General features: G+C 72.3%; 51 protein-coding genes (1 of these 51 only partly in view). 20 read left to right on the forward strand and 31 right to left on the reverse strand.

The annotated features are described in order from the left end of the window. Positions 1–136: 136 nt before the first annotated feature. A complete protein-coding gene (locus tag ACFWZ5_RS03255; RefSeq protein WP_384793090.1) occupies positions 137–541 on the reverse strand; it encodes a DUF5997 family protein in 405 nt (134 codons plus the stop codon). A gap of 107 nt (positions 542–648) precedes the next feature. Between ACFWZ5_RS03255 and ACFWZ5_RS03260 the strand changes: the two genes are divergently transcribed. Together ACFWZ5_RS03260 and ACFWZ5_RS03265 are read left to right on the forward strand one after the other, a co-directional pair. Continuing rightward, positions 649–1,431 carry a LysR family substrate-binding domain-containing protein gene (locus tag ACFWZ5_RS03260; protein WP_384793087.1) on the forward strand — a complete coding sequence of 261 codons (783 nt, stop codon included), beginning with the start codon at positions 649–651 and terminating at the stop codon, positions 1,429–1,431. A 76-nt stretch (positions 1,432–1,507) separates the two neighbouring features. After that, positions 1,508–2,509 carry an alpha/beta hydrolase gene (locus ACFWZ5_RS03265; RefSeq protein ID WP_384793084.1) on the forward strand — a complete coding sequence of 334 codons (1,002 nt, stop codon included), beginning with the start codon at positions 1,508–1,510 and terminating at the stop codon, positions 2,507–2,509. 33 nt (positions 2,510–2,542) lie between these two features. Here ACFWZ5_RS03265 and ACFWZ5_RS03270 read toward each other — a convergent pair whose 3' ends face one another. From ACFWZ5_RS03270 to ACFWZ5_RS03310, 9 genes are all read right to left on the reverse strand, one after another. Further along, complete coding sequence (locus ACFWZ5_RS03270; protein ID WP_384793081.1) at positions 2,543–3,415, reverse strand: MBL fold metallo-hydrolase; 873 nt, start codon at positions 3,413–3,415, stop codon at positions 2,543–2,545. Positions 3,416–3,593: 178 nt separating this feature from the next. After that, positions 3,594–4,367 (reverse strand): MBL fold metallo-hydrolase, encoded by a 774-nt coding sequence (locus ACFWZ5_RS03275; RefSeq protein WP_384793078.1) that lies wholly within the window; start codon positions 4,365–4,367, stop codon positions 3,594–3,596. 66 nt (positions 4,368–4,433) lie between these two features. Further along, complete coding sequence (locus tag ACFWZ5_RS03280) at positions 4,434–5,198, reverse strand: hypothetical protein (protein WP_384793075.1); 765 nt, start codon at positions 5,196–5,198, stop codon at positions 4,434–4,436. Positions 5,199–5,365: 167 nt separating this feature from the next. After that, positions 5,366–6,118, reverse strand: coding sequence for a nucleotidyltransferase domain-containing protein (locus ACFWZ5_RS03285; RefSeq protein ID WP_384793072.1), 753 nt, complete (start codon positions 6,116–6,118; stop codon positions 5,366–5,368). Between the two features lie 245 nt (positions 6,119–6,363). Beyond that, the gene (locus ACFWZ5_RS03290) at positions 6,364–8,103 is read right to left on the reverse strand and encodes a hypothetical protein (protein WP_384793069.1); all 1,740 of its coding nucleotides are present in this window, start codon (positions 8,101–8,103) and stop codon (positions 6,364–6,366) included. A 1-nt stretch (position 8,104) separates the two neighbouring features. Beyond that, the gene (locus tag ACFWZ5_RS03295; protein WP_384793066.1) at positions 8,105–10,798 is read right to left on the reverse strand and encodes a hypothetical protein; all 2,694 of its coding nucleotides are present in this window, start codon (positions 10,796–10,798) and stop codon (positions 8,105–8,107) included. A gap of 213 nt (positions 10,799–11,011) precedes the next feature. Next, positions 11,012–11,896: a helix-turn-helix domain-containing protein gene (locus ACFWZ5_RS03300; protein WP_384793063.1), complete on the reverse strand. Its 885-nt coding sequence runs from the start codon at positions 11,894–11,896 to the stop codon at positions 11,012–11,014. Positions 11,897–11,994: 98 nt separating this feature from the next. Then, positions 11,995–12,966: a GlxA family transcriptional regulator gene (locus ACFWZ5_RS03305; protein ID WP_384793060.1), complete on the reverse strand. Its 972-nt coding sequence runs from the start codon at positions 12,964–12,966 to the stop codon at positions 11,995–11,997. A gap of 81 nt (positions 12,967–13,047) precedes the next feature. Continuing rightward, on the reverse strand, positions 13,048–13,875 hold the full coding sequence (locus tag ACFWZ5_RS03310; protein WP_384793057.1) for a S1 family peptidase: 828 nt from the start codon (positions 13,873–13,875) through the stop codon (positions 13,048–13,050). Between the two features lie 186 nt (positions 13,876–14,061). Between ACFWZ5_RS03310 and ACFWZ5_RS03315 the strand changes: the two genes are divergently transcribed. Next, a complete protein-coding gene (locus tag ACFWZ5_RS03315; RefSeq protein ID WP_384793054.1) occupies positions 14,062–15,060 on the forward strand; it encodes a GlxA family transcriptional regulator in 999 nt (332 codons plus the stop codon). 20 nt (positions 15,061–15,080) lie between these two features. On the opposite strand, the gene ACFWZ5_RS03320 is transcribed toward ACFWZ5_RS03315, so the two are convergent. Further along, the gene (locus ACFWZ5_RS03320; protein ID WP_384793051.1) at positions 15,081–15,728 is read right to left on the reverse strand and encodes a class I SAM-dependent DNA methyltransferase; all 648 of its coding nucleotides are present in this window, start codon (positions 15,726–15,728) and stop codon (positions 15,081–15,083) included. A gap of 264 nt (positions 15,729–15,992) precedes the next feature. Between ACFWZ5_RS03320 and ACFWZ5_RS03325 the strand changes: the two genes are divergently transcribed. The 3 genes from ACFWZ5_RS03325 to ACFWZ5_RS03335 all read left to right on the forward strand — a co-directional run bounded on the left by ACFWZ5_RS03325 (position 15,993) and on the right by ACFWZ5_RS03335 (position 17,706). Then, positions 15,993–16,295: a DUF6355 family natural product biosynthesis protein gene (locus ACFWZ5_RS03325; RefSeq protein WP_384793048.1), complete on the forward strand. Its 303-nt coding sequence runs from the start codon at positions 15,993–15,995 to the stop codon at positions 16,293–16,295. Positions 16,296–16,437: 142 nt separating this feature from the next. After that, positions 16,438–17,229 carry an SAM-dependent methyltransferase gene (locus ACFWZ5_RS03330; protein ID WP_384793045.1) on the forward strand — a complete coding sequence of 264 codons (792 nt, stop codon included), beginning with the start codon at positions 16,438–16,440 and terminating at the stop codon, positions 17,227–17,229. A 117-nt stretch (positions 17,230–17,346) separates the two neighbouring features. Then, on the forward strand, positions 17,347–17,706 hold the full coding sequence (locus ACFWZ5_RS03335; RefSeq protein WP_384793042.1) for an antibiotic biosynthesis monooxygenase family protein: 360 nt from the start codon (positions 17,347–17,349) through the stop codon (positions 17,704–17,706). A 69-nt stretch (positions 17,707–17,775) separates the two neighbouring features. Here ACFWZ5_RS03335 and ACFWZ5_RS03340 read toward each other — a convergent pair whose 3' ends face one another. The 3 genes from ACFWZ5_RS03340 to ACFWZ5_RS03350 form a co-directional block, all read right to left on the reverse strand. Further along, complete coding sequence (locus tag ACFWZ5_RS03340) at positions 17,776–19,221, reverse strand: glyceraldehyde-3-phosphate dehydrogenase (RefSeq protein ID WP_384793039.1); 1,446 nt, start codon at positions 19,219–19,221, stop codon at positions 17,776–17,778. A gap of 72 nt (positions 19,222–19,293) precedes the next feature. Then, on the reverse strand, positions 19,294–19,998 hold the full coding sequence (locus ACFWZ5_RS03345; RefSeq protein WP_384793036.1) for a response regulator: 705 nt from the start codon (positions 19,996–19,998) through the stop codon (positions 19,294–19,296). Next, positions 19,995–21,275: a sensor histidine kinase gene (locus tag ACFWZ5_RS03350; protein ID WP_384793033.1), complete on the reverse strand. Its 1,281-nt coding sequence runs from the start codon at positions 21,273–21,275 to the stop codon at positions 19,995–19,997. The genes ACFWZ5_RS03345 and ACFWZ5_RS03350 overlap by 4 nt, the downstream gene beginning before the upstream one ends. Positions 21,276–21,652: 377 nt before the next feature. Here ACFWZ5_RS03350 and ACFWZ5_RS03355 point away from each other — a divergent pair, with 377 nt between their 5' ends. Continuing rightward, a complete protein-coding gene (locus tag ACFWZ5_RS03355) occupies positions 21,653–23,815 on the forward strand; it encodes an MMPL family transporter (protein WP_384793030.1) in 2,163 nt (720 codons plus the stop codon). Here the strand turns inward: ACFWZ5_RS03355 and ACFWZ5_RS03360 are convergent. The 3 genes from ACFWZ5_RS03360 to ACFWZ5_RS03370 are packed head-to-tail and all read right to left on the reverse strand — an operon-like array spanning position 23,812 to position 25,151. Next, the gene (locus ACFWZ5_RS03360; protein ID WP_384793027.1) at positions 23,812–24,216 is read right to left on the reverse strand and encodes a peptidase inhibitor family I36 protein; all 405 of its coding nucleotides are present in this window, start codon (positions 24,214–24,216) and stop codon (positions 23,812–23,814) included. The two genes, ACFWZ5_RS03355 and ACFWZ5_RS03360, sit on opposite strands and share 4 nt — an antisense overlap. Positions 24,217–24,249: 33 nt before the next feature. Beyond that, positions 24,250–24,780 (reverse strand): hypothetical protein, encoded by a 531-nt coding sequence (locus ACFWZ5_RS03365; RefSeq protein ID WP_384793024.1) that lies wholly within the window; start codon positions 24,778–24,780, stop codon positions 24,250–24,252. Beyond that, positions 24,777–25,151 (reverse strand): hypothetical protein, encoded by a 375-nt coding sequence (locus tag ACFWZ5_RS03370; protein ID WP_384793021.1) that lies wholly within the window; start codon positions 25,149–25,151, stop codon positions 24,777–24,779. Before ACFWZ5_RS03370 ends, ACFWZ5_RS03365 begins: the two co-directional genes overlap by 4 nt. Before the next feature lie 200 nt (positions 25,152–25,351). Between ACFWZ5_RS03370 and ACFWZ5_RS03375 the strand changes: the two genes are divergently transcribed. Next, positions 25,352–26,077, forward strand: a complete 726-nt coding sequence (locus ACFWZ5_RS03375; protein WP_384793018.1) for an NAD-dependent deacetylase — start codon at positions 25,352–25,354, stop codon at positions 26,075–26,077. An 84-nt stretch (positions 26,078–26,161) separates the two neighbouring features. On the opposite strand, the gene ACFWZ5_RS03380 is transcribed toward ACFWZ5_RS03375, so the two are convergent. Together ACFWZ5_RS03380 and ACFWZ5_RS03385 are read right to left on the reverse strand one after the other, a co-directional pair. Beyond that, entirely contained in the window at positions 26,162–26,434 is a 273-nt protein-coding gene (locus tag ACFWZ5_RS03380) for a hypothetical protein (protein WP_384793015.1), read from the reverse strand. A gap of 150 nt (positions 26,435–26,584) precedes the next feature. Continuing rightward, positions 26,585–27,031: an XRE family transcriptional regulator gene (locus tag ACFWZ5_RS03385; protein ID WP_384793013.1), complete on the reverse strand. Its 447-nt coding sequence runs from the start codon at positions 27,029–27,031 to the stop codon at positions 26,585–26,587. Positions 27,032–27,176: 145 nt separating this feature from the next. Between ACFWZ5_RS03385 and ACFWZ5_RS03390 the strand changes: the two genes are divergently transcribed. Both ACFWZ5_RS03390 and ACFWZ5_RS03395 read left to right on the forward strand, forming a co-directional pair. After that, positions 27,177–27,443: a hypothetical protein gene (locus tag ACFWZ5_RS03390; protein ID WP_384793010.1), complete on the forward strand. Its 267-nt coding sequence runs from the start codon at positions 27,177–27,179 to the stop codon at positions 27,441–27,443. A 127-nt stretch (positions 27,444–27,570) separates the two neighbouring features. After that, the gene (locus ACFWZ5_RS03395; RefSeq protein ID WP_384793007.1) at positions 27,571–28,149 is read left to right on the forward strand and encodes a hypothetical protein; all 579 of its coding nucleotides are present in this window, start codon (positions 27,571–27,573) and stop codon (positions 28,147–28,149) included. Positions 28,150–28,347: 198 nt separating this feature from the next. Here ACFWZ5_RS03395 and ACFWZ5_RS03400 read toward each other — a convergent pair whose 3' ends face one another. Together ACFWZ5_RS03400 and ACFWZ5_RS03405 are read right to left on the reverse strand one after the other, a co-directional pair. Beyond that, entirely contained in the window at positions 28,348–28,824 is a 477-nt protein-coding gene (locus ACFWZ5_RS03400) for a hypothetical protein (RefSeq protein ID WP_384793004.1), read from the reverse strand. A gap of 217 nt (positions 28,825–29,041) precedes the next feature. Beyond that, positions 29,042–29,452, reverse strand: a complete 411-nt coding sequence (locus ACFWZ5_RS03405) for a RidA family protein (protein ID WP_384793001.1) — start codon at positions 29,450–29,452, stop codon at positions 29,042–29,044. A gap of 662 nt (positions 29,453–30,114) precedes the next feature. On the opposite strand from ACFWZ5_RS03405, the gene ACFWZ5_RS03410 reads away from it, so the two are divergent. After that, positions 30,115–32,346: a trehalase family glycosidase gene (locus ACFWZ5_RS03410; protein ID WP_384890116.1), complete on the forward strand. Its 2,232-nt coding sequence runs from the start codon at positions 30,115–30,117 to the stop codon at positions 32,344–32,346. A gap of 10 nt (positions 32,347–32,356) precedes the next feature. Here ACFWZ5_RS03410 and ACFWZ5_RS03415 read toward each other — a convergent pair whose 3' ends face one another. The 3 genes from ACFWZ5_RS03415 to ACFWZ5_RS03425 all read right to left on the reverse strand — a co-directional run bounded on the left by ACFWZ5_RS03415 (position 32,357) and on the right by ACFWZ5_RS03425 (position 34,456). Further along, positions 32,357–32,524, reverse strand: coding sequence for a hypothetical protein (locus ACFWZ5_RS03415; RefSeq protein WP_384786285.1), 168 nt, complete (start codon positions 32,522–32,524; stop codon positions 32,357–32,359). A 105-nt stretch (positions 32,525–32,629) separates the two neighbouring features. Beyond that, entirely contained in the window at positions 32,630–33,748 is a 1,119-nt protein-coding gene (locus tag ACFWZ5_RS03420; protein ID WP_384786288.1) for a serine hydrolase domain-containing protein, read from the reverse strand. Between the two features lie 192 nt (positions 33,749–33,940). Continuing rightward, positions 33,941–34,456, reverse strand: coding sequence for a DinB family protein (locus ACFWZ5_RS03425; RefSeq protein ID WP_384786291.1), 516 nt, complete (start codon positions 34,454–34,456; stop codon positions 33,941–33,943). A 211-nt stretch (positions 34,457–34,667) separates the two neighbouring features. Here ACFWZ5_RS03425 and ACFWZ5_RS03430 point away from each other — a divergent pair, with 211 nt between their 5' ends. After that, on the forward strand, positions 34,668–35,111 hold the full coding sequence (locus ACFWZ5_RS03430) for a nuclear transport factor 2 family protein (protein WP_384786294.1): 444 nt from the start codon (positions 34,668–34,670) through the stop codon (positions 35,109–35,111). A gap of 31 nt (positions 35,112–35,142) precedes the next feature. Here ACFWZ5_RS03430 and ACFWZ5_RS03435 read toward each other — a convergent pair whose 3' ends face one another. Continuing rightward, the gene (locus tag ACFWZ5_RS03435) at positions 35,143–35,613 is read right to left on the reverse strand and encodes a hypothetical protein (RefSeq protein WP_384786297.1); all 471 of its coding nucleotides are present in this window, start codon (positions 35,611–35,613) and stop codon (positions 35,143–35,145) included. Positions 35,614–35,757: 144 nt separating this feature from the next. Between ACFWZ5_RS03435 and ACFWZ5_RS03440 the strand changes: the two genes are divergently transcribed. Further along, a complete protein-coding gene (locus ACFWZ5_RS03440) occupies positions 35,758–36,957 on the forward strand; it encodes a serine hydrolase domain-containing protein (RefSeq protein ID WP_384786300.1) in 1,200 nt (399 codons plus the stop codon). An 83-nt stretch (positions 36,958–37,040) separates the two neighbouring features. On the opposite strand, the gene rox is transcribed toward ACFWZ5_RS03440, so the two are convergent. Further along, positions 37,041–38,468 (reverse strand): rifampin monooxygenase, encoded by a 1,428-nt coding sequence (rox, locus tag ACFWZ5_RS03445; protein WP_384786675.1) that lies wholly within the window; start codon positions 38,466–38,468, stop codon positions 37,041–37,043. A 164-nt stretch (positions 38,469–38,632) separates the two neighbouring features. Here rox and ACFWZ5_RS03450 point away from each other — a divergent pair, with 164 nt between their 5' ends. Together ACFWZ5_RS03450 and ACFWZ5_RS03455 are read left to right on the forward strand one after the other, a co-directional pair. After that, a complete protein-coding gene (locus ACFWZ5_RS03450) occupies positions 38,633–39,130 on the forward strand; it encodes an AAA family ATPase (RefSeq protein ID WP_384786303.1) in 498 nt (165 codons plus the stop codon). 28 nt (positions 39,131–39,158) lie between these two features. Beyond that, entirely contained in the window at positions 39,159–40,403 is a 1,245-nt protein-coding gene (locus ACFWZ5_RS03455) for a styrene monooxygenase/indole monooxygenase family protein (protein WP_384786306.1), read from the forward strand. Between the two features lie 35 nt (positions 40,404–40,438). On the opposite strand, the gene ACFWZ5_RS03460 is transcribed toward ACFWZ5_RS03455, so the two are convergent. Further along, entirely contained in the window at positions 40,439–41,554 is a 1,116-nt protein-coding gene (locus ACFWZ5_RS03460) for a M4 family metallopeptidase (protein ID WP_384786309.1), read from the reverse strand. A 188-nt stretch (positions 41,555–41,742) separates the two neighbouring features. Continuing rightward, complete coding sequence (locus ACFWZ5_RS03465; protein WP_384786312.1) at positions 41,743–43,278, reverse strand: FG-GAP-like repeat-containing protein; 1,536 nt, start codon at positions 43,276–43,278, stop codon at positions 41,743–41,745. A 248-nt stretch (positions 43,279–43,526) separates the two neighbouring features. On the opposite strand from ACFWZ5_RS03465, the gene ACFWZ5_RS03470 reads away from it, so the two are divergent. The 5 genes from ACFWZ5_RS03470 (at position 43,527) to ACFWZ5_RS03490 (ending at position 51,846) form a co-directional block, all read left to right on the forward strand. Then, complete coding sequence (locus ACFWZ5_RS03470; protein ID WP_384786315.1) at positions 43,527–43,919, forward strand: CU044_2847 family protein; 393 nt, start codon at positions 43,527–43,529, stop codon at positions 43,917–43,919. After that, complete coding sequence (locus ACFWZ5_RS03475) at positions 43,916–46,168, forward strand: trypsin-like peptidase domain-containing protein (RefSeq protein ID WP_384786318.1); 2,253 nt, start codon at positions 43,916–43,918, stop codon at positions 46,166–46,168. The genes ACFWZ5_RS03470 and ACFWZ5_RS03475 overlap by 4 nt, the downstream gene beginning before the upstream one ends. Positions 46,169–46,240: 72 nt before the next feature. Beyond that, positions 46,241–47,191 (forward strand): AAA family ATPase, encoded by a 951-nt coding sequence (locus ACFWZ5_RS03480; RefSeq protein ID WP_384786321.1) that lies wholly within the window; start codon positions 46,241–46,243, stop codon positions 47,189–47,191. Then, positions 47,192–50,686: an SAV_2336 N-terminal domain-related protein gene (locus tag ACFWZ5_RS03485; protein ID WP_384786323.1), complete on the forward strand. Its 3,495-nt coding sequence runs from the start codon at positions 47,192–47,194 to the stop codon at positions 50,684–50,686. A 143-nt stretch (positions 50,687–50,829) separates the two neighbouring features. Further along, the gene (locus tag ACFWZ5_RS03490; protein WP_384786326.1) at positions 50,830–51,846 is read left to right on the forward strand and encodes a winged helix-turn-helix domain-containing protein; all 1,017 of its coding nucleotides are present in this window, start codon (positions 50,830–50,832) and stop codon (positions 51,844–51,846) included. Positions 51,847–51,907: 61 nt separating this feature from the next. Here the strand turns inward: ACFWZ5_RS03490 and ACFWZ5_RS03495 are convergent, their stop codons facing one another. The 3 genes from ACFWZ5_RS03495 to ACFWZ5_RS03505 all read right to left on the reverse strand — a co-directional run. Beyond that, positions 51,908–53,209: an ATP-grasp domain-containing protein gene (locus ACFWZ5_RS03495; protein WP_384786329.1), complete on the reverse strand. Its 1,302-nt coding sequence runs from the start codon at positions 53,207–53,209 to the stop codon at positions 51,908–51,910. 70 nt (positions 53,210–53,279) lie between these two features. Beyond that, positions 53,280–53,948 carry a hemerythrin domain-containing protein gene (locus tag ACFWZ5_RS03500; RefSeq protein ID WP_384786332.1) on the reverse strand — a complete coding sequence of 223 codons (669 nt, stop codon included), beginning with the start codon at positions 53,946–53,948 and terminating at the stop codon, positions 53,280–53,282. A gap of 46 nt (positions 53,949–53,994) precedes the next feature. Next, positions 53,995–56,091 carry the 3' portion of a BTAD domain-containing putative transcriptional regulator gene (locus ACFWZ5_RS03505; protein WP_384786335.1) on the reverse strand. 558 nt of this gene lie beyond the right edge of the window, so only the last 2,097 of its 2,655 coding nucleotides appear in the window; the start codon falls outside the window, past its right edge; it ends in the stop codon at positions 53,995–53,997.

Raw genomic sequence — 56,091 nt, forward strand, 5'->3', positions numbered from 1 at the left:
GCAGTCGGCCCGCAGGTCGGGGTGGGCTGATCGCGGGGGGTGCGGGGACACGGCGGTGACTCCTGATGCGGGGCGGGCGGGCAGTGAGTAGGCGTACGCCCGTGCTGAGCGCAGGGGCGTACGGGGATCGCGGCTGTTACTGGCCCTGCGCCTGGCCCTTGGCGTCCTGCTCCGCCTTCTTCGCCTTGATGCGCGCGGCTTCCTTGCGGACGTCCGCCTGGGTGGCGCGCTCGCGCTCCAGCCACTCGGGGCGCTCTTCCTTCAGCGCGTCGATCTGCTCCGTGGTGAGGGCGTCCGTGACGCCGCCGCGCGCGAGCCCCGACACGGAGACGCCCAGCTTCGCCGCGACCACCTGGCGCGGGTGCGGGCCGTCGCGGCGCAGGTCCCGCAGCCACTCGGGCGGGTCGGCCTGCAGCGCGTTGAGCTCGGCCCGTGAGACGACACCCTCCCGGAACTCGGCGGGGGTGGCCTCGAGGTACACACCCAGCTTCTTCGCCGCCGTGGCGGGCTTCATCGTCTGGGAGGTCTGGTGCGACGTCATACGACAAGGGTAACGAGCAGGTGAGCGACTTGTGACCACGACCGGCGCGGGTGCCGGAGGACCTGGCCGGTGAGCCGGGCGGCGACTACTGCCGGTAGTCTGGCGCGGTGACAGGCTCGGAAGACTCCCCTACGTTTCGGCTCGCCTACGTCCCCGGGGTGATGCCCACGAAGTGGGTGCGTATCTGGAACGAGCGGCTGCCCGACATCTCCCTGACCCTCGTCCCCGTGGCCCCCGGCGACGCGTGTGCGCTGCTGCGGGCGGGCGACGCCGACGCCGGTTTCGTGCGCCTGCCGGTCGACGGCGACGACCTCAGCGCGATCCCCCTGTACACGGAGACGACGGTGGTCGTGGTCCCCAAGGACCACATCGTGGCGGCCGTCGACGAGGTGTCCACCGCGGACCTGGCCGACGAGGTCCTGCTGCACCCCCTCGACGACACCCTCGACTGGGAGCGCCCGCCGGGGGAGCCCGCCTTCGAGCGCCCCGCCACCACGGCCGACGCCGTCGAGCTGGTGGCCGCGGGCATCGGCCTCCTCGTCGTCCCGCAGTCACTCGCCCGGCTGCACCACCGCAGGGACCTCACCTACCGCCCGGTCCCGGACGCCCCCGCGTCGCGCGTCGCGCTGTCCTGGCCCGCGGACGCGACGACCGACATGGTCGAGGACTTCATCGGCATCGTCCGCGGCCGCACCGTGAACAGCACGCGCGGCCGTCGCGCCGAGGCCCCCGCCCAGCAGAAGCCCAAGCCCAAGCAGTCCGAGCAGGGCGGCGCACGCCGCAAGCCCGCGGCGGGACAGCCCTCGGGGAAGGGCCCGCGCCGAGGCTCCGGCGGCCAGAAGGGCGGCCAGAAGCCCGCGAAGCGGGGCAAGCCGCGCCGCCGGTCGTAGCCCGGAGCAGCCGGCGTCCGTCGAAGGGCGCGACGGCCGCACCCGTACGTACAGACGGTGTGATTGGCTACGCCTCATGCGTCTCAGACGAGAGAGGGCAGTGCCCCCCTTCGACCCCGAACTGGACGTCGTGCTCGCGAGGTTCGGCCCGGAGGCACGGGAGTCGATCACGCCGGAGAACCTCGCGGCACGGCAAGCGCGGGATGCCGCGTCCCGGCCAAGGCCGACCGCCGATGACCTCCGCGCCGACGGCCGCTTCGAGGTCGAGGAGCTTCGCGTGCCGGGACCGCCGGACGGACCGGAGGTCACGCTCGTGAGCGCCCGGCCGGCCGGGGCCGTCGGGCCGCTGCCGCTGCTGTACTACATGCACGGCGGCGGCATGGTCATGGGCAACGCGTGGTCCGTGCTCCCGGGGATCCTGAGCGAGTGGGTCCACCCGCTGGAGCTGGCCGTGATCTCGGTCGAGTACCGCCTCGCGCCGCAGACGCGCTACCCGGGACCGCTGGAGGACTGCTACGCCGGACTCGTCTGGGCGGCCGGGCACGCGGCCGACCTCGGCATCGACGCGGACCGCATCATCATCGGCGGGAAGAGCGCGGGCGGCGGGCTCGCCGCGGCCCTCGCCCTGCTGGCCCGCGACCGCGGCGGCCCCGGGGCCCTCGGGCAGCTGCTGCTCTGCCCGCTGCTCGACGACCGCAACAACACGTTCTCCGGCGAGCAGATGTCGGGCACGGGCCTGTGGGACCGCACCTCCAACGCGACCGTGTGGCAGGCCCTCCTCGGCGACCGCTACGGGGCCGAGGACGTCCCGCCCTACGCCGCCCCGGCCCGCGCCACGGACCTCTCCGGGCTCCCCCCGGCCTACATCGAGGTCGGGTCGGCCGAGATGCTCCGGGACGAGGACGTGGCGTACGCGAACGCGATCTGGCGGGCCGGTGGCCAGGCCGAACTCCATGTGTGGCCCGGCGCCTACCACGGCTTCGACGGCATCGCACCGAAGGCGGCCCTCAGCCTGGACGCCCGCAACGCCCGCACCCGCTGGCTCCGGCGCCTCCTGGAGCAGTCCGGTCGCCCCTGACGCCGGGCCGCGCGCCAGGTCACCGGGGACGCGTCACCAGCGGACGGCCGTGAAGTCGATCGGCTCGGGGCGCAGGTGCCGCGTACGTTCCGCCAGGCCGCGCACCCCCCGGGACATCTCGTCGGCGGGGAGGCGGCGCCGGTCCCCATGGCCGGGCAGGACCCACTCGAAGCGCAGCCGACCGGCGGTCCTGGACAGGGACGTGGCCAGCTCCTCGATGGAGTACCAGGTCACGCTCTGCGCCACTTCCAGGTCGCCGGTCGTGCGCGACCAGTAGAAGCTGTCCCCGCTGAAGCAGTACCGGTCGTCCGCCAGGTACAGCACGCTGCCCCGGGTGTGCCCCGGCAGCGGATGGGCGACGACGCCCTCGCCGATCCCGACCGGCTCGACGCCCCGGATCACCTGGTCGGCGTCCGGTGCCGCGTCGAGGTCGCCTTCGTGGATCCACAGCCGCGCGCCGTAGTGGTCGGCGTAGCGGCGGCCGTGGGCGACGTGGTCGCGGTGGGTGAGCAGGACGTCGGTGACGGGGCCCGACGCCGCGTACCGCTCGGCCAGCCCACGGCTCCAGCGCGGGGTGTCGATCATCATGGCCGTGCCGGACGGCCGCAGCAGCAGATAGGAGTTGGCCCCGGCGGTGTGCGGAGAGTTGTGGCCGCAGATCAGTACGCCGTCGTCCAGGGCCATGGGGAACGGGTCGAGCGCCGCGTCGGGTTGCCGCCCCGAGGCCGTGCGGATGGAGCGGGTGTGGCAGGCGAAGGCGGCGGCGTGTAAGCGGCGCGCCTCCGCCTCGTCGTGCGGTGGGCGCAGCACCTCCGACCTGCCGTCGGCCTCCGTGATCAGGTCGGGCGCGAACTGCCGGGCCACATCGCAGTTGGTGCACCGGCCGTCCACGTACCAGCCGTCCATGACGGGACTCCTTCCGAGGGGAACGGGACCCCGGACGGGGCCGCCCCTTCAGGGATATCCCACGCGCCGCGGCAACCGATAGGCCCCGCCGATCTGGTGCTTCGGGCCGTGATGCCATCTCACGGCCGGCTGAGCGGAAGGGTGCATATCGCCACATTGCGGGACTTGAGTTACTGGCTCAGCCAACCCCGAATACGGCGCCGGGCTCGGCGTGGTCGACCGGACCGTCGAACCGGGCCGAGGCGCGGGCCACCGCCTCCCGCGGGGTGAGGAAGGGGCCGACGTGCGTGACCACCAACCGGCCCGCCCCCGCCGCGCGGGCGGTGTCACCGGCGTCCTCCGGCGTGTGGTGGACCCACGGTTCCGTCGCGCGCGGCGCCTCCGCACTCTCGGCCTCGCACAGCAGCACGTCACACCCCTCCGCCAGGCGGACAAGACCCGAACAGGGCGCCGTGTCACCGGAGTACACCACAGACCCGCTCGAAGCCTCGGCCCGCAGGGCGAACGCGGGCATGCCGTGCACCACCTCCGCGCTGGTCAGCGTGAGCCCGCCGACGCGCACCCGATGCCCGTCGTACAGCTCCTCGACGGCGAAGGCCGACTCGACGGGGCTGCGGACGGCGCCGTTGGTGAGGAAGTGCGCAAGCCGGTCGGCGATGCCCGGCGGGCCGTACAGCGGGATCGGCGCCGCGAGCGTGATGTCGGCGTACAGCGCGCCGTAGTACGCGGTGAGGAGATCGGCGCTGTGGTCTGCGTGCAGGTGCGAGATCCAGATGGCGTCCAACTCGTCGAGCCGTACGTGCCGTTGCAGGGCGGCCAGCGTCCCGCTGCCTGCGTCCACCCACACCCGGGTGTCCCCGTGAGACACCAGATATCCGGAGCAGGGGTTGTCCGCACTCGGGTAGGGCGTCGCGCTGCCGAGCACGGTGAGACGGAGAAAGTCGCTGGTCATCGGCGGAGTCTAGAGGAGGCCCTCGCCTGCTCGACACGTATTTTGAGCCGGGTGACTCCCGGCGACTCAGGGCGCCTCGCAACCCGTCGGAGGGGATCCCACGACCGTGCACGTGTCGGTGCCGCCGCCACCGTCCACCGTGCCGAGGTTCTCCCGGACGTCGATCGTGTCGTCGCCGTCATTGCCCTCGACGGCGCCGAGGTTGTCGGCGACGGTGATCTGGTCGGCGTCCTCGTTGCCTTGGACGGTGCCGCCGGGCTCGACGCGGCTCACATCGAGGGTGTCCGTGCCCTGGCTCCCTTGGACCAGACCGGCCACGGCAGCGCCCGGGTCCACGATGACGGTGTCGTTTCCCAGTGCCGCGCGGATGTCGCCGCCGTCGGCCAGCACGCCGGACGTGGGGAACACATGGATCTCGTCGTTCCCCTGCCCCGCGCGGATCCGGCCGCCGAGCGGCCCTTCGAGGTTGAAGACGTCCCGCTCCGTCTGGCCCTCCAACTGGCCGGACGCGCTCACGGATCCGCCCTGCGCGACGGTGACGGTGTCCGCTCCGGCGCTGCCCCGGACGGTGCCGTTCACCGTGCCGTCGAGGGTGATCCGGTCGTCGCCGCCGAGCGCGTCGACGGTGCTTCCGGCGTCGACGTCCTGGCAGACGATCACGTCGGCGCCCGGGGTGCCGCTGATGGTGGTCCCGGACGCGGGCCGGCCGTTGACGGTGCAGGACGTGGCGGCGTGGGCGGGGGTGACGGCCGGGCCGAGGGCGGCCGCGGTCAGGAGTACGGCGGCGGCAGCGGTGAGGCGGGCGGTGCGGGGAAGCGAAGGCAGACGCACGAGGGGTGTCCCTTCCTGGTCGGTGGTTCCTGTGTACGGAGAGACGGCTTCTGCGTTCTGCCCACACGTGACCTGCACAACGACCCCACGCGGCCTACCCGTTGGGGTGAACCGGTGGTGACGGGCGCGGCCCGCTCACCATCGGTTCAGGGTTCAGGCCGACCGCACTACCGCGTACGCTCCGCGAAGAGCTTCTCCGCCTCCGTCACCGCCCGCTCCAGGGTGTCGGGGTCGGGCCCGAGCCCGGCCGTGATCGCGTCGATGCCGCGCAGGCCCGCCCGCTCAAGGAGGCGCTTCTCGTTGGTGACCCACTCGCCGCGCGCCGCCAGGACCGCGTGCGCCGTCTGCAGCGCTGCGGTGGCCAGTGCGCCGGCGACCTCCGTGACCTGGCCGCGCCGGGCGTACGCGCCCTTGGCGTACTGGAGCGTCATGGTGGCGTTGCCGCGCCACATGGCCGGTGCCGTCTCGCGCAGGGGCTGCGGGTAGGCGGGGCGGGGCAGGGTGCCGCGCAGCACCGTGTTCAGGGCGAGTTCGGCGACCAGCAGATAGCTGGGGATGCCCGCGAGGTGGAACATCAGCGGCTCCCAGTGGAAGCGGCCCTGCTCGGCCTCGGCGAGTTCGTGCTCGACCACGTCGAGATCGCGGTAGTGGACGTCGATGGGCCGGCCGTCGACCGTCAGCCAGGCGCCGCCGTTGAAGACGCCGCCGCCCCAGTCGCCGACCTCGGAGACCTCGCCCTGCCAGCCGACCGCCCGCAGGTCGGCCGGATCGAAGTCGCCCCGGTAGTACACGGCGAAGTCCCAGTCGCTGTCGGGGGTTTCGGTGCCCTGGGCGCGCGAGCCGCCCAGCGTGACGGCGCGCACCGCGGGCAGCGAGGCGAGCCGGTCGGCGACGTGGTCGAGGAAAAGCGCGTCGGTCATGAGGATCCGATCGTGTGGAGTGGATGACGGGTGCCGTGGGCAGACCGACCGGACGCCGGAGCACGGGCTCGGACGGCGTCGAACGGGGGCGGTGTGCCGAGGTCATCACTTCATGACGCCGACCCTACCGGGTCCCGGCACCGCTGCGGGCGGCGGGTGCGGCCGACAGCGGTGCCGGGACCGGATGGCCATGCCAGGGTGCGGGGGCCGATGGCCGCGCCAGGGTTCGGGGGCCGACGGCCGCGTCAGGTGGCGAGGCGCAGGGTGGAGGCGTGCCCGAAGCCGATGGCCGCCGCGAAGCGGTGCGTCAGCTGTGCGGGCTCGGTGAGCAGCGGGTACGCGGGCAGGACGCCCGGTGGACGGGCGGCGGCGCGCAGGAACGCCATGGTGTAGAACGCGGCCGACCAGCGCCCGCCCGGGTCCCGCCACTCGCGTGCGGCGACGGGACGCCCGATCTCCGTGACGGCCGGATTCCGCTGGGCGAGCCGGGCGAAGAGCCGGGCCGGGTCGGTGGCCCCGGTCGTGAACTGGCCGTGGTACATCCGCATCCGGCGGTCGTGCCCCTCGCCCAGCCACTGGAGCAGCCGCTGTTCGTAGTCGGCGGTCTTGATGCCCGTCAGCGTGGCGTTCAGCTCCAGGTCCAGATCCCACCACTCGCGCCACGCCTGGGTGAAGGCGTCGGCGTCGCCGCCGAACAAGTGCGGCGGATACCTGGTGCTCAGCGCGATCCGTGACCGGGTGAAGAGCGGGAACAGGCCTGATATCGCGCTGCTGAACCCGCACATGGTCACATGCCGCAGCCCGGGTGGCGGGTCCGGCACCGAACGGAAGTAGGGCGTCCCGGGCAGCGGCGACAGCTGGTCGACGGGGGCACTCGTGCCCTGCCACCGGCTGAAGTCCCCCCGGAGCCGGTATCCGAACCGGTGCAGGAAGTGCACCACCTCAAGGAGCAGGCGGTGCATGCCCTCCTGGGAGGCGAAGGGCTGCCACGCGTGCTGCTCCTCTCCGGCCCCGGCGCGCCCCTTCGCTTCGGGCTTGAGGGCGGGGAACACCGGCAGGACGAGCAGCGCCGGGCGTCCGGAGGCGTGCTGGGCCTGGACGAGGGACATCTCCCGCATCAGGTGCCGGTAGCCGAGGACCACGTAGGGCTGGTCGGCGGCCGCCGCGCCCTGGCTCACCGCGTACGGATACCCGGTGCGGAAGGGATAGGTGGTGTGCGGGAACGTCGGTGTGTCGGTGCTGGGCGTGAAGTAGCAGACGACGTCCATGCCGCCCTTGGGCACCGGACCGGCCGCCCGGGGTGCCCAGACGCCGACCAGGAACCGCGGCTGCTCGGGGTGGGCCCCGGTGACGCTGCCGTACTCCAGCCACAGGAAGCCCCCGGTGTCCTTGAGCGCCACGGCGGTCTCGACGCTGCTGAGCCGGTCCCAGGCGTCCTTGGCCGGGTCGCCCAGCGCGGTGGGCGCGCTGCCGGAGGTGTCCTTGAGGGAACGGAAGGCGATCTTCTGGCCCCACAGGGAGGCCGCCTCGGGGCGCGGCAGATTCAGGTTGGCGTACCGGCGGGGGAGGCCGTCGCCCTCCACGAAGAAGACGCCGTTCTGCTCGGCCGCCGCCTTGGTCCCCGGGAAGGGCGGCGGGGTCACCGGGGCCTGCCGGATCCGGCCGAGTTCCAGGGTGAGGTCGATGGTGCCGCCGTCCTGGGTGACGAGGGCGCCGCGGTTGTCCCAGTCCACGTCCGAGCCGGGAGTCCGGCGCAGGGTCACGGACTCCTCGGCGTAGTCGGGGTGGGCGACCCGCAGTTCGATCCGCGTCCAGGTCCCGGACAGCAGCGGCACGAGGACCCGCGGGCGCTCCAGGGTGAGCCGCGCGTCCACCGTGCGGCGGCCGTCGCCGTCGGTGAGGGCGAGTGATACGGCCGCCTCCTCGGCCGCCGTCGGGCGGCGGCCGAGCACGTCGGTGGCGGTGAGCGTGAACCGTGGCGGCATCTCAGATCTGCATCCCGGTCTTGGGGTCGTACCGCACCTCGGACGCCACGATCTGGTCGGTCGGCAGGATCTCGATCCAGGTGTCGAAGACCTTGAACGGCTCGGCGCCGCCCGCCTCGAAGCCCTTCTCCAGCGGGTCGAAGCCGCGCTCGTACACCTTGTCCGTGGGCAGGTAGTTGACCGGAGTGCCGTCCGGAAGGCGGTCGCTGACCTTCTGCCGCGACTTCTGCCACTCCGCCGAGACGACCACCGCCAGATAGCGGACCGCGTCGTGCAGGGTGAGTCTGTCCGCGGTGAGGGTCCGGTAGCGGGCGGCGAGGTTCGGGTCCTTCCACACGTAGCTCTTGAGCACGGCCAGCATGCGGGCGCGCTCGCCGTCGACGGACTCCACGTACAGGCTGTCCAGGCCGTCGGTGCCCTCCACACCCGCGTTGGTCAGCCAGTCCAGGGCCTCGAACTCCTTGCCCTGCCGGATGGGCACGATGGCCTTGACCCAGGGAGCGTTGAGGAAGGCGTTGCGCAGGTTGTCGCCGTCGAGCTGGAGCAGCCAGCCGAGCGAGCTGCCGAGCCGCGCGGGTGCCGAGCCGGCGGTGATGTAGTAGTCGTCGGCGTCGCTGATGCCGCTGCCCCAGGTCACGACGGTGCTCTTCTCGAACTCCTGCGTGCCGTCGCCCCCTTCGACCCCGATGTGCTGCTTGCCCGCGAGCTTGTTGGGCACCCACCACTCGGGTGCCACGAAGTACAGCATCTTCTCGACGTCGAACAGGCTCTGCACCAGCTCCGCCATGACGTGGTGCGCCTGCTGCCCGGTGCCGCCGGAGAGCCCGGCGCCGGTGAACAGCTGCCGCACCAGGTCGCGGTAGACGACGATCCGCTCCTCCTCGCGCAGGTCCGCGAAGGGACGCGGGGCGATCTCCGAGGCGATCTCGACCCGCTCCTGTGCCGCCTTGTAGAACGCCTCCTTGGCGGCGCGCTCCTTCTCCTGGTCGACCTGCTTCAGACGCTCCTTGTTCTGGTCCTCTATCTCCTTGCGGTACGCGGCGGACGGTGCGTACGTGACGGTGAAGCGGTACGAGAAGACGTCCTCGTCCTCGCTGTGGCCGACGATCCGCACCGCGAGGACGTTGCTGCCCTTGGCCGTCTCGTGGATCTCCAGGGCGGCGACGTTGTTGTTCAGCCACTGCACGTCGCCGTGGCGCTGATAGGTGAACCCGTGCTTGGGATACAGCACCCGGTCCGCGAGCCGGGTGTCGAACTCGTCGTCGTCGGGACCCTTCCAGGAGCCCTCGACGGTCTCTTCGTACTCCTCCGGCACGGGGATCAGCTGGGTGGGCTGGACCTGGGACTCCGGGGGCTGGGCGATGTGGACCAGCTTGGCGGTGCCGAGCTGGTCGCCGGGCCGGTCGACGTAGGTCTGCCAGCACATCTGGGTGCCGATGTCCTGGACCTGCACGCCGACCTGACGCATCTTGCGGCGCAGCTCGTAGTTGACGAGCTCGTCGGTGGTGTTCTGCAGCAGATAGCGCTTGCTGGAGGTGTCGGTGGTCTCGACGACGGTCTTGAACGTCGACTTGAAGCTCCGCTTGATCTCCGTGGAGAGTTTGATGGTCTGCTGGCGGAGCTGTTTGTGCGTCTTCTCCTTGGCGGCCCTGCGGGTGTTCTCGGTCTCGTAGCTCGTGGAGGCGGACGCCTCCGTGTTGAACACGCCGATGCCGCCGCTCGCGCTCGCGGCGAGGCTGACGCCGAACTTGGTGCTGTTCTCGTTCTCGTCGCGCACGGAGGCCGCGAGCTCGTCCTGGACGGTGGACTCCCGCTCGGTGCGGTCGGTGGTCTCCGTGGCGGCTTCGGTGGTGCGCTCCGTGAGGGTGCGGCGGGTGCTGGTCTCGATCAGTTCGACGCTGGCGCCGGGGCTGAGCCAGATGTGCTGCACGGGTGGGCCGAGGAACGAGTCGAACTCGAAGAAGTACTGGCGGAAGAGGTGGACGAGACCCAGGGGCGACAGCGAGGCGTCCGCCGGGCTCGGCGCCGCGCTCGCCCGCGGCCCGGACACCGGCGCGCCGAGGAGCCCGGCGAGGGCGTCGACGACGGGGACGTCGACCAGGCGGCCGCCCGCGGCGTACATGGCGTGCAGCACGTCGTAACGGCCGGTGGCCTGGAGCTGCTTGAGGGTACCGGCGATCTGGGACTCCCGGGCGGCGAGGGCCGCCTTGTCGGCGTCCGCGTCGGCCAGGAGTCCGGCCGCGTGGGGGTTCCCGCCGTTCCCGCCGCCCTGTGAGATCTTCGACTCGGCGATGCGGAGCAGCGCGGCAAGGCCCTCGGGGCCGACGAGCCGGTCCCAGACGGCCGGGTCGGTGAGGTCCTCCCGCTGGAGCCGCGCGACCAGCTCGCGGGAGACCACCGTGTCGAGCGCGGACGGCAGCGCGGAGACGACACCGGGCGCGGTCTTGCCGGGTGTGATGGTCAACGCGGCCTCGGCCCCCTCGGCCGCCGACGCGCCGCTGGGCGGGGTGAGGCTGTAGGAGGGCCGCATCTTCTCGGTGAGGGCCGCGGCGAGCGACCGGTGCACCGCGGAGCCCTTCGCGCCGAAGCGGTTGGCGAGCCGGGCGGAGCGCCAGCCGAGCAGCGGCTGGTACACGCCGTACAGCTCGGACGCGTACGGGAGCGAGCCGTTGAACTTGGCGAGGTTGACGATCATGCGGGCACTCCCGCCACGGGGAGGGCGGGACCGGCCGATCTGGGGCGAGTCTCCATGCGCTCGCTCTCCTTTCCCCCGGGCCGGACCGGTCGGCCCGGCGAGGACATCACTGTCGCCACCGGGCGAACCCCTGACCACTTCCGTTCCGCTCAGTGGACCGGAGGGGCGTGGTCCGACAGGAAGGGGAGCGGGGCCGCCAGGGGCCGCCAGGGGTCAGCGGGGGCTCGTGGAGCGCGTCAGCTCGTCGCGGACGTCCATGAGGAACTGCCGGGTGCGCGCGCTGGACAGTGCGTAGGTGCTCATGTGGTCGAGGGCCTCGCGGAAGAGCGCCACTTCCTCGGGGTCCTCGCTGTACTGGCCGCGGCTGAGCGTGTCGACGCACACGACGTCGGGCAGCTCGGGGATCTCGAAGCGGAACACCGTGAACGGCCCGAAGCCGCCGGGGTGCAGGCCGGCCTCGAAGGGGCAGATCCGCAGGGTGACGTTCGGAAGCTCCGCCATGCGCAGCAGCTGGTCGATCTGGCCGCACATCACCGCGCGGCTGCCCACCGTGCGGCGCAGGCAGGTCTCGTCCATGACGGCCCACAGCCGCGGGGGTTCGGGTTCGGTGCGGGTGAGGATGTCCTGTCGCTTCAGACGCAGACTCACCCTGCGCTCCACCACGTCGGCGGTGACGCGGGGCAGCCCCGACCGCAGCACCGCGTGCGCGTACTCCTTGGTCTGCAGAAGGCCCGGGATCACCTGCGGTTCGTACGTGTGGATCCGGGCGGCCGCACCTTCGAGCGACACATGCACACCAAACCAACTGGGCAGCACGTCACGGAAGCTCTGCCACCAGCCGGGAGCGTTGGCCTGCTCCGTGAGCGCGAGGAACTCCTCGGTCTCGGCGGGCCCGGCTCCGTACAGCTCCAACAAGGCTTTGACGGTCGCCCACTTCAGGGAGGTCTCCGCCTTCTCCATGCGCGTGATGGTGGTCTGGTCGACGCGCACGCGCGTGGCCGCCTCGGCAGCAGTGAGACCGGCGCCGTCACGGAGGAGGGCGAGCCGCCTCCCCAGCACGATCTGGAGCACGGTCGGGGCGGACCGCGGCGCAGTCACGTCAGGCCGTCCCTTTCCCCTCGCGCGGCTGATCCCGCGTTGTCCTGCTCTGTCCCGCGGTGGAGTCTGCCACGGGGGAGGGGAGGCGAAACAGAGCGTCAGTCGGCCTTTTGCACGGTGCGGAGTGCGGCCCGGTGGGCGCGGCGGTAGTCGCGCGGCGTGGTGCCGGTGAGCGCGCGGAAGTGGTGGCGCAGGGCCGCTGGTGAGGTGAAGCCCGTGCGGGCCGCGATGTGTTCGACGGGGGTGTCGGTCTCCTCCAGGAGGCGCTGGGCCTCCTGGAGGCGGGCACGGAGCAGATACTGCAGCGGGCTCAGACCGGTGTGCGCGCGGAAGCGGCGGGTGACGCTGCTGGGGCTGGTGCGGGCGTGGGCGGCGATGTCGTGGAGCGTGAGGGGCTCGTGGAGGCGGGACCGCAGCCACCGGAGCGTGGGTTCCAGGCCCGCGCTCTCCGTCAGCTCCCGGTCGATGGTGTCCTGCACGTCGTCCGCGTACGAGTGGAGCGGCGTGATGAGCTCCCGGGACGTCTCACCCGCCACCCGCCGGCCGTGGTCGCGCGCCAGCAGGTGCAGACACACGTCCATGCCGCCGAAGACCCCCACCGCCGTGAGGAACGGCCCGTCCTCGACCGCGGTGCCGAGCGGGTCGACGCCGATACGGGGATGGCGCGCCGCCAGCTCCTCCATGTGCCGCCAACTGGTCGTGGCACGCCGCCCGTCGAGGAGCCCGGCCGCCGCGAGCGTGAACGTCCCGGTGCCCACGGCGGCCATGCGGCTGCCGCGCCCCGCCGCCGTACGCAGCGCGGTGAGGACCTCCGCCGGCGGCTCCGTACGAGGGCCGTCGTGCCCGAGGACCAGGACGACGTCCGCGTCCGCGAGGCCGTCGAGGCCGTACGGCGTGCTGATGCGGAGCGGGGCCGGGGCGCCGGTCGTCCGCAGGCCGGGAGCGGCGCACAGCCTGACGTCGTACGCCACGTCCCGGTGTTCGCGGGAGGCGGTGCCGAACACCAGGCCCGGCACGGTGAGGTGGTGCCCCGGGACTCCGTCGAGGGCGAGGACGGCGATCACTGACATGAGGGCGAATCTAACCCCGCTCTCCGTGTCCCCCGGCCGTCCACGCCCTCATGCCCCCTCGTGGTCCTCAGCCCCGCCCGGTCAGCGGTTCTCGTGGAGCGTCTTGTTGATCCACTTCTTGTACACGGGCACGTTGGTGTACAGGCCGGGTCCTGTCGAGCACGTGCTGTCCCAGTCGCCGTCCCCCGAGGTGGCGCCGACGAGCTCCCAGCGGCCGCCCGCCGTGCGCTGGAGCTGCGGGCCGCCGGAGTCCCCGAAGCACGCCATGGCCTTAGGCTTCAGGCTGACCGTGCACAGCCGAGTGTTGTCGACACGGCCGAAGCACTCCGCCTCCGACCCCCTGCGGGTGTCCAGCTCCTGCATCCTGGCCGGGAACTTCGCGTCCTTGAGGTCGGCGATGTCGATGACCGTGCCGAAACCGAGGATCCGGGTGTGCGTGCCCGCCGGTCCCGTCTTCGCGGCGATGCGCAGGGGCTTCTGGGTGACGGGGCGGTCCAGGCGCACCAGCGCGAGGTCGTTGCGGCTGGGGGCGCCGTCGTCGTCGACCGGCACATAGCCCGGGTGGACGACCGTCTTGTCGATCTTACGGACCGTGCCGCCGGTCTTGCGGTGCTCACTGCCGATCCGCACCGTCCCGGCGGGCGTGGACTCCTTGACGCAGTGCGCCGCGGTGAGCACCCACTGCCGGTCGATGAGCGTCGCCCCGCACTGGGCGTCGGCCTCCTTCATCGGGATCGTCGCCATGAACGGATAGCGCTGTGTCGAGTCGTGCCCGTTGACGATGGCTCCGGCGCTGCCGGTCATCACCGTGGCGCCGAGGAAGGCCGTCGCACCGGCCGTCGCGAGTGCGCTCGTGAGCAGGCGCCGACGCCGGGGTGAGGTGGGGGCGGGGGAGTGCGGGTAGTGCATGGGACGGCCTTTCGCATGGGACAGCGGGACAGGGATATCTGCGCAGCGAGATGCCTGGCCGGCGGGATATCCGGATCGCGGCGGGCCGGGCGCTTCCTCGCTTCCGGCCCTGCTCACCGTCATCCTCCGTGGCCAAGGGGAGCCCGAAACAGCGGCTCGGATGTCACCCTCGGCTAAATTCTGGACATGTCAGTGATCGCCGTCCTCGCCCTCGACGGAGTCCCCGGGCACCAGCTCACCGCTCCCGGGTCCACCTTCGGCACGGCCGCCCACCACCACCCGCCGGTGGCGTACGACGTGCGGGTCTGCGCGGCCCCGGGGTTCAAGGAGACGGGCGGCCCCGGTTCCTTCCGCGTCGAGACCTCCTGGGGCCTCGAGGGCCTCGACGACGCCGACACCGTGCTGCTGCCCGCGCATACGGCCTTCCGGGACGCGCCGCCGCCCGACGTCGCCGCCGCCCTGCGCGCCGCCGTCGCGCGCGGCAGCCGCGTCGGCGCCATCGGCACGGGCACGTTCACGCTCGCGGCCACCGGACTCCTCGACGGCCGCCGCGCCGCCACGAGCCGCCGCCACACGGACGAACTCGCCCGCCGCCACCCCCGCATCACGGTCGACCCCGAGGGCGCGGTCGTCGCGGACGGCCCCTTCCACACCGGCGCGGGCGTCCTCGGCGGCGTCGACCTCTGTCTCCACCTGATCACCCTCGACCACGGCGACGCGGTGGCCATCGAAACCGAACGGCAGCTGTTCCTACGGCTCCACGACCCGGCCGCCGACGAGCAGGCGCCCGACGCCGCGTACAACGCCGTCACTCTGCCCGGCAGCACCATCGAACCGGTCACCCGGTGGCTGGAGGCCCAGCTGCACCACCCGCTGACGCTCACCGACATCGCCGCCCACGCGGGCACCGGTGTCCGCACCCTGACCCGGCGCTTCCGCGCCGAGACCGGGCTCACCCCGCTCCAGTACCTGCTCCGCACCCGCATCCAGCGGGCCCAACGGCTCCTCGAACGCACCGACGACCCCGTGGAGCGCATCGCGACCCGAACCGGCCTCGGTACCCCCGCCAACCTGCGCCACCACTTCCAGCGCCTGACGGGCACGACCCCCAGCACGTACCGCACGGCCTTCCGGACGCTCGTCGCCGACATCACCTGGCCCGAGCGCGACGAATCCGGGGTGTAGCCGGTTCACACGGTCGAGGCCTACGCCTTGCGGGCGAGGAGCTGGACCTCCTGGAACTGCCGCTGGTCGGTGGGCTTCGGCTCGATCACCGTGCGGCCCGTCTCGACGAGCCCGTGGTCGCGCAGGAGCGCGGCGAAACGGTCGGGGTACCAGCGGTAGGCCGTCGCCACCGCGTGGTCGTAGGCCTGCGTCTCGTGGTCGGGGCCGTCGGTGGCGGGGAAGGCGATCAACAGGTGCCCGCCGGGAGCGAGGACCCGGGCGACCTCGGCCAGGATGGCGGGCAGTTCCCGCGGCGGGGTGTGGATGACGGACCACCGCGAGAGCACCCCGCCCAGCGCGCCGTCCTCGATGTCCAGCGCGGCCATCGAGCCGACCTCGAACCGGAGTCCGGGGTGCGCCGCGCGAGCGAGCTCGATCATCGCGGGGGAGGCGTCGACACCGAAGGCGTTCAGGCCCAACCCGTGCAGGTGAGCGGTGACGTACCCCGGCCCGCAGCCGAGGTCTGCGACGTCGCCGTCACCGTCGGCGCGCACCACCTCCGCGAAGGCGCTCAGGAGGGCGCGCTCCAGGGGGCGGTCGCGCAGGGAGTCGTGGAACAGCTCCGCATAGGTGGCGGCGACGGCGTCGTAGGACTCACGGGTGGCGTGCAAGGTGTCGAGTTCGGTCACCCGGAGACCGTAGCGGGTGCCCGATGCATGCGCTTCAAGAACAGGGGGCGGAGGACCTGTGCGACCGCTCACACGCGAAACCGGGATCCGCCGTCCTGGCGGGGGAGTTGGCCAAGATCATCCGTTCGGCCTACATCGAAACGTTTCTGCAGGTGAACGGCGCGGTGTTCCGGGAACCCGCGTGGCGTAGCGCGGTGATCCTCAGGGCGTTGATATCCGACTCGGCGCGGTGACAGCAGTACGCCGCGTCAGCAAGCCCTCACCATGGAGTTCTCTGTGCGTATCCGTCACATGGCGACCAGCGTCCTCGGCTCTGCCGCCCTTGTCCTGTCCTCTTTGGGGGTCGTGACAGCTGCCGCGAACGTGGCCGCCGCCGACCCGTGCGGCTTCTACGAGACGAGCTCTGACGCCTACTACAACCACTGCACCTCCGACGGCTCGCGGGTCGTCATCCAGGTGCGGGTGGCCCTGGCGCCCGACTACGAGCGGTGTGTCGGCCCGGGCAGGACGTGGCTGGGATCCGCCGGGAAGATCCAGGGCGCCCACTACGTCGGCCGCACCTGCTGACGCGCAGTCGTGCCGAAGGGCGGGGCGTGGACGACCGGTTGCCTGTGGGGCCGGTCGTCGGCGCCCCGCCGGGCGCGGCTGGGCGTGTTGAGCGGGCGCGCCTACGTTATGGGGTGACGTCGAGCCGACTCGGGGAGTTCTCATGCCGTTTGACGCCTCGCTCATCAACAGTGGTGTGCCGCATTCCGCGCGGATCTGGAACTACTGGCTGGGCGGTAAGGACTGTTACGAGATCGACCGGCAGGTCGGTGACCAGATCCGCGCGGCGAATCCGGGGATCATCGACATCGCCCGGGCCCAGCGGGCGTTCCTGGTCCGCGCCGTGTCGCAGCTGGCCGGGGAGGCCGGGATCCGCCAGTTCCTGGACGTCGGCACGGGCCTGCCCACCGCCGACAACACCCATGAGGTCGCCCAGCGCGTCGCACCCGAGGCGCGCATCGTCTACGTCGACAACGACCCCATCGTCCTCGCCCACGCGGAGGCGCTGCTCACCAGCACCCGCGAGGGCGCCACCGCCTACATCGACGCGGACATCCGCGACCCGGAGGCCATCCTGCGCGGCGCGGCCGCCACGCTGGACTTCGCGGAACCCGTCGCGCTGATGCTCCTGGGCATCACCGCGCACATCGTCGACGACACCGCCTACGCGATCGTCGGCCGCCTGGTCGACGCGCTGCCCTCGGGCAGTTACCTGGTGCTGTGCGACGACACGGAGGTCATCAACCCCAAGGCGATGCGCGAAATGATCGACCAGTGGAACGAGGCGGGCGACAACCCGCGGGTGAACCGCAGCCCCGAGGAGCTGGCACGGTTCTTCGACGGCCTCGACCTGCTGGAGCCGGGCCTGGTGTCGGTCTCCCGGTGGCGCCCCGGACCGGCCGACGCCGACGCCGAGGAGGTCGACGACTTCGGGGCGGTGGGGCGCAAGCCCTGAGCGCGGCGGTGTCGGCGGGATCACTGTTGACCTCAAGCGCGATTGAGGTTGTTGAGTGAGGTCTTGAAGTGATCACCGGCCCCCGCACGACGGGGTCTTGAGGAAATGAGCGGTTTGATGAGTGCCGAGCGTGGGTTTTCTTCGATCATCGACTACACCGTCGACGGGCCCGAGACGCAAGCGGAGCTGGTGGCGGCGTTCGCCGCGATCCAGGAGCGCTGGGTGCGGTTCTACCCGGGGTACCGGTCGGCCCGGTTCCATGTGAGCACGGACGGCACGCGCGTCATCAACGTCGTGGACTGGGAGAGCGAGGCGGACTACCGCCACTTCGTGGCGACGTCGGACACCGACGGGCGGCTCGCGGCGATCCAGGGCGCGCTCGACGGGCTCTCGGGCAAGGCCGAAGCACGGATGACCGGGGCGCCGACGTACACGGTGGTACGGGAGATCGGCCCGGGTCCGCAGCGGGGCGAGTGAGCAAGCGGGCGAAGGGCCCGGTGGCTCGATGCCGCCGGGCCCTTGCGCCGGTTTGTCAGTGCCCGGAGGTCAGGCGACCGTGACCGGGTACGTCGGGTACTCCACCCCGGAGACGTGCTGCACGACGCGGATGACCTGGCAGGAGTAGCCGAACTCGTTGTCGTACCACAGGTAGAGGATCGCGTTGTCGCCGTCGACCTTGGTGGCGCCCGCGTCGACGATCGAGGCGTGGCGCGAGCCGACGAAGTCCATGGAGACGGCGTCGGGGGCGGTGGTGAAGTCGATCTGGCGCTTCAGCGGGGAGTTCAGCGAGACGTCGCGGAGGTGGTCGAGGACCTCCTCGCGGGTGGTCTCGCGGCCGAGGCGCAGGCTGAGGATCGCGATCGAGACGTCCGGGACGGGGACGCGGATCGAGCTGCCGGTGATCGGGGCCTTGAGGTCGGGCAGCGCCTTGGCGACGGCGGAGGCGGCGCCGGTCTCGGTGATGACCATGTTGAGCGGCGCGGAGCGGCCGCGGCGGTCGGCCTTGTGGTAGTTGTCCAGGAGGTTCTGGTCGTTGGTGAACGAGTGGACGGTCTCCACGTGGCCGCGCAGCACGCCGTACTCGTCGGCCATCGCCTTCAGCGGCGGGACGATCGCGTTGGTGGTGCAGGACGCGCAGGACAGGATCTGCTCGTCCGGCTTGATCGTGTCGTGGTTGACGCCGTGGACGATGTTCGGGACGTCGCCCTTGCCCGGGGCGGTCAGGACGACCTTGTCGATACCGGGGCGCAGGTGCTTCGACAGGCCCTCGCGGTCGCGCCACTTGCCCGTGTTGTCGATGAGGATGGCGTCCTTGATGTCGTACGCCGTGTAGTCGACCTCCGACGGGTCGTTGGCGTAGATCACCTTGATCTCGTTGCCGTTGGCGATGATCGTGCTGTTCGCCTCGTCGACGGTGATCGTGCCCTGGAACTGGCCGTGGATGGAGTCGCGGCGCAGCAGCGAGGCGCGCTTGACCAGGTCCTGCTCGCCGCCCCCGCGGACGACGACGGCGCGCAGGCGCAGACCGTTGCCGGAGCCGGCCTTCTCGATGAGCAGACGGGCGACGAGGCGGCCGATGCGGCCGAAGCCGTAGAGGACGACGTCGCGCCCCTGGCGGCACTCGATCTTGTTGGCGCCGGTGGCGCCGGCGACGGCCTCGGCGGTGAACTCCTGCGCCGAGAGGCCGCGGTCGTCGCTCTTGTGCAGCGCGGCGAGCATGCCGATGTCGATCTGGGACGGGCCGAGGTCGAGCGTGGTGAGAGCCTGCAGGAAAGGCAGCGTCTCGGTGACCGAGAGCTCCTCGCCGGCTATCTGCCGGGCGAATCGGTGGGTCTTGAGGATGCTGACCACCGACTTGTTCACCAGGGAGCGGCTGTGCAGCAGGACCGTGACGTCCCGCTCTCGATGCAGCTTCCCGATGAGCGGGATCATCGACTCGGCGATCTCCTCGCGGTGCTTCCAGTTAGTGAACGAGTCGTCGTTGACAGTCACAGGCTTCTCTTTCGAGCTAGGCGGCGCTCACATGCTAACCCCACGCTCCTTTGATCATTCAAGCGGTGCCGATCATGCCCTCGGAGAGCGCTCGGCGGACGCGCGGGACCCGGCCTCGACGAGGCCGGATTCATAGGCGGCGATCACTGCCTGGGCGCGGTCGCGGACGCTCAGCTTGCCGAAGATGCTGGTGATGTAGTTCTTGACCGTCGAGGCGCTGATCTCCAGGGCTGCCGCGATCTCGGTGTTGTCGAGCCCGGTGGCGATGAGGCGCCACACCTCGACCTCGCGCGGGGTGAGCTCGCTCAGCGGCATCGCGGGCGGCCGCGGCCGCTCCGGCGTCCTGACGTACGTGGAGATCAGCCGGGTGAGCAGGCGCGGGGCCACGGCGGCTTCGCCGGTGTGAACGGTCCGTACCGCCGCGATCAGCTCCTCCGGAGAGCTGTCCTTGGGCAGGAACCCGTAGGCGCCCGCGCGCAGCGCCGCGACGACGTACTCGTCCATGTCGAAGGTGCTCAGGGCGAGGACCCGGCAATCGGGCAGGACGCGCGCCAGCTCCTCGGTGGCCTTGACGCCGTCCAGGACCGGCATGCGGATATCCATGACGATGACGTCGGGCCGCAGCCGGTGGGCGTGGGCGACGGCCTGCTGGCCGTTGTCGGCCTCGGCCACCACCTCGAACGCCGGGTCGGGCCCGAGGATCAGGGCCAGGCCGCGCCGCACCAGCGGCTGGTCGTCGGCGATCAGTACCCGGATCGTGTCCGCGGCAGCGCTCATCGGAGCAGGTCCTCTCCCTCACCCGGTGCCAGCGGCAGGCTCGCCGTCACCCCGAAGCCGCCCTCGTCGAGAGGGCCGGCCGACAGGGAGCCGCCGTGCACCGCGACGCGCTCCCGCATGCCGATCAGACCGTAGCCGCCGCTCCCGGACCGGGACGCTCCGGCAGCGCCCACCGCCGTGAGCGTGCCCGCGCCGTCGTCGCGCACCTCCACGACGAGCTCGTCCGGCAGGTACGTGAGCCGCACCCGGGCCCGGGCCCCGGCCGCGTACTTCCGGGCGTTGGTGAGCGCCTCCTGCACGATGCGGAACACGGTCAGACTGACGGTCGGCGGCAGCGGGCGCTCCTGACCGAGCACGCTGAGCTCCGTGGGCAGGCCCGCCCGGCAGGACTCGGCGACGATGCGGTCGAGGTCCGCCACTCCCGGCTGCGGTGACGGTGGCGCGTCATCCGGTTCGTCGTCGGCCCGCAGTACGTCGAGGAGCTGGCGCATCTCGCGCAGGGCCATGCGCCCGGAGTCCTCCAGGGTGATCAGGGCGTCGCGGGACACGTCGGGGTTGTGCGCCAGATTGGCCCGGGCGCCGCCGGCCATCAGCTGCATGGTGGTGATGTGGTGGGACACGATGTCGTGCAGCTCCCGGGCGATGCGGCGGCGCTCCTCGGCCACCGCGCGGTCGGCCAGGAGCCTGCGGTTGGCCTCCACGTCCCGCTGCCAGCGGTTGAGCACGGTGGCGGCGCCGATGACGAGCGCGGCCGCCGCCAGATTGCCCAGGGTGTCCCAGTGCGAGAGCGGGTCGCGGGCACTGTTGAGAAGCGGCAGGGCCACGCTCGCCAGGCCCGCCGGGACCGCCACCGCGAGGCTCCTGGTCCGGGCGACCGTGAACAGCGCGACCACGAGAGCGGCGTTGAAGCCGTTCGACACCGGCTCGGTCAGCCGCAGCGCCGCGATGAGCGCGAGGGCGGCCACGATCGTGAGGACCGGGTGGCGGCGCCGGAAGAGCAGCGCCAGCGTCGAGGCCGTGACCAGGGCGATTCCGGGCACCGTCACGGGGTGACTGTCGAGCTCGCCGCTGACCGAGTAGCTGAACAGGTCGAGGGCGGTCGCGCCGACGGCGACGAGCCCGTCGTTGCGCGTCCACGTCCAGGCGGCGGCACGCGGGGCGCGCGGACTGGCGGCGGTCAGGGCGCTTGGCTCGGCGGCGGTCACGGCGTGTGGCTCGGTGGTGTTCAGGGCGCTCGGCTCGGCGGCGGTCAGGGCGCGTGGCTCGGTGGTGCTCAAGGCGCGTCGCGTGGCGGCGCTCAAGGCACCCGCCCTGAAATGTCGGCGTGGCGGCATCGTGATGGTTCCTCCCCGTAGTCCGGCCCCACCGCGGGATGCGTGCCGGTGCGGCCGTGACTGTCCTTCGTGATTCATCTTCGCACCGCGGTGTGATCGGCTCCGGGCCCTGGGGCCGAGCTTGTGACCAGGAGCAGGGTCCTGGTCGGCGGCGCTCGCGGGACCCCGGTCCCGGTGCGGTTCTCATTCTGTGCCGGGACGATCACCGGGCCTGCGGGTGATGGTCTGGAGAGCGGCCGGGAAACCCCGGTGAAAGGCCGCTTCCGGAGGAATACGTGATCCCCGTCCTGACCGGGTTCTCCGCCAGAAACCCATGGAAGGTGATCGCTGTCTGGGCGGTCCTTGGCGTCCTCCTGGCCGTCCTGGGTCAGACCCTCGTCCACCGTGTCACCGAGACCCAGGCGGGAGACTTCCTGCCGGAGACGTACGACTCGGCCGTGGCCCAGCAAGTTGCCGAGAAGGAATTCGGCGTCACACCCGACGCCAACACCGTGACCGTGCTGGTCGCCCGGTCCGACGACAAGCCGCTCACCCCCGTCGACCGGCAGCGCATCGCCACCGAGACCGAGGAGCTCGGCCGCCGACGCCTCGCCATGCCCACAGGCGGCAGCGGCCTTGCGTTCCTGAGAAAGGACCACTCGCAGACCCCCAGGACGAGCCCCGGCACGGTGGCGCCCGACCGCCGCTTCGCGCTGTTCTCCGTCGACCTGACCGGCAACGCCGCGGACCCGGGGCTGCGGGACCTCTTCCGGGAATTCAGGGACGACGCCGAGTCCGCGTTCTCCCGCGTCGGCCTGCGCACCGGATTCACCGGAGGGCTCGCCGACACCGTCGACACCGCCGACGCGGAGGCGAACTCGTTCGAGATCGCGATCGTGCTCGCCCTCGGCCTGATCGTGCTGCTCAGCGCGCTGGTGTTCCGCAGCGTCCTCGCGGCGGTCGTGCCGCTGCTCGCGGTCGTCCTCGTCGGCGGCGCGGCGGCGGGCGCCGTGGCCGGGGTCGCCCTGCTCACCGGGATCACACTGGACACGTCCACACCGCAGCTCATCAATGTCGTCCTGCTCGGCATCGGCATCGACTACTTCCTGTTCCTGCTGTTCCGCTTCCGCGAGCAGCTGCGGGCGCACCCCCGGCAGCACGGTCGCGACGCGGCCGCCGAGGTCACCGGACGGCTCGGCACCGCGATCACCTCGGCGGCGCTGACCGTCGTCGCCGCCTTCGCCACCCTGGGGGTGGCGTCCTTCGGGCAGTTCCGCGTGCTCGGCCCGGCCATCGCCGTATCCGTCCTGGTCATGCTCCTGGCCGGTCTCACCCTGATGCCCGCGCTGCTCGCGGCCGCCGGACGCGCGATGTTCCGGCCCTCACAGGCGCTGAAGGGGACGCCCCGAGCGAGCCTCGCCGGACGGTTCGGCGCCCTGGTCGCCCGCCGGCCACTGACCCTCGTACTCGCCTCTGTCGCCCTGCTCGGCGCGCTGGCCGCGGGGATGGTGGGGATGCGGATGGACTACGGCCAGCCCGGCAGCACCAGCTCCGGCGGCACCGCGGCCTCGGACACCGGCGCCGAGATCTCCCGCTCCCTGCCCGCCGGGGTGCGGGACCCGACGACCGTCTACGTCACCGCCGAGAACGGCGAAACCCTCACCCCGAAGAAGCTCGACGGCCTCACCCACGCGCTCACCCGGACCAAGGGCGTGGGCAAGGCGGGCGCGACCACCTTCACCCAGGACCGCAAGGCCGCCCGCATCGACCTGTACCTGACCGCCGATCCACAGTCCCGGAAGGCCCGCGACCTGGTCACCGGACCGGTCCGCGCCGCCGTCGCCCGGCACACGCCCGCCGGTACCCAGGCCCATGTGGGCGGTACTGCGGCGGTCCTCGCCGATGTCGCGGACGCCGTCGACCACGACCTCAAGACCGTGTTCCCGGTCGCGGCGGCCCTGATCGCGCTGATGCTCCTCGTGCTGCTGCGCAGCCTGCTGGCACCGGTGATCCTCATCATCGCGATCGGCCTCGGCTTCGCGGCCACCCTCGGGGCCTGCGCGCTGGTGTACCAGCACCTGCTGGACAAGCCGGGCGTCGACTTCACCCTGCCGCTCGTCCTGTTCCTCTTCGTCGTCGCCCTGGGCACCGACTACAGCATCCTGATCAGCGACCGGATCCGCGAGGAGATGGAACGGCCCGGACCCGCCCGGGCGGCCGTGGCCCGCGCCGTACGGCACACCGCGCCCGCCATCGCCACGGCGGGCCTGGTCCTCGCGGGCTCCTTCGGCAGCCTCGCCGTCAACCTGGCCCCCGCGGCCCGGCAGATCGGCTTCGCGACGGCCCTCGGCATCGTGCTCTCCGCGTACGTCCTGTCGATCGTGCTTGTGCCCGCCCTGGCAGCGCTCCTCGGCCGCGACACCTGGTGGCCCATCCGTGCGGAACCCCTGGTGTGCGGTGGTGAACCGCCGCACACCAGGAAGGCACTGCGGTACGAGGCCTAGCAGCCCATGGCCCACACATGGGCGTCGCCGCGGTCGTTGGCGGTGGCGTTGTAGCCGACCTCGTCACCGGGGCGCAGGCAGATCGTCATGTCACCGCCGGTGGACGGGAACTGGATGGCGCTCTCGTACACCCTGACGTGGTCCTTGACGCCGGGCCCGGAGATGCCGTGGTTCGCCCAGGAGGAGTCCTCGTCGGCGATCCAGCTCTCCCACCACTCGTCGTCACCCGAGGCGTTCATGCGCTGCCCACCGAAGTTGGCGTCGGTCCAGACACAGAAGTTGCCGCTCGGACACTGTGCGGCCGACGCGGGCGCGGCGGTGGCCATGCCCACACCGGAGGCCAGCAGGACGGCGGCGAGCAGGGCCACGGGCTGCTTGAGGAGGGCTACGGGATGCTTCATGAAGGGGTGCCTTTCTGTTGTTGAGGTGGTGCTTCAGCTCTTGTTCGAGCTTGTTCCGGCTTTTGTTCCGGCTCTTGTTTCGGCGGACAGCAGGGCCCTCGCCTCGGTGAGCGCGTGGGCACGCAGCTCCCGGTAGGCGGCGCGGTCGCGCGACGGGGCCTTGGACTTGAGGTTGTTGACGCGTGTGACCGCCCGGAACCAGCGGCCCTGGTCTCCGTAGAGGCGCCGCTCGGCGGCGGCCAGGCAGCCGTCGGTGTGGTGGCCGATGACGTGCCCGCTGGGCAGCTTGAGCGTGAGCTCGGCCCGCCCGGTGCCGAACAGCGCGCGGTCGACGCGCTCGGCGTCGGCCACGCGTGCGGGCCGTTCGCCGGGACGCGGCGGGGTGAGCCCCTGGCGGGTCAGACAGCGGTCGGTGAGCAGGAGTTGGGCGGCCTTGAGCGTGTCGGCCGGGCTGAGCGAGACGGCCGGCTCACGGGGCGTACCGCAGCCGGTCAGGCCCGTGAGCGCGGCCAGGAGGCAGAGCGGGATGAGGACGGCGGTGCGCGTGCGCCCCGTGCGCCTCACCCCGGTTCGCAGTCGGAGTGCGGGTTGGTGTCGACCCCGTCGAACTTGTCCCACCACTCCCAGTTCTCGGAGTAGTCACCGCCGCGGATGGTGCGTTGCAGGCAGGGCCCGGACCTGGGGAAGTGCAGCGCGTACACGGTTGTGTCGACCTGTGAGCTGAACGACTTGGCGTGCCGGTGCACACGCTCCTCGGGCACGGCGAACCCGCTCCCGGGGGTGTAGCACCAGCCGCCGCCCGCCCCCGTCTCGCCTGGCTCGGGCCAGAAGCAGACCTTCCCGGGCAAGGCCTCGGCCGGGGGTGCGAGCGGGGGAGCCGCGGACAGCGCGAGCGTCGCGAGGACGCCGGAGAAGGCAAGGGCGGAGCGTCTCAACAGGGCCTCCGGGTGCGGTGGCTGGACAGTGCAGGCGCTGCCTTCCCCGGCGTTGTCGCAGGTACGCGCGGTGAGCGCGGGAGTCACCCGCAGCGGTGAGTAGTCGTACCGCGGCGGTTGTCCGCCGCAGCGGGGCGCCGACCGGCCACTCCCGCATATCCGTTCGCCCAAGCCGCCGCGCGCGTCCTAGGCTCGACGGCATGAGCAAGCCTCTCGTCGCCCTTCTCACCGGAGCGGGCATCTCCACCGACTCCGGCATCCCGGACTACCGCGGGCCCAACGGGCTGTGGCGGCGCGATCCGGAGGCCGAGAAGCTCGTGACGTACGACTTCTACATGAACGACCCGGACATCCGGCGCCGGTCCTGGCAGATGCGGCGCAAGAACCGCACGCTCCAGGCGCGGCCCAACGCCGCGCACGACGCCGTGGTCGCCCTTGAGCGCTCCGGCGTACCGGTGCGGGTGATCACGCAGAACGTGGACGGGCTGCACCAGCTGGCCGGGCTGCCCGAGCGCAAGGTGCTCGAACTCCACGGCTCGGCACGGTCGGTGGTGTGCACCGGCTGTGCCGCGCGCGGTCCGATGGCGGAGGCGCTGGTCCGGGTGGAGGCGGGCGAGGAGGATCCGCCGTGTCTGGACTGCGGCGGGATCCTGAAGTCGGCGACGGTGATGTTCGGCGAGCGCCTGGACCCGGAGGTCCTGGGCGACGCGGTGGCGATCACCAAGGCGTGCGAGGTGTTCATCGCGGTCGGCACCAGCCTCCAGGTACAGCCCGCCGCCGGACTCGCCGGACTCGCCGCCGACCACGGCGCCCGGCTGATCATCGTCAACGCCGAACCCACGCCGTACGACGCGCAGGCCGACCAGCTCGTGCGCGAGCCGATCGGCACGGCTCTGCCGGAGCTGCTGCGGGGCCTGGCCGTCTAGGACCCTCCGCGCGTGGCCGGAAGTGAGGCGCCGGGTCCGGTCCGGTGAGCAAGTTCTGGCCCGGTCCGGTGAGCCGGACCGGGCCTAGTCCGCCTCAGGCAGCCAGTTCTGCCGCCAGAGCCCGCGCCCCACGATGTGCTGGATCTCCCGTACGAACTCCCGGCGGGCCTGTTCCGAGACATGCCCGCGCACCACGAGCCACGTGAACCGGCCCTGGCTCTCCACGGGTACGACGGCTCTGCCGCCCGGCAGCCAGTCCACGAACTCCATGTCGAACACCGCCCGCGGCTCACTGAACTCGCCCGACTCGCTTGGTTCGCCCGGCTCGTCACATCGCTGCGCGTCGTCGTCTGTCATTCCAGCCCCTCGCGGCCACATTCGTCAGCGCCACACGGACCAGTCCGTGCGCGGTGGTATCCGACTGCGCCCCCCAGGCGGCGGATCACCGACTGTGCCACAACGGCCACCCGGCGGCCAGGGGGAGTCGCGGCGCGGCGGTGCCGCGCACTACCCCCGCGCACCCTCGCTCCGCGCACGCCTGCGAGCGAACGTCTCAGCGATGTCCGCCAGTTGCCGGCGCTCGGCGTCCGACATCTCCTCGATGTGCGCGGCGAGCACCCGTGTCGTACGGTCCTCGCTCCACACGTACGAGGTCATGCCGAGGAACTGTGCCGCCGCGGCCTCCTGGAGCACCCGCAGGGGAAGCGCGAGGCCCACCGCCAGGGCGCGCAGGAGCGCCGGGGGCGGGGCGTCGACCGGCCGTCCCTTCTCGACCTTGGAGATCCACCCGAACCGGGCCTGTTCACCGGCCTCCGGGTCGACGGACCGCGCCTCCAGCTCCCGGAGGCTGATGCCCAGTTCGGCTCGGCGCTCGCGCACGAGGTCGTTGAAGTCCGTCCGCTCCTGCTCGCCCATGAGGCTCATCCCGCCCGCCTGTCGCCGTACGCTGCCCATGCCTACGCCACGAGCCGCGGATACGCCATCCCCCGCGAGCCACGAGGCGAATCCCGAAAGCTCTGTGCGTTTGCGTAGACACCCTGTATACGAGAAGAGCGCAGCCGAGGAGCAGTCAACGCCGACACCGACGAAAGAGGCAGCGATGCCGTGGGCACAGTTCGACGATCGGTTCCCGTGGAACTGGAGGGTGCGGTTCCTTTCCGACGGGGCGTTCCGCCTCTACGTCTCCGCGCTCTGCTGGTCGGCGGGGAGCCCTACCGGCGGCGTCATCACCACGGCGGAGCTCAGACTCGTGGTCGACGCGAGGGCGCCGTGGCGGCAGGCCGAGGAGCTTGTCGCGGCCGAACTCTTCGAGGAACTTCCCGGTGTCGGCTGGCGCATTCACGATTACCACGACCATCAGGGCTAGGGAAGAAGCGCTTTCGCGGTCGGTCGCGTCGTCGTGGGTGGGCTCGGTCCCCTACGGGACGCATTCCCGGGTTCGGTGGGGGGCGTCCCCGATGGGCGGGAGGCCGGTGGCCTGTGAGTCTGCTGGTATGACCTCAAAAATCGTGGGCATTTGGAGCCCTGTCCTCATCGCCCCGCTCCTGCTGGTGCTGTACGGACTGCTTCGGCTCGCCGACGGCTTGGACGGGGAACACGGACCTGGGCTCGCCTGGAACGTGGGACACGCGCTGTTCTTCGTCGGCTTCGTACTCTTCGGCGCGGTGACGGTCAGACTGCGGCAACTCGTCCCCGCCGCCACCGCGCGCGGGCGTCTCGTGGCGAACGCGGCTGCGGCGGGCGGTCTGTTCGGCGTCGCCTGTTTCCTCTGGGTGATCCTCGGCGATCTGTTCGCCGACCTGGACGCCGCGGCGCCCTTGCCCGAACCGCTGGAGCTGATCGGCCCTCTCGCGTTCCAACTGGGCTCGCTCATCTTGCTGTTCATGCTGGTGGCTGCCCGGCCGCGGCTGCTGCCCGCCTGGAGTCCCCTCCTTGTCCTCGCGGGCTTTGTACTCTTCGCGGTCCACCTGGACCTGCTGCCGCTCGGCGGATTGCTCCTGATCGCCGGACTGGCCCCGGTGGCGCGCATATCAAGGCCGACGCCCTCCATAGCACCAAGGGCAGCCGGATGAGCTCATTCGGGTTCGGCGCAGCCGCAGCAGGTCGGCCGCGGCACTCCCCTCCAGTGCGGGGTCCGGAAGGAGCTGCTCCAGCAGTCGTACGGCGAGGGGTGCGCGGCGTCGGAGGAGGGCAGCGAAAGCAGCTCGTCCAGGTCGAGTGGATCGGGGCCCTCGATCCGGTCAACCGCTGTCCTGGTCAGGAGCAGGGCGCTACCCGCACGGCCCCCGCTGAGTCTTTCGACGACTGCTGGAAGAGGGGCGGGGTGGATGCAGCAGCCATGTGTGGGGTGGGCGGAGCTCGGGACTGCTCCACGGCGCTTCGACGGTGGTGGGCGTCAGGTCCGGATCGGAGCCGCGGCCGAGCGAGGACGCGAAGACGACGGCCAGCATGGCCGGACCGTGTCTCGGGCGCTGCGGGGCGATGTGCGCGTACCGATCGACGAACGGGACGAGGAAGCGCTCCCGCAGCGCGTCGTCCACGTTGCCGAGGAGGATGAGCGCGGGGCGGCGGGTCTTGCGCGCCCAGGGGCCGTAGGAGCCGTCGATGTCGGCCAGGCGGGAGCGCCACCAGGTCAGCCGAGGGACGTGGCCCTTGCGGTCGAGGAAAGCCTCCGACGCGGCCTGGAGAACGCCTTCCAGAGCTGTCGGTACTTGGGCGTGGCATCCGGCGTACAGCGCGTCGAGCACGGCGGTCTTCCCCGTCGGCCCGGTGCGCCCGCGCCCGCTGCCGGACCCGCCGTGGCTGTGTGGGGAGGGACGATAGGGCAGCTCTTGGGGTGCGACAACAACTGCCGTGTGGCGTGGGGTAGTTGAGTCCTCGTGCCGTCGCCGGTCGTACAGGTCCCCGTAGATCTGGGCGACGCGCCGGGAGGTGGCGGCCGGGTCCTCCTGTGGGCTCCAGGGGTCAGCCCACGGTGCCGACCGCTTCGATCTCGACCATCCAGTCGGGGCTCGCGAGCGCGGTGACCTGGACGAAGGTCTCCGCGGGGAAGGGGGCGGCGTAGTGCTCCGCCCGGAGGGTCGCGAAGGCGTCCTGGTGGGCGATGTCCGTGACGAAGACGGTGAGCTTCACCGCCTTGTCGAGGCCGGAGCCCGCGTTGGTGAGGACGGTGGACACATTGGCCAGGGCCTGACGGGCCTGCGCCTCGAAGTCCCCGTGCCCGACGGTTTCTCCGCTCGCGTCGATCGGCGCCTGCCCCGAGGTGAAGACCAGCCCGCCCGCGCGGATGCCGAGGGAGATTCCGGCCTGCTCGTACCAGTCGGGGTCTGCCGTGACGCGGACACGGGCGAGCGGGGGAGTGGCGGACGAGGTCATGTCTGCTCCTTCTGTTCCTTGGGGTTGTTCCGGGGCGGCTTGACGGTCGGAGGCGAGCGGGGAGGAGTTCTCCTGCGGTCAGGTACGGACCGTAACACGTTTTGAAGCGAGTGATTCAAAACATGTGGTGCGTCGGACCGGGGCATCGCGCGGGCGGCCCGGATCCGTGGCGCCCCACCGCAAGTTGGCCGCCGTCACCCGGTGGCGGACCCACACGTTCGGCTCGACGTAGACGGCGTAGTGTCGCAGTGCACGGGGGCCAGTGCGCCGGGGACCTCGCCTTCGACCGCGTCCCGCAGGGCGGCCGGCATGCGGTGGGACAGGCCGCGGCCCAGATAGGCGGCGTCGAGGTGATGTAGAGGGCGCTGGCCATGGTCGTCCGACGGAGGTGGCGCCGGTCGGAGAACGCCCACACCAGCACGCCGTTCCAGCCCTGATCCGGTAAGTCCTCGCGGCCCGGCGACGCGGCGTCGAAGGGCACGCTCCGGCCGCGGGCCACGACACGGTCGCCGTCGGTCGCGACCACGCATTTTCGCGGGAGGCGTGATGTTCCTGGTTGTCGTGATGCTTCTGGGGCGTACGGGACCCTTGCCCGGGCGTGTGACGGGCATGACCATGGTCACCTTCGGCATTCCTCGGACCCCATAGACCGGGAGACCGCATTGCGCTCTCGCTCGCGCGCCCTGACCGCCCTCGCCCTCACTCTGGCCCTCGGCCTCGCCCAGGCCCCCGCAGTCGGCGCGGCTTCGACGTTTCACGGGAAACATCGGCCCCTGCCGCGGGGGAGCTCCGCGCCGTACGGGAGCTCCGCGCCGCAGGCAAGCGCCGCGCCGTCCTCGTACGAGAACGTCCTCGACCTCCAAGGCGTGCCGAAGGCTGCCGAGACCGGCGAGTTCAACCCCGTCAACGTCTTCGCCGACCGCGGCGCCTGGCACGCCTACGCACTGCCGTCGGCAAGCGATCCGTCGACGTACGGCGGCTTCACCGGGCCGCTGTACATCGCCCAGGAGTACCCGTGGTGGCTGAGCAAGTCCTTCAGCCGGATCCGGCTGAAGGAGGCGGGGAAGGCGATCGACCTCGCCGCGGGCGGCGCACCGCGGCTCACCTCGCTGCCCGGACTGCTGCGCCAGTCCTACCGCCTCGACGGGCTCCGCCTCACCCTGGAGCTGCGGTTCGCCACCGACCGCACCGCGCTGGTGCGAGCCCGGATCCGCAACGCCGGCCACACGCCGCGCACCCTCGCCGCCGACTGGACCGGCACCCTGCTGCGCCCGCAGGCGCCACCGCAGCGTGACGCGCCCGCGCTGAGCGCCACCGCCAGCGGTGTCGCCGTCGGCTTCGCACGCGTCCGTGAGAAGTGGGACTACCTCACCGACGGCACCGAGCGCTTCGAGGTCACCCACCGCCAGCGGGTCCGCACCACGGTCGACGGCGACAGCTACCGTAGCGAACTGGCCGCGCCCCTCCGCCTGGCTCCCGGCGCGGACCGCACCCTGGACTGGGCCGAGAGCTACACCTTCACCGCACCGGAGCGGGAGCGCGAGGCCGCCGCCGTACGGCGTGCCCTGGGCCAGCCGGTCGCCACGGCGGCAGCCGGTGACGCGCGCTGGCGCCGCTATGTCGCCGCCGTCACCGACGGGGTGCCGTCCGCGCGGCGCCGCCTGGCCGTGAAGTCGCTGCAGACCCTGGTCACCAACTGGCGTTCCGCCGCCGGGCGGATCCGGCACGACGCCATCAGCCCCTCGATCTCGTACAAGTGGTTCACCGGCGGCGTCTGGGCCTGGGACACCTGGAAACAGGCCGTCGGCACGGCCCGCTTCGACCCCGGTCTGGCCACGTCCCAGATCCGCGCCATGTTCGACCACCAAGTACGCCCGACATCGTCGACCCGGCCGCAGGACGCCGGGATGATTCCCGACGCGGTCTTCTACAACGACACGTCCGACGGCGGTGGCAACTGGAACGAGCGCAACAGCAAACCCCCACTGGCCGCGTGGGCGGTCTGGGAGGTCTACCGGCGCAGCGGTGACCGGGGGTTCCTGCGCGAGACGTATCCCAAGCTGGCCGCCTATCAGGCCTGGTGGTACCGCAACCGTGACCACGACCGCGACGGGCTCGCCGAGTACGGGGCGACCGTCGACCCGGCCAACGACAGCGCGGAGCAGCGACGGCTCGCCGCCGCCTGGGAGAGCGGCATGGACAACGCGCCGCGCTTCGACGCGGCCCTCGGCACCTCGGTGGTCGCCAACCACGACGCCTCCGGTACCGTGACCGGCTACTCGCTCACCCAGGAGTCCGTCGACCTCAACGCCTACCTCGCCGCCGACCAGGACCACCTCGCCACCATCGCCCGGGAGTTGGGGGACAAGGCGGGGGAGCGGCACTGGCGGGGCAGGGCCAAGGCCACGCACCGGGCGGTGCGCGAGCGGATGTACGACCCCGAGGACGGCTGGTTCCACGACACGGCCCTTGCGAGCGGCGAGCGCCTGACCGCACGTGGGCGGGGCATCGAGGGCGCCATCCCCCTGTGGACCGGGACGGCGTCGCCCGCCCAGGCCGCCGCCGTACGCGACAAGCTGACGGATCCGGGCGAGTTCGCCACGCCCGTGCCGTTCCCGACCGTCGCCCGGAGCTCGCCCTACTTCGCCCCGCAGCGCTACTGGCGCGGACCGGTCTGGCTGGACCAGGCCTACTTCGCCCAGGCCGGGCTGCGGCGGTACGGCTACACCGCCGAGGCCCGCGCCCTCACCGACCGGCTCGTGACCGGTGCGCGGGGCCTTGCCGGCCGGAGCCCGGTGATGGAGAACTACGACCCCTTGACCGGGGCCCCGCTGAACTCGCCCAACTTCAGCTGGTCGGCGGCGGTGCTCCTTCCGATGCTCGACGGGGACTGAGCCCGGTGGGTCAGGGGGCGGTGGAGGCCAGCGCGGCCCGCAGGGCGACTCCGTCGACGTAGTCGACGTAGGAGTGTTTCTCCTTCACCGCCCCCTTCTCGACCAGGACGAAGTCCGCGAGGTCGACGTCGACCGCACGGCCGGTCGCCGACGTGCCGGACAGCTTCCACCGCACCACCCAGAAGTCGCCCCCCCACGCGCAACGAGACCAGGGCGAACGCCAGATCCGGGACTGGCTGGAACATGCCTGCCGCGGCTTCGCGCGTGGCGTCAAGCGGATCGGTCAGCGGCGGCACAGGGCCGCGTCCACGACTCCCTCGAGGTGTGCCAGGGCATCGCTGGTCTTCGGCTCGCGGGTCATCGTGGCGCTGGCGGCGCGGCCGTCCTCGGTGGCCATGGCCCAGGTCCCGTAGCCGGGTATGCCACCGCTGTGGCCCCAGGCGACGCAGTTCTTCGACAGCTTCACCTTCATGATCCCCAGCCCCATGCGGTAGCGGTCCTCCCCCTTCTTCACAGGGATGGTGGTGAGCATCTGCTTGAGCTGGGCCTCTCGGAGGAGGTCGCCCTTCAGCAGCGCGGAGAAGAAGCGGTTGAGGTCGGAGTTGGTGGAGACCATCGCGCCCGCCGCCCAGGCCGCGGAGGGGTCGATCTCGGTGACGTCGCGCAGCGGCGACTCGCCCGGCTGGTCCTGGTGGTAGCCCTGGGGGTGGCGTTCGCGGATGGTCGTCTCGCCGGGGGCGGGGAAGTAGGTGTGGCGCAGACCGGTGGGCCGGATGATGCGCTGGTCGATCTGTTCGGCGAGGGGGCGGCCGGTGACCTTCTCCACGATCAGGCCTGCGACCAGGTAGTTGGTGTTGCTGTACGACCACTTCTTGCCGGGCTTGAAGACGGCTTCGTGCCGGAGGGCGATGTCCAGGCTGTCGCGGGGGGAGAGGTAGCGGCGCTCAAGGATGGCGTCGGTGACGTCGTCCTCGAAGTCGGGAAGACCGCTGGTGTGCTGCAGAAGCTGCCGCACCGTGATGTCGCGTCCGTCGATCCCCTTCCCGCGGACGAGGCCCGGCAGGTAGTCGTCCACGTGTTTGTCCAGGCGGATCTTCCCCTCCTTGACCAGTTGCAGCACGACCACCGCGGTGAACGTCTTGGTGACGCTGCCGATCCGCACCTGACCGTCCCTCGGCACCTTCGCGTGCGTGTCCCGGTCCCCTACCCCCGCGGTGTAGGTGCGGAATGTCCCGTTGCTGTCCCTCACGCTCGCCAGCGCACCGGGCGCCTGGCCGGAGTGCACCAGCGTCCGCAGCCCCTGCCGCACGGGGTCCGGCCCGGCGGCCATCGCGGGTGCCGCCAGACCGGCGGTGACAGAGGTGGCCAGGGCAAGGGCGGTGAGGGCAAGACGTTTGCGCATCGAGTTTCCTCCGGAGCAGCGTGGACAGGCCTTGATGACAAGATCAATCCTGCTGGGAGCAGCCGCCGTTGCCATCAGGGATCACCCTGACCGAACCCTTGACCCGCCCCGGGAGCGAGCTCCTGCATCGCCCCGGGACCGGACTCCGGTTCGCCCCGGGAGCGGACTCCCGGGGCACCCCTGAGACACGCCCTAGTAGTAGCCCTTGGCCCCGTCGAGCAGCTCCCTCACGATGTCCGCGTGCCCCGCGTGCCGTCCGGTCTCCTCGATGAGATGGATGAGCATCCAGCGGAGGTTGGCGTTGCCGGAGCGGTAGTCGGGGTGGCGGCCTACGTCGTCCAGGGAGGCCGCGGCCACGATCTCGTTGCTTCGGGCGCACTGGGCCTCGTACTCCGCGAGCAGACGCTTGAGCGAGACGCCTTCGGTGCGCCAGCTGGCGTCCTCGTCCGTCTCGTCGAAGGACGGGTTCTGCGTCTTGTCGCCGCCCAGGAACAGGACTTCCAGCCAGGTGTGCTCGACCCAGCGCATATGGCTGATGAGACCGGCCATCGTCATCGCCGGTGAGGTCGGGATGACGGAGCGGCGCGCGTCCGCCTCGCTCAGGCCCTCGCATTTCCATCTCAGGATCTGCCGCTGCAGATCCAGCCAGCCAGTGATCGCGGTGCGCTCGTCGGACTGCAAGGGGGGACGCTCAAGTGAAGGTGCCATGTCTGCGGACGTTAGGGCGCCAGGTCTGCGACTGTCGCCTGATTTTCGGCTCAGGATCCGCCGGACAGGCCTTGGGACGTGGATCGAAAGTAGATCTTGGTGATGGGCTTGCCTTACTCCAGAGGTAATCGCCTCGGCCTGTGTGCGTGGCCAAGGTTGGTGACCTCTCCGCGCTGACAGGGGACGCGGACCAGGAGGAAAGAGGTATGCCATGTCCATAGCCGCACCTACAGAAACGCGCACCGTGGTTGAGGAACTGCTTCGCAGGATCGGCGAGGGCGACCCCGGGCGCATCGCCGAGCTGTATGCGGAGCGGGGCGATTGGAAGCTGGACTGGCCGGAGGCCGAGCACGGCCGCACTGCCACGCCCTGGATCCGTCACCGGTCCACCCGGGCCGACGCGGCCGCCCACTATCGCGAGCTTGCCGAGCATCACGTCCCGGAACACGTGGCGACCGAGGTCGAGCGCATCCTCATCGACGGAAACGAGGCGGTCGTACTCGGCGAGATCCGCCAGACCGCCCGACCGACGGGACGGGCGTATCGCGCACGATTCGCCCTGCACCTGACCGTCGAAGACGGCCTTGTCACCCGGCACCATGTCTACGAGGACAGCCTTGCTGTTGCCCAGGCATTCGAGACGCAGACTCAGTGAACGGCCGCCGGGCCGATCGCGAAGGTGCTGGTCACAGCCATTCGTTGAGGGCCGCGACCAGGACGGTTGCTGCGTAGCGGACGGCGGGCTTCTCGTAGCGTGTGGCCACCGCCCGAGGCCTTTTGGGGCGGTTGACGCCGCACTCCGCCGCGTCCCGCTCGCGATGGTCGATCCTGTCGAACCTCGGCGGGCGGCCGCCGCGCGAGCCGTGCTTCCTGCGGTTGCGGGCCTGATCGAGCCTGTCCGGGATAGTGCGGCGGATCCCGCGACGCCGGGGACAGGCATGCTTCTTGCGGGAGGCGTACGTCCTGTCGGCCCGCACCCGGTTCGGCCGGGTGCGTGGCCTGCCGGCCCCGGCGCGACGCCCCCGGATCTTCTCCAGCGCGGTCTCGAACTGCGGGGAGTTCCCGCGCTGCCCGGCCGTGATCACGATCGACGTGGCGACGCCGCCAGGCGGCCCGGGTTCGTGCCCACCGGCAACAGCACCTCCAGGTGGGCCCACTGCGCATCCGTCAGATCTCCACGTGCCGCAAAGCGAGATCATCCCACCTCAAGATCAACTTTGAGCACACCTAGTGGCTTTCCCTGACCGATCTCCGGGGGATTCCTGATGGTGGGCGGGTCGGTCGGCTGATGAGCTGTTGTCATGAGTCGCCTACCGTCAGTTCGTTGTCTTCTTGCCGTCCTCTGCGGTCTCGGCACGCTTGCCGCCGCTGCCCCGGTCTCGGCCGGTGAGCCTCGCCATCCGCCCCGGTCACATGCCCGGACCCAGGCCGCGCTCGACCGGATCGTCGAGCAGGGCGCGCCGGGCGTCATCGCCGAAGCGAGAGACGGCCATGGGGTGTGGCGCGGGCGGGCAGGCGTCGCCGATCTCGCGGCCGGGCACGAGCGCAGCACCCACGAGAAGTTCCGCATCGCCAGCCTGAGCAAGACCTTCACGGCTGTGGTGCTGCTCAAGCTCGAAGCCGAGGGGCGCCTTTCGCTGGACGACAGCGTCGAGAAGTGGCTGCCCCGGGTGGTGCGGGGCAAGGGCTACCGACCGCAGCACATCACCCTGCGGCACCTGCTGAACCACACGAGCGGAATCTTCGACTACAACATGGACGACGGCTTCCGCGCCAAGTACGCGGGAGACGCCTTCGACAAGCACCGCTACACCCGGTGGGCACCCGCGCAGCTCGTCGACATCGGGCTCGCCCACCCGCCCAACTTCCAGCCGGAGCAGGGCAGCAGGCCTGATGAGCCCGGCAAGTGGGCCTACTCGGATACGAACTACATCCTCGCCGGAATGGTCATCGAGAAGGCCACGGGCGGCACGTACAAGAAGGCGGTCGAGCGCTTCATCATCGACCCGCTCGCGCTGCGCGGCACCACCGTGCCCGGCCCCTCACCCAAGGTGCCCGCTCCTCACGCCACGCACTACTCGACGCTCTTCGAGGAACCACCGCACGCAAAGGTGCGCGACGTCACCGAGTTCAGCCCCACAGTGGCCTTCTCGGCCGGCGAGCTGATATCGACCGTGAGTGACGTGAACACCTTCATGTCCACGCTGCTGGGCGGCCGACTGCTGCCACCCGCCCAGCAGCGCGCACTGCTCGACGCCGTCCCCGTCGACGGCGACAAAGGCCACGGAGGCCCGGAGGACCTCTACGGCCTGGGCATACGCCACTTCAAGCTCAAGCAGGGCTGCTGGGCCTGGGGCCACGGCGGCATGATCCCCGGATCGGCGAGCCGCACGGCAGCCACGGCGGACGGGCGCCACGTGCTGACCATGAACCGGAACGGCGACTGGGGCGAGCAGAAGCGGGAGGATGAGGTGGTCGCGACGGAGCTCTGCGGGAGTTGACGTGGCCACCAGCCCTGGCGGCGCGATCACCCGCGTCGGGGGCGCGACCGCCCGCGCCGGGGGGGGCGAGGTTGACGACAGGCTCAGCCGGTGGCCGTGCCGAACCACTTCGGGAGGTGAGCGAGCAGATCCTGCTGGTCGTCCCCGGCCCACGCCACGTGGCCGTCGGGCCGCAGCAGTACCGCGGGTACGTCGAGTTCCTCGCTGACGTCGACGACGTGGTCGACCCGGTCCGCCCAGCCCTCCACCGAGAGTCGGCCGGTCTGGTCGAGGAGCACCCCGCGGCCGTCGTGCATCAGCTCGTAGAGGCGGCCCTGCTTCAGCGCCAGGTCCCGCATCCGCCGGCCGAGGAGTTCGTGGCCCGCGCCGAAGTCGTAGCTGACCTCGACCGCGGTGATCATTCCGGTCACGTACCGGTTCACCTCCTCGAAGTCCATCAGCTTCGCGAACAGCTCCCGCAGCGCGGTCGGGCCCGCTTCGGTGCCGAGGAGCGTGATCTGCGCGCGGGTGTTGTCGAGGACGCGGGCGCCCACCGGATGCCGTTCGGCGTGGTAGCTGTCGAGGAGCCCCTCCGGGGCCCAGCCGTTGACCGCGGCGGCCAGCTTCCAGCCGAGGTTGAAGGCGTCCTGGACGCCGAGGTTGAGCCCCTGCCCGCCGGTCGGCGGGTGGATGTGGGCCGCGTCGCCGGCAAGGAGCACCCGGTCGACGCGGTAGCGCTCGGCCTGCCGCGTCGCGTCACCGAACCGGGACAGCCAGCGCGGCGAGTGCACACCGAAGTCGGTGCCCGCGACGGCAACGAGCTGCTTCTTGAACTCCTCGAGGGTCGGCGCGGTGGCACGGTCCTCGGACACGCCGTCGGCGGGCACGACGATGCGGTGCGTCCCGTTCCCGGTGGGGCTGACGCCGAACCGCAGTTGGGTCTTGCGGACTTCCGCGACGACGGCCTCGATCGTCGCCGGGTCCTCGGTCACCTCCATGTCGCCGAGGAGCGTCTCGACCTTGGCGGGCTCGCCGGGGAAACCGACGCCGACCAGCTTGCGCACCGTGCTGCGGCCGCCGTCGCACCCGACGAGGTAGCGCGAGCGCAGCTGCGTGCCGTCCGCCAGCTCGACCGTCACCCCGTCGTCGTCCTGGCTCAGGCCGACCACTTCGCTGCCGCGCCGGATGTCGGTACCGAGTTCGAGGGCACGCTCGTTGAGGATCCGCTCGGTGACCGGCTGCGGGGTGGCGACGCCGTACGGGTGTGCCGTGTCCAACCGGTCCGGCCACGGCTTGGCGATGCCGCCGAAGAGGCCGCCGACCTGGAACTTCTCACTGACCGCGAGGAACCGGTCGAGGAGGCCGCGCTGGTCCATCATCTCGACGCTGCGCGCGTGCAGGCCCTGACCGCGGGACTGCTCGGTCGGCGCGGTCAACCTCTCAAGCACGACCACATGCACTCCGGCAAGCCGCAGTTCGCCGGCCAGCATCAGTCCGGTGGGTCCACCGCCGACGACGATGACGTCGATCATCACAGTTCTCATTTCCGCAGGTCGTAGCTTTGCCCGCTGATTCTGCGGCATGCCCCGGGGCTTGCTGCAAGCCCCCCTGTGAGCTATAAATTGAGAGTGGCAAGGAGCGGGAATCCTCCTTGCCTCTGTCTTTTTTTCACGCACGCTCTCGCTACCCTGGCCGCATGGCGGTGATCTTGGTGACGGGCATGTCGGGCACGGGGAAGTCAACGGCGCTGAACCTGCTGGAGCAGCGGGGATACCGGGTCGTGGACACCGACGTCGGCGGGTGGATCGACGAGCAGGCTCCGCACCCCGACGGCACCGGCGTGGAGCCGCAGTGGCGCGAGGACCGGATCGACGCGTTGATCGCGGAGCACGAACGTTCCGGGGAGCCGTTGTTCATCGCGGGCACCGTCCTGAACCAGGAGGAGTTCTACCCCCGTTTCGAAGAGGTCGTCCTGTTCAGCGCGCCCGTCGAGGTCATGCTCGAACGCATCGCGACCCGTGACAACAACCCCTTCGGCAAGTCCCCGGAAGAGCACGCCCGGATCGTGGCCGACACCGCCGAGATCGAACCGCTGCTCCGCTCGTCGGCCACGATGGAGATCGACACCCGAAGGCCGCTCACCGAGGTGGTGGACCGACTGGCAGCGCTCGTCGGTCCGGCTCGCGCATCATGAACGTGGTCACAGTGGGAAGGAGTGCGGGGTGCGCAGGATCGCGGTCGTGGGGGCGGGGCAGGCGGGGTTGCAGCTGGGGTTGGGGCTGGTGGGGGCCGGTTACGAGGTGACGCTGGTCGCCGAGCGGAGGCCGGAGGAGGTACGGTCCGGTCGGGTCACGTCGACACAGTTGATGTTCGGCCCGGCCCTGCGTATCGAGCGGGCAGCAGGACTCGCGCTCTGGGACGACACCGCCCCCGTCATGCCGGGGTTCGAGCTCAGCCACTGGGAGCCGGAGGGCCGACCGGAGGCGCCGGTGCGACGGTTCTCCGCACGGTTCGACGACGAGGTGCGCTCCGTGGACCAGCGGGTGAAGCTGTCGTCCTGGCTGGAGCTGTTCGAGGAGCGGGGCGGGCGCACCGAGTACCGGTCCGTCGGCCCCGCCGACGTGGCCGCGCTCGCCGCCGCACACGAACTCACCGTGCTCGCCACCGGACGCGGCGAGCTCTCCGCGCTGTTCGGCCGCGACGACTCCTGGCCCGCCCACGACCGGCCGCCGCGCGCCCTCGCCTGCTTCTACGTCAACGGAGTCGCCCACGACGATTCCGACCCGGCCGCCGGGTACGTCCGGAACACCGGCGTACCGCCCACCGGCGACGTGATCATGCTGCGGGCGCTCACGGTCGGCGGACCCTGCGACATCCTGCTGTTCGAGGGGAGACGGGGCGGGGCGTACGACTGCTGGGCCGACCGCCCCAGCGCCGTCGAGGGGCTCAGGCACGGCCTCGAACTGCTGCGGACGTACGCGCCGTGGGAGTACGAACGGTTCCGCCGCGCCGAGCCCACCGACCCGGGCGCCGCCCTGTACGGCGCGATCACCCCGACCGTCCGTCACCCCGTGGCGCGCGTGGACGGCGACCGCCTCGTCCTCGGCATGGCGGACGCCGTCGCCGTCCACGACCCGATCACCGGCCAGGGCGCGAACAACGCCGCGCGGGCGGCGGCCAGTTACCTGACCGCCATCCTGAAGCGCGGCGAGCTGCCGTTCGACGAGGGGTGGATGCGGGAGACGTTCGACACGTACTGGAAGAGCGCCCGGCACGCGCACGCCTTCAGTGACTTCATGGTCCGTGAGCCGGCGCCCGAGCAGCTGCAGCGCGCCATCACGAGCGCCTTCGACTACCCCGAGGTCGCGCATCGGTTCGCCAACGGCTACGCCGATCCGTCGACGTACCGCGAGTGGCTGATGGACCCGGCCGGTGCCGACGCCTATCTCGCCCGGTTCGACGCGTAACCCGGAGAGCGGGCCGGTGGGCCGTGCCGCGCGTCCTAGGTGACGTTGACCGCGGTCCACGCGCTCGCCACGGCGCGGTGTTCGGGGCTGTTCGTGCCGTAGAGGTCGGCCGCCGCCGCGAGGGTCGCCGTGCGGGCGCTTCGGTAGGTGGCCGACGAGGTCAGGTAGACGGTCAGGGCCCGGTACCAGATCTTCTCCGCCGCGGCCCGGCCGATGCCGGTGACCGGGCGGCCGTCGTACGTGGGGCTGTCGTAGGAGACGCCGTTGATCACCTTCGGGCCGCTGCCCTCGGCGAGGAGGTAGAAGAAGTGGTTGGCGGGGCCCGCGGCGTACACGGGGTGCAGCTGGCCGATGCCGGCGTACCAGTAGTCCTTGGACTGGCCGTCCCTGGAGGGGCGGTCCATGTAGCGCAGGGCTGACTCGCCGTTGACGTCCCGGTGCTCGCCGATGAGATAGTCGCCCGGGTCCGCCGCGTTGGCGGCGGAGAACTCCACCGCGGCGGCGATGATGTCGCTCGTCGCCTCGTTGAGCGCCCCCGGCTCCCCGGTGAAGCCCAGATTCGCGGTGGCCGCGGTGACGCCATGGGTCATCTCGTGCGCGCCGGTCTCGATGCGGACGAGCGACCGGTTGGGGACCGTGGTGCCGTCGCCGTAGGTCACGCAGGACGTCGCGGAGTCCCAGAAGGCGTTGAGGTAGTTGTTGCCGTAGTGGACGCGGCTGCACCCGCCCCTGCCGTCGCCGCGGACGCCTTTGCGGCCGAAGGCGGCGAGGAGGTGGTCCCAGACCACCGCGTGGATGTAGTGGGCGGCCACGGCGTCGGACTGGCGGCCGCCCTCGCACCAGACGTTGTCGTCGTCGGTGACCAGGGTGCCGGTCCCCGAGGTGCCGTTGTGCATGTCGTACGTCTTGTGGTTGCCGCGCTGGGGGTCGTTGAGCTCGTAGCGCTTGGTGACGGCGTTGTACGTGGTGTCCAGCGGCACGCGTCCCACGTTCGTGCCGCAGCCGACACCGGCCACGGCGGACTGTGCGGCGGGGCGGGCGTCGGCGGGACCGGCCTGCAGGAGCGTGGCGAGGACGGTGGTGAGAACCGTGGCCGAGGCGAGGAAGACGCTTGCCTTGGCGCGGCGTTGGCGTAACGACGATCTGGCCATCTGGGCTCCTTGACGTGTGGGGAGTGCGCCGAGATGAGCCTGCCAGCACGGTCATGGATTGTCAGGAGCCCGACAAGTCTTCGTAGCGGCCGCCGCCGTGGGGGGCAGGGCCACAGCGCAAGGGGCGAGGCCAGGTGATACGGGGTACCCGCCCCGTACGCACACCCGTCCCCGCCCCGGCCGCGCGCCTAGCGCAGCGTGCTGCCGAACATCGCCGCCACGTACGGCGCCCCCAGGTCCTTCGGACCGAAGGCGACGGCCTTCTTGGTCGTCAGGCCCGTGGACGTGGCGCGCAGGGACCACAGCGCGCCCGCGTCGGCGTTCTCGTTCACCGAGGAGACGGCCAGGTCACGGCGGCCGTCGCCGGTGACGTCGAGCAGCGCCGCGGCCGCGCCGAACCGGTCGTCCTTCTCGCCGACGCCGGGGATGCCGGGCGTGTCCTGCTGGAAGGCCTGGGAGCCGGTGCCGGTCACGCCGGACGCGCTGCCGCGGACGAGGGTGACGGCACCCGCCCGGGCGACGTTGCCGACACTCTCGCCGGGCGCGCCGACCGCGATGTCCGCGAAGCCGTCGCGGTCCACGTCACCCACGGCCACCGAGGCGCCGAACGCGTCGCCGTCCTCCTCGACGCCGGGCACGCCGGGCAGGTCCTGGTTGAACTTCTGGATCTCGCCGTCGCCCGTCTTCAGGCCGTTCTTCGAGCCGTAGGCGACCATGACCTTGGACTCGTAGTCGCTGCCGCCCACGACGAAGTCGTCGTAGTGGTCGCCGTTGACGTCACCGACGGCCAGGGCGCCGCTGGAGCCCGGGGCGTCACCGCGCTTGAAGCCGGCGGGCGAGCCGTAGAGCACGCTGTTGCCCCACTCGCCGTCGCCGTAGTAGTCGTTCATGGCGATGTCGGCACGGCCGTCGCCGTTGATGTCGCCGACGGCCTCCGGCACGACCGGGCCCTCCACGGAGCGCGGGCCGTCGATACAGCTGTCGCCGCGGTCCGGCAGCGGCGAGCAGTGGAGGTTCGGGCGCTCGTCGCTGTCGTAGCTCCACCACTGCGACTTCTCCATGAAGTCGAGGGTGGCGGTCGGCTTGCCGGTGCGGGAGATCGGGCCCTTCCACAGGCGCGCCTGCTGGTCGGTCGGGTCGTCGCCGTAGGAGCCCACCTTGGCGAACAGGGCCAGGTCGGTGGTGCCGTCGCCGTCGAAGTCACCGGCCTGCGGCGCGAAGCCGAAGGTGGGGATCTTGGTGCCGCCGGAGAGGCCATCCTTGGAGCCCCACAGGATCACCGAGCCGCCGGGCTCGACCACACCGCCGGAGCCGATGACGAGGTCGGTGTAGCCGTCCTTGTCCAGGTCGCCCTTGGTGAACCAGCGGCCGAACTCCTGCTTCGTGGTGGCCGCGCCGGGCACACCGCTGGTGGAGCGGCTGATGATCTTCTTGTTGGCGGGGTCGAGGCCGTTCTTGGAGCCGTACGTCACCGCGACGTACCCGGCCTTCTTCTTCCCGGAGACGGTGGCGCCGGGGGCGCCGACGACCAGGTCGGCGTAGCCGTCGCCGTTGAAGTCGTCCGTCGCCTTCGCGGCGGCGGCCTTGCTCTCGGCCTTGCTGGTGGTGGGAGTGGCGGCCTCGGCCTGGCCCTGCCCGAAGGTCCAGATCGTGAGCCCGCCCGTCACCAGGGACATGGCGATCAGGGGGGTGGTCAGTCGGGCTCGGCGTCGTGCTCGCGACATATGGCTTCCCATAGTTCCTTCGCTCGGAGGTCGGCTCGTGAACGTCCAGCTGTGTGACAGCAGGAATTCACTGCCGGTTCATGTCCCTTGACCTCCCGTGCCCCGCAATGGTTGTACGGCACCACGTGCGACACGGCTCTCATGCGGGGGGCCGGACCGGGGGACACGTGCCACCCCGGGGACCGCGCCGCCCCCGGATTCGTCAACTCCCCTATCTCAGACGTGTGTTGATCTGCACAATGCATGCTGTGCCGCACTACGAATACGTGGAGTTCACGCTCGACGACGGAGCGCAGGTCCGGCTCGAACTGGCCGGAGCGGGGGCAGCCCCCGGGGCTCCGCCGCCCGGCACGCCCGCCGACCTGCCGGGCGGGATCTCCGGCATGACCCCGGTCGGCGGGGGCGCCCGCGTCGCCGCGGCCGCCACGGACGCGCTGCGCACCGTGCTCAGCCCGCTGGGCCCGGTCCTGCAGCAGGTGCACGACGCGGTGCGCACCATCCCCGACCCGCCCGGCGAGATCACCGTCGGCTTCGGCGTGCAGATCGGCCAGGACCTGAGACTCGGCATCGTCGGGGCGGGCGGCCAGGCGAGCATGACGGTCTCGGCGACCTGGCAGCTGCCCCCGCGGACCGAGACGTGAGCTGGTTCCAGGCGCCGGGCGACGACCGGCGCGCGGACGCCCGCGGGGCACTCGTGCGGGTCCTGTCCGCGGACCGGGCCCGCACCGCGGGCGCCGGCGTCTACCTCTGCGGCCGACGGCTCCTGACGTGCGCGCACGTCGTCAACGCGGCGCTCGGCCAGCGGATGCTCAGCGCCCGGGACCCGGGCCGGATCACCCTCGACGTGTCGTTCCCGGTCCTGTCCGCCACCGACACCCGCCCCGCCCGCCTCGTGACCTGGATCCCGCCCCGCTCGCCCGCCCACGGCCCGGTCCCCGACGGCGCCCTGGAGTGGGCCGGTGACCTGGCCGTCCTGGAGCTGGGGGAGGAGCCGCCCGCGCCCGCGGGCCCGGTCCGGTGGCTGGAGATGGCGCGCGGACAGGAGGTCAGGGCCTGGTACGGCGGCGGGCAGGCGTTCACGTACGCCGACGCGCGCGTGGCCGCGTACGACGACGGCGTCGGCTACCTCGACGGGCAGCTGTCGGGCGCGGCCGTCGACGAGGGCTACAGCGGCGGACCCCTGTGGTGCCTGGCCGCCGGTGCCGCCGTGGGCCTGGTCATGGGGCGGATCACCGCGCCGGACACCGCGCTCTCCGCACAGCACACGGTGCGGCGCAGCTGGGGCGCGGGCTGGCAGTACGTGCTCGCTGAGCTGCGCCGTGCCGGGGCCCTGCCCGAGGCCCAGCTGAACCAGGTCCTGCACGCGTCGGCGCCCTCCTCCGACGCGGACGAGACGGTGCGGGACATGATGATCGGCCCCCTGCACATCCTGCTCGGCGACCCTTCGGCCCGCGCCGCCCACGCCGGCGCCCTCGCCGCCGAACTCGGCCTGCGCGCCCCCGCCGACGGCACCGCACCCCTCGTAGAGGAACTGGCCCACCTGCTCACCCGCACCGAACGGGCGCTGCCGACGCTCGCCGAATCCCTCGCCCCCATGGTGGCCGACGACCCGCGCGGGCGCGGTGAGCTCGACCGGCTCCTTGCCCTCGGTCGCCTCGCGGACGCCGCCCGCCTCCTCTCCGTCGCCGAACACCGGCTGCTGCTCGCCAAGTTCGAGCACCTGAGCCGGCACGACCCGGGCCTGCTGCACCGCGCGGCCTCCGAGGCCCTGCCCTATCTGGAGCTGCCGCAGTCCCTCCAGGCGGCCCGCCTCGCGCCGTCCGCCGTGCCGGGGGTCCTGCGCGAGCTGGAGACCTGGCCCGGCGACGGATCCCCGGTGCCCGACGAGACGCCCCGGCTGCCCGCCCTGCTGCGCGTCGTCGAGTACGTGGCGGCCGAGACCGGCGGCCTGGCCTGCCGCGCGCTGCAGGAGTGGAGCGGCCGGGTCGCCGCACGGCTCGGCATCCACGAATCCGCGCTGCGGGAGCGGCGGGCGGACGCCGAACGCTGGTCGCAGCGCACCGCCCCGGCCGGTGCCCGCATCCTCGTGGAGCTCGACCGGCACGCGAAGGACCCGGTGGACCACTACCGCTGCGCGGTGTGGCGGCTGCGGGCCGACGGCAGCGCCGCCCGCGCCGTCACCGGCACCGACCGGCCCCGCACCGGACGGGAGGTCGCCCGCCTGATCCGGGAGACCGCCGGCGGCACGGAGGGCGCCGAGCACGGGGTCGCCCTGGTCGCCGTGTCCGTACCGCCGGACGCGTTGGAACTGCCGGTGGACGAATGGGACGGCGCCGACGTCGACGAGTACATCTCCGCCCCGCTCGGCGAGGACTTCCACCTCATCCTGCGCTGCCCGAAGCTGCGCCGCCGCTCGCGCACCGGCGCCGCCGACCTCAAACGCCGCTGGAGCGCCCGCCACCACGGCGAGGCCCTGCGCACCGACCAGACCGCCGGTGGCCGCGCGGCACTGATCGGACTCCTGAAGACCACCCACCGGGACACGGCCCGCGTCCTCGTCCAGGGCACGGCCGCGCAACGCGGCGAACTGCTGCCGGTGTGCCTGGTGATGGGCGTCCCCATCGTCCTGTGGGACCGCGGTTCGCGCGCGCCCGCGCCCGGAATCGAAGCGGTCGGGCCCGAAGGGCCGGTCGACGGGCTGCCCGAGCGCGTACGGCACTTCAGAGTGCGGGCCTACGCCGACGCGGGGACCGGCGCGCGGCCCGCCCTGGTCTGGGAGGACACCGAGGTGCCCCTGCCGGACGAACTGCAGCTCGCCGACCCCGCACAAGGACTCGCCGACCCCACGCAAGGGGCCGACCCCTCCCAAGGAACGGAGCAGGCCATATGAGCCGACGCACGGAGCGGGCCGCCATGCGCCCGAGCGCGGAGGACGCGGCATGAGCCGGACGGAGCGGGTGATATGACGGAGAGCGACGAGTGGCGGCTGTTCCGCGGCGACCGCGTGGTCCGCCAGGTGCGGCTGCCCGAGGCCCCGCCCTGGCGACGGTTCCCCAACGGAGGGGGCAGCCGCACCCGGCCGCGCCCCTACCTCATCGGCCGCGCCGAGGCCGACGTGGTCAGCGCGGCCCTGCACCTGCGGCGCCCGCTCCTCGTCACCGGCCACCCCGGCACCGGCAAGTCCTCGCTCGCGCACGCCATCGCGCACGAGCTCGCCCTGGGCCCGGTGCTGCAGTGGGCCGTCAACAGCCGCTCGGCCCTCAAGGACGCCCTGTACGGATACGACGCCATCGGCAGGCTCCGCGAGACCCATCTGCGCCAGGAGCGCGGCGACCGGGAGCCGGGCATCGGCACCTTCGTCAGGCTGGGCCCGCTGGGCACCTCCCTGGTGCCCCGCGACCGGCCGCGCGTCCTGCTCGTCGACGAGCTCGACAAGGGGGACGTGGACCTGCCCAACGACCTCCTCACCGTGTTCGAGGAGGGCGAGTTCGAGATCCCCGAGCTGTCCCGGCTGCCCGAGGACCAGTCCGAGGTGCCGGTGCTCACCCACGGCACGGACAGCGAGTGGGTGACGGTCACCCGGGGCCGCGTACGCTGCCGGGAGTTCCCCGTCGTCGTGATCACCAGCAACGGCGAACGTGACTTCCCGCCCGCGTTCATGCGCCGCTGCGTACGCCTGGCCCTGCCCGATCCGGACGAGGCCCGGCTGCGGGAGATCGTCGCCGCGCACCTCGGCGACGACGCCCTCGCCGGCGTGGACGACCTGCTGCACGCCTTCCTCAACCGCCGCGCCCCGGGCGAACTCGCCACGGACCAGCTGCTCAACGCCGTGTTCCTGCGCAAGGGCGGCGTCGACCTGAACGCCGAGGGGCTCCTGGACGCCGTACTGCACCGCCTGGGCGGAGCCCTCTAGATGCCGCCCGACCTGCCGCCCGATCCGCCGCCTCATCCGCCGCCCGGCGGCACGGGACCCGGGCCGTCCGACGGCGGCCGGCCCGGACCCGGTGGCGGGACGCCACCCGCCGCCCTCGGTCTCCTCGGCCGCATCACCGGCCACGACCTGTCCATCCACGAACTCCTCGACGCCCTCTGGCTCGCGGCCCGCCTGCCCGCGGACGGCGGCACGCCCCTCGCCCACGCGCTCTCCGCGACCGTGCGCCCCGCCCCGCCAGGACCGGTCGACCACCCCACCCCCGGCGGCCCGGCCGACACCGCCGCGCCCACCGACGACACCCCGACCCCCGACACCCCGGCGCCGCCACCGCCCCCGGCGCAGCTGCTCGGCGCCCTGCACGCGGCCGCCGCGGCCCGCAGCGCCCCCGAATTCGCCCAGCTCGGCACGGACGACGAGGACCGGTTCGCGGCGGACGACGGCGCGCTGCCCGTGCGCGTCCCCGAGGAGAAGGCCCTGGGCGACGAGGAGCTGCGCTTCGGACGCTCGCTGCGGCTCCTGAAGCAGCCCCAGCCCCACCCGCACAAGCGCGAGTTCGACGAAGCGGCCACCGCCGCCGCGATGGCCGAGACGGGACTGCCCGACGTGGTGACCCGGCCCGCGCGCCAGCGCTGGCTCGACCTGGTGCTGCTCATCGACGACGGCATCTCGATGCTGCTGTGGCGGCGCCTGGCCACCGAGCTGCGGGCCCTCCTCGAACGGCTCGGCGCCTTCCGCGGCATTCGCGTACAGGGCCTGGACACCCGGTCGCGGCGGGCGCCCCTGCTGCGCGCCCGCCCCTTCGACCCGCACTCCGCGCTGCTGTCGCCCGCATCGGCCGTCGACCCCTCCGGCGGCACGCTGGTCCTGGTGATCAGCGACGGCGTGGGCCCGTGCTGGCGGGACGGGCGGATGCGCAACGCCCTGGAGCGCTGGGCCCGCCAGGGTCCGACCGCGATCCTGCAGGCCCTGCCCGCCCATCTGTGGGACGGCTCGGGCATCCGCTGCGAGCCCTGGCTGGTGACCACCCGGCGCCGCGGCGCCGCCAACGACACCTGGGACGTGGCCGATCCCCTGCTGCCGCCCGGCCTCGGCGACGACTTCGCGGACGTCCCCGTACCGGTGCTCGAACCCTACCCACCGGCCGTCGCCGCCTGGGCCCGGCTCGTGTCCTCGCCCGGCGCCAGCACCGAACTGCCGCTCCTCATCCCCGCGCACACCCCCGCACCGCAGCGCCGCGCCGACACCCGCGGCACGGACGCCGCCACCGCCGTCCTGCGGTTCCGGGACGCCGCGTCCCCGCAGGCCTACCGGCTCGCCGCGCACCTGGCCGCGGTCTCGCCGCTCACCGTCCCCGTCATGCGGCTCGTCCAGGAAGCGGTGCCGTGGCGGGCGGACACCGCCCACCTGGCCGAGGTGTTCCTGGGCGGGCTCATGCACCAGGTCGAGCCGGCCGAGGCCCGACTGCCCGCGCAGCACCGGCGGTTCGGGTTCTCCCGGGACGCCCAGGACATCCTGCTCGACACCGCGTCGCCCATCGACCTGCTGCGCACGACCAGGGCGGTCACCGAACGCCTGCGCGCGCTCGTGGGCCGCTCACCGGACTTCCCCGCCTGGCTCGCGCACCCCTCGGGAACCAGCGAACTGCTCCCCGGTACCCGCCCGTTCGCCTGGCTCGAGGACCGCCTCCTGACCCACCTCGGCGCCCGCCCCATGGCCGCGCCCGTCCCCGTGCGCGCCCCCGGAGGGGAGCCGGTCCAGCTGCCGACCGGCCTGGAGACCGCACCCTCCTGGCTGCCCCTGCGGCTCCAGGACCTGCACGCCCTCGGCCCCTACACGCTCCAGTACCGTGACGGCAGCGGCGGCACACCCACCGCGTACATCGGGGAGGACGAGGACGGGCGGCAGGTGCTGCTGCGGGTGTCGTACTCGATCGCCGATCCCGTGGTCAGGGAGCTGCTCGACATCGAACGCCGCGCGCTGCGGCGCATGGACGGCGTGTACGCCCCGGGTGTCGTGGCCAGCGACCTGGAAGGCACCCCCGCGCCGTGGCTCGCCCTGCACCTGGAGACGCTCAGCGACGGGCGGCCCGCGCCGACGCTGCGTGCCGTCCTCAACGCGGCCGGACCGCTGGCCGGCACACCCCTGTTCCTCTGGCTGGGCTGGAACCTGGCGCGGGCGGTGAGCCGCTGCCATCGGCGCGGCATCGTGCACGGCTCACTGACCCCGGGCGTGGTGTTGGTCACCGAGTCGACCCTGCACATCATCAGTTGGGCGTCGGCACGCATCGACGGCGCGCGCACCGCGTCGTTCTCGGCGATGCCGCCCGCCTCGCCCTACCGGGCCCCCGAGGCACGGATCTGGGGCGAGTCCCGCATCGCGGCCGGCGACGTGTACGCGCTGGGGGCGGTGCTGCTGCACGCGGCGACGGGGAGGGCCTGGCAGGGCTACGAGCGCGACAGGCTGCGGCACGACTGGCGGTTCGCGGAACTCGACGCGGACCTCGCGGACCTGCTGCTGCGCTGCACCGCGACCGAACCGGAGCGGCGGCCCACGGCGAGAGAGGTGGTGGACGCCTTCGGGGCGCGCCTTCCGGGCGGGCAGGAGTGGCAGGACGCCGAGGACGAGGAGTCCGCAGCCACGCCCCTCGCCACCGAGGGCGACGGCGCGGACGAGGAGGACAGCGACACCGAAGCCTGGACGCGCACCATCCGGGCTCCGGTGCGGGCCCCGCTGCGGATCGCCCTGGTGGGCGTCAAGGACGGCGTCGGCTGCACCACGACGACGATGATGCTGGGTGCCGTGCTCGCCGACCAGCGGCAGGAGCGGGTGCTCGCGATCGACGCCGACCGGCATGCGGGGCGGCATGTGCACATCGGCGGCCGCGTGTTCCGCAGATCGTTCGCGAGCCTGACCGACCTGGCCGCGTCGCTGCACGAGGTGAGCCGCTTCGACGAGCTGGAGCTCTTTCTGTCCCCGCACCGCTCGGGCCTGCTGATCCTGGCGAACGACTCGATGTCCCGCCCGTTTCTGGCCGGTCAGTACAGCGACCAGGACTTCCGCAAGGTGGCGCGGGCGACGGGGCAGTACTTCCGCCTCACCCTGATCGACTCCGACCGGCCGGTGCCGCTGGTCCTGGACCACGCCGACCGCGTCGTCATCGTCTCGCGCGCCGACCCCGCGGGCCTCACCCAGGCCCAGCAGACCATGGACCGCCTGGTCACCCTCAACCGGCCGGACCTGGTGGAGGAGGCGGTCGTCGTCCTCAACCACAGCCGCCCCGCCGCGGGCTGGACCCTCGACGCCGCCGCCGTACGCGGCCTGCGCTCACGCTGCCGCGGCATCGTCACCGTCCCGCGCGACGGCCACCTCGCGATGGGCAGCACCGTCGAACTGTCCTGGCTGACGCCCACCGCGTACAAGGCGTATCTGCGGCTCGCGGGGCTGCTGCTCGGACCGCGGCCCACGTTCCCCTGACGGATGGGCCCGCTTCCCCGACGGGTTCGCGGCCGGGGCGCGGCTCGACGTGAAGCCGCCTGGACCGGACAACGGCATTCCCGGAGGATCGGCCGCAACGGTGCCGGACGAGGCACACGTCGTACGGGGGGCGGGGGAAGTCCGTGGTGTACCGCATTCACTTCACGGTCGACGATCTGGCGCGCACGCGGGTGGCGCCGTCTCCGCTGCCGCTGATGGAACTGAGCGCGGCCGTGCGGATCCTGCAGCAGGACCACCATCCGGTGCGCTTCGGGGCCTGGCGGCGTCGCGCCCTCGCCGGCCTGCGTCCCGAGGCCCGGATGGTCCTCGACCTGATACGGCCCCGCCGCCCGGCGCCCACGTTCCTCACGCGCGCCGAGGCCGGAAGGCCGCAGGAACTCCTGGAGCGGGTGCGCGCCACACCCCGCACGCAGATCCACGAGGACCTGGCGCACGTGGCCACCGCGCAGCCGCTCCCGGCGTGGGCGCGAGGCCTGGCCGACGACCGCGACCTGCTCCGGCAGCTCTACGACGGCCTGGAGCACCTCTACGCCGTGCTGCTGTCCCCCCACTGGCCGCAGCTCACCAGCAGCGCGACCGCCGACCGGGGGATCCGGGCGCGGCAGGCCCTCACCGGAGGCATGGAAGAACTGCTCGCCTCCGCGAACCCCCGTCGGATCCGCTGGAATCCCCCCGTCCTGGAAGTGGCGATGGCCTCGGGCCTCGACGGAGACCTGTTCCTGGAGGGCCGGGGGCTGCTGCTCGTCCCGACCTTCTTCGGCCTCGCCTGGCCCGCGCTCGACATCGACGCCGCACCCCAGCCGGTCCTGACCTGCCCCGCCCAGCACGGCCAACCCCCAGGCACACAGTCGCTGTTCGCACCGCAGGACCGGACCCGCGCGAACCCGTCAGCGCTGGCGGCGCTCCTCGGCCACACCCGGGCCGCGGTGCTCGACGCGATCGCCGAGCACCCCGGCTGCTCCACCAAGGAACTCGCCCTGTTCGTCGGCGTCGCACCCCCCAGCGCCAGCGAACACGCCACCACCCTCCGCACGGCCGGACTGATCCACACGGTCCGGCACCGCAACACCGCACTCCACACCCTCACCGCCCTCGGCACCGGCCTGCTCAACGCGCCGGGAGACCCCTCCCACGGCTGAGACGCGGCCGGTGCCGCGGGCGCGGCGTGGGCGGGTGCGACGGGTACCGCCACGGGAGGTCTCACGAGGCCTTGGCCAGGCCGTGGGTCAGGGGCGCCGGGCGGAGCGCGCTCACGGCGGTGGGGGAGAGCAGTTCGGTGTACAGGCCCGCGGCCTCCCAGGTGCGCAGGATCGCGTAGTCGCGTTCGAGGGCGGCCTGGTCGGGGCCCGTCAGATAGACGAAGCCGGGGGACGTCGCCAGGTCCGTGGTCGGGCGCAGGCGCGCGCCCGGCCGCACCAGGGGCATCAGGGTGTCCACCGTGGGCAGGGACGCCACCAGGCGCTCCCAGTCGGCCGAACGCACCACACCGGCCGCCTGGTTGATCAGCGACACATAGCGGACGCGTCCGGGCCAGCGCAGCGTCGGCTCGGCGCCGACCGGCGTGCCCGCGCCCAGGAGCAGGTCGGCAAGGAGGCCCGCGTGCGAGGCGCCGGTGTGGCGGGCGGTGACCTGAGGCAGGACACCGCCGCCGAGGCGGGCCCCGGCCTCGATCAGGACCGGGCCGCGCGCGGTGACCATGACCTCGCTGTGCGCCGCGCCATGGCGCACGCCCAGCGCGGTGAGCGCCGCACGCACATAGGCGTGCAGCACCCCGGTGTCCGGGGCGGCGGGGTCGCTCGGCTCCTCGTAGTCGTACACGGGAAAGCGGCCGTCGACCGTGCGCTTGGTGTACTGCCACGACTCGGTGACCGTGTGGTGGCCGTGCTCCGAGAGGGTGTTGACGTAGAACTCGCGTCCCGTGAGCCGCTCCTGGACCAGCGCGCGCCGGTTGGCGTCGCCGAAGAAGTTCGGCGAGGTGAGGACGGTGTGGCAGGCGTCGGCGATCTCGGCGGCCCCGCGACAGAACCAGACGTTGTCCGACGCCGAGCTGTCCACGGGCTTCACGACGACGTCCGTGAGTCCCTGTCCCGCGCACCAGCGCACGGCCTCGCCGGGGGACTCGACCACCGTGTCGGCGACGGCGGCGAGCCCGGCCCGCCGCAGCGCCGCCGACATCAGCGGCTTGCTGCGCCGCAGGGCGCTGCTCAGCGGGGGATTGCCCGGCAGGCCGAGGGCCTGCGCGAGGTTCTCGGCGAGCAGCACACCGGTCTCGGCCCCGGCCACCACCTGGCGCACCCGCAGCGCCCGCAGCGTGAGGACCAGGCGGGCGAAGTCGTCGATGTAGCCGAAGTCCTGTTCGTAGAGGCGGGGTTCGAAGGACGCGGTCATGGTCCTCGGAAGGCGGGGGCGGCTGCGGATGTGGAAGCACTCGGCTCCCCGCTGGTGCAGTTCCCTGGTCAGATGCCGGCCCGACGAAAAGCCGTCGACGATGGCGATGCGCATGGTGGTGAAGTCTTTCCCCGTGGTGGTTCAGCGTGCGATCTGTGGTGCTGGTGCGGTGGCCGTCGTGCCGTCAGTGCGCGTGGCCGAAGGTCTGGGCCTCGTGGGCGGCGTACGCCACGAGCAGCGGCTCGATGACCGTGGCGGGCGGCAGCAGACGGCGGTCGTCGGCGGTGGCGTACCGCCACAGCCAGGGCAGCATCCACGAGGCGAGCTCGGGCGGCGTGGACGCGCGGATCTCGGCCTCGGCCGCGGCGTACCGCGCGCCGCTCACATGGCGCCGGATGACGGGGAAGAGCTGCTGCTCCTCGGCGTCGATGTGCGCGATGAGCAGGTCGCGCTGCTCGGCGAGGAGCACGGCGAGCCGCGGCGCGTGGCGGGCCGGGTCGTCGGCGAAGTGCGTGGCGGCCTCGTCGGCGGCGTCCTGGAGCTGGTCCAGGGCGTCGTGCTCCCCGACGTAGGGGGAGAGGTCGACGGCGTCGCCCGCCGCGTCCGCGATCACCGGCCACAGCCGGTCGTCCTCGTTGCGGTGGTGGTGGCGCACCGCGGCGTTGTACCGGTGGACGTACGTGGCGATGGCGCCGGCCCGCGCGGGCGGCATCGTCGAGGCGTCGGCCTCGGACAGGAGCGCGGCGAGGCGCGCGATGTCGACGAGGATGGCGCGGTGGCTCAGGCGGATGCCGGTGAGGTCGGGCAGGGCCGACGCCGTGTCAGCCGACGGCGGGGTGATGCTATTGGTCATGGCGTTCACAGTGCGCTGTGGCAGTCAATGCCAGGTCAACGACTGATCAACGGTCCGTCGGGCCGCGTTCAGGGCGCTGCATCACGGCTCCCAGCTGCTGCAGCCCCTCCACCGTGGTGAGGGCCTCGCCGGTGGCGTCCGCCACCCGCATGAACGGCGTCACTGCCGCCAGGTCGGGCTGCCGCGAGCCGAGGGCCCGGTACACCCGCGCGACGAAGCGGCCGCGCGCCGCGGGGCTTTCGGGGTCCTCGGCGTCGCCCGCGTAGCGCGCGGCCGTGCGCATCGTGCTCTCGGCCTCCTCGGGCCGGTCCGTCGCCCAGAGCACCACGGCCAGCAGGATGCGCACCATGTAGTGCCGCATGGGGTTGCCCGTCTCGGCCGCGCAGTCCAGCGCGACACGGAGGTCGGCCTCCGCCGCGTCGTGCCGCGCCGCGAGAAAGGCGAGCCAGGCGCGGATGTGCAGGGCCCGCGCCTGGTACTCCGGGTCCTGCTGGGCCTTGGCCAGATCGACGGCGACCCCCGTGATCCGGATGATGTCCAGGTAGTGGGCGCGGCCCATGAAGTGCCCGCTGATCGCGATGACGGTGAGCAGCTCGACGGCCTGGCGCAGCGCGTGCGAGCCGCAGGGCAGCAACTGGGCCACGGTGGTGGTCAGCAGGGCGTGCTCGGCACCGAACCACTCCCGGACCTCCTCGATCCCCGCGAAGCCCACGCCCGCGTACCGCTCCGGGCGCGGCCAGGCGTGCGGCGGCTCGGGGGACGCGACGGCCCGCGCGGCCCGCATCACGGTCGCCAGGAGCAGTTCCCCGACGCGCAGGAGGGCCTCCTCGCGCTCCGTGGCGCTCTCGGTCTCCTCGGCGTGCCGGCGGGCGTACAGGCGCAGCAGGTCGTGGAAGCGGTAGCGGTCCGGAGTGGGGGACTCGAGCATGCCCGCGTCCACCAGGGTCTCGGCGAGGCGTTCCGCGGTGCGCTCGTCCGTGTCGAGGAGGGCGGCCGCCACCGGCAGCGGGAAGTCCGGCGCGTCCGACAGGGCGAACAGCCGGAAGGCGCGGGCGGCGTCGGCGGCCAGGGCCTCGTAGCCGAGCCGGAAGGCCGGAGCGACGGCCAGGTCGCCGACGCGGAGCTCGTCGAGCCGTGCGCGCTCGTCCCGAAGGCGCTGGTCCAGCGAGGCGATGGTGCGGCCCGGGCGGCCGGCGAGCCGTGACGCCGCGATCCGTACGGCCAGCGGCAGTCGGCCGCAGGCCGTCACCAGGGAGCGCGCGGCCTCCGGCTCGGCGGCGACGCGCTCGGGGCCGACGATCGCGGTGAGCAGCGCGAGCGACTCGTCCTCGGGCGGTACGTCGAGTTCGAAGCGCCGCGCACCGGGCACGGCCAGGTCGCGGGCGCGGCTGGTGACCAGGACGGCGCACCCGGCGGTGCCGGGAAGCAGCGGGCGGATCTGCTCGGCGTCCCGGGCGTTGTCGAGGACGAGCAGCGCACGCCGGTCCGCGAGGAGGGTGCGGTAGAGCGCGGCCCGCCGCTCCAGGTCCAGTGGGATCTGGTCGGACGGGGTGCCGAGGGCCGCCAGGAAGTCGGCGAGGACGCTTGCCGGGTCGACGGGGGAGCTGCCCGCGCCGAGGTCCACGTGGAGGCGCCCGTCGGGGAACGCCGCACCGAGCGCGTGCGCGACATGGACGGCGACGGTGGTCTTGCCCACGCCCGCGGTGCCGCTGAGCGTGCACACCGTGACGGCGTGACCGGGGCCCGCGCTGCCGCTCAGGAGCGCCGTGCGGATCGTGCCGACCGCCTCGGCGCGGCCGGTGAAGTCGGAGACGTCGGCGGGCAGCTGCTGCGGAAGCGGGCGGGCCGGGGACGCGGTCCTGGGCGTGCCCGGGGGCGTGGACCGTGGCGCGCCCGGGGCCGCCGCACCGCCGGTCCTCGCCGGTTCGGCGGGCGCCGCGAGGCCCGGGTCGGCGGCGAGGATGCGGCGCTGCAGTTCGGTGAGGGCCGCCGACGGCTCCACACCGAGCTCGCCGCGCAGCGCGTCGCGCGCGGCACGGTGGACGGCCAGGGCCTCGGCCTGGCGCCCGCAGCGGTACAGGGCGAGCATGAGCAGTTCGCTCAGGCGCTCGCGCAGCGGGAACTCGCCGACCATGGTCTGCAG

Source organism: Streptomyces sp. NPDC059003 (assembly GCF_042740445.1).
GTDB lineage: Bacteria > Actinomycetota > Actinomycetes > Streptomycetales > Streptomycetaceae > Streptomyces.

Coding starts and splice junctions, on each gene's coding strand:
- ACFWZ5_RS03255 (WP_384793090.1), bottom strand. CDS start 541: ATGACGTCGCACCAGACCTCCCAGACGATGAAGCCCGCCACGGCGGCG.
- ACFWZ5_RS03265 (WP_384793084.1), top strand. CDS start 1,508: ATGCGTCTCAGACGAGAGAGGGCAGTGCCCCCCTTCGACCCCGAACTG.
- ACFWZ5_RS03270 (WP_384793081.1), bottom strand. CDS start 3,415: ATGGACGGCTGGTACGTGGACGGCCGGTGCACCAACTGCGATGTGGCC.
- ACFWZ5_RS03275 (WP_384793078.1), bottom strand. CDS start 4,367: ATGACCAGCGACTTTCTCCGTCTCACCGTGCTCGGCAGCGCGACGCCC.
- ACFWZ5_RS03285 (WP_384793072.1), bottom strand. CDS start 6,118: ATGACCGACGCGCTTTTCCTCGACCACGTCGCCGACCGGCTCGCCTCG.
- ACFWZ5_RS03290 (WP_384793069.1), bottom strand. CDS start 8,103: ATGCCGCCACGGTTCACGCTCACCGCCACCGACGTGCTCGGCCGCCGC.
- ACFWZ5_RS03295 (WP_384793066.1), bottom strand. CDS start 10,798: ATGATCGTCAACCTCGCCAAGTTCAACGGCTCGCTCCCGTACGCGTCC.
- ACFWZ5_RS03305 (WP_384793060.1), bottom strand. CDS start 12,966: ATGTCAGTGATCGCCGTCCTCGCCCTCGACGGAGTCCCGGGGCACCAC.
- ACFWZ5_RS03310 (WP_384793057.1), bottom strand. CDS start 13,875: ATGCACTACCCGCACTCCCCCGCCCCCACCTCACCCCGGCGTCGGCGC.
- ACFWZ5_RS03315 (WP_384793054.1), top strand. CDS start 14,062: ATGTCAGTGATCGCCGTCCTCGCCCTCGACGGAGTCCCCGGGCACCAG.
- ACFWZ5_RS03325 (WP_384793048.1), top strand. CDS start 15,993: ATGGAGTTCTCTGTGCGTATCCGTCACATGGCGACCAGCGTCCTCGGC.
- ACFWZ5_RS03330 (WP_384793045.1), top strand. CDS start 16,438: ATGCCGTTTGACGCCTCGCTCATCAACAGTGGTGTGCCGCATTCCGCG.
- ACFWZ5_RS03335 (WP_384793042.1), top strand. CDS start 17,347: ATGAGTGCCGAGCGTGGGTTTTCTTCGATCATCGACTACACCGTCGAC.
- ACFWZ5_RS03345 (WP_384793036.1), bottom strand. CDS start 19,998: ATGAGCGCTGCCGCGGACACGATCCGGGTACTGATCGCCGACGACCAG.
- ACFWZ5_RS03360 (WP_384793027.1), bottom strand. CDS start 24,216: ATGAAGCATCCCGTAGCCCTCCTCAAGCAGCCCGTGGCCCTGCTCGCC.
- ACFWZ5_RS03375 (WP_384793018.1), top strand. CDS start 25,352: ATGAGCAAGCCTCTCGTCGCCCTTCTCACCGGAGCGGGCATCTCCACC.
- ACFWZ5_RS03380 (WP_384793015.1), bottom strand. CDS start 26,434: ATGACAGACGACGACGCGCAGCGATGTGACGAGCCGGGCGAACCAAGC.
- ACFWZ5_RS03385 (WP_384793013.1), bottom strand. CDS start 27,031: ATGGGCAGCGTACGGCGACAGGCGGGCGGGATGAGCCTCATGGGCGAG.
- ACFWZ5_RS03390 (WP_384793010.1), top strand. CDS start 27,177: ATGCCGTGGGCACAGTTCGACGATCGGTTCCCGTGGAACTGGAGGGTG.
- ACFWZ5_RS03395 (WP_384793007.1), top strand. CDS start 27,571: ATGACCTCAAAAATCGTGGGCATTTGGAGCCCTGTCCTCATCGCCCCG.
- ACFWZ5_RS03405 (WP_384793001.1), bottom strand. CDS start 29,452: ATGACCTCGTCCGCCACTCCCCCGCTCGCCCGTGTCCGCGTCACGGCA.
- ACFWZ5_RS03420 (WP_384786288.1), bottom strand. CDS start 33,748: ATGCGCAAACGTCTTGCCCTCACCGCCCTTGCCCTGGCCACCTCTGTC.
- ACFWZ5_RS03425 (WP_384786291.1), bottom strand. CDS start 34,456: ATGGCACCTTCACTTGAGCGTCCCCCCTTGCAGTCCGACGAGCGCACC.
- ACFWZ5_RS03430 (WP_384786294.1), top strand. CDS start 34,668: ATGTCCATAGCCGCACCTACAGAAACGCGCACCGTGGTTGAGGAACTG.
- ACFWZ5_RS03440 (WP_384786300.1), top strand. CDS start 35,758: ATGAGTCGCCTACCGTCAGTTCGTTGTCTTCTTGCCGTCCTCTGCGGT.
- rox (WP_384786675.1), bottom strand. CDS start 38,468: ATGATCGACGTCATCGTCGTCGGCGGTGGACCCACCGGACTGATGCTG.
- ACFWZ5_RS03450 (WP_384786303.1), top strand. CDS start 38,633: ATGGCGGTGATCTTGGTGACGGGCATGTCGGGCACGGGGAAGTCAACG.
- ACFWZ5_RS03460 (WP_384786309.1), bottom strand. CDS start 41,554: ATGGCCAGATCGTCGTTACGCCAACGCCGCGCCAAGGCAAGCGTCTTC.
- ACFWZ5_RS03465 (WP_384786312.1), bottom strand. CDS start 43,278: ATGTCGCGAGCACGACGCCGAGCCCGACTGACCACCCCCCTGATCGCC.
- ACFWZ5_RS03480 (WP_384786321.1), top strand. CDS start 46,241: ATGACGGAGAGCGACGAGTGGCGGCTGTTCCGCGGCGACCGCGTGGTC.
- ACFWZ5_RS03485 (WP_384786323.1), top strand. CDS start 47,192: ATGCCGCCCGACCTGCCGCCCGATCCGCCGCCTCATCCGCCGCCCGGC.
- ACFWZ5_RS03495 (WP_384786329.1), bottom strand. CDS start 53,209: ATGCGCATCGCCATCGTCGACGGCTTTTCGTCGGGCCGGCATCTGACC.
- ACFWZ5_RS03500 (WP_384786332.1), bottom strand. CDS start 53,948: ATGACCAATAGCATCACCCCGCCGTCGGCTGACACGGCGTCGGCCCTG.